Consider the following 57,671-nt stretch of genomic DNA (forward strand, 5'->3'; position numbering starts at 1 on the left):
CGTGTTCCCGGAATCTTGCTACCAGATGCCTGGACTAGCGCTACCTACAAGCGCTACTCGCCACGCAGAGTTTTCACGCCCGTGTCCGCACGGCGCGCAGGATCTGCTGGCGAATGATGGCCTGGACGGTGGTTGGGAAACGCGGATCCCGTCGTTTTTGAGGATCCGGGTCAGTTGGTCGCTGCCGACCTTGCCAGCGGCGTCCGTGAACTTTCCGGCTAGCCAGCGCGCGCCCGGGTCCTCGGCTGCGGTCTCACAGGCAAAGTTGAACAAGGTGCTGCTTACGCAGGGACAGGAATCCACAGCCGATGTAACCGTGGAGGCAGGACGCCAGTCATTCGAGTTTCGTCAACGCTGCGCGGTTCGGGCCGGCACATCCCTACTCTCGTACAAGCGTGCTGGGACTCGAACGACAAGTCCGCTCCGAAAGGCTGAGTGCCGAGGTACGAACTGACCGAGTCAGCGTCGTTGTTAATCCGTCTGCGCAAAGATCCGCAAGATTCGAGCGACTGCCCCAGGCCATACTCGTAGCCGGCTGACGCGTCACACTCCGCCAACCGGGCGCCCCACCGCGTCGCACCGTTCATTGTCCGACCCCGCCCATATGATCGAGGAACTGTCGGGCCTATACGTCCAGGGGGACGAAGTGAACGTTTTGTTTGGCTTGTATCTGGACCGCGCTCCGTGGGCCTACCGGGACTCCGCACTGGGCGAGGTGCGCCTCGGCCCGTTGGGCTTGACCCAGCTCCTTCAGACCCGGCTCGGGCTCACCGGACCTGACGCCCGCCACTCGACACGTATCCGGCAGTACATGGCCCGACTCGCGGAACAGGACACCCCGGCAGCCTGGTTCCACGGATCTTTCGCCGTCGACCCGTGGTCCACCGCCATTGACCTGCTGAACCAGCGCGACGAACTCGTGGTCAACGGCTGGACCGGGGTGGCCCCGCCCCAGTCCACCGCCAAGCTGAATGCCCTCGCCGCCCTCGAGCAGAGCCCGCTCCCCCTCGACCGGGCGTTCGCCGACTTTCCGCTGGAACTCGTCCACGAACTCGAAAGCGACGCCACCGCGAACTGGCCGCTCGGGATCTCCCGGCTGCAACTCCAGCACCCCCGCTCCTCTTTCCCCGCCATCTGGGGCCGTCTCATCAATGCCCTCGAACGGCGCGGGGTCAACGTCACAGACCCGGCGCCGCAGCCGGGGCCGGTGGGGGACGTGGCCGTCCTCGTCGCGAAAACCGAATGGGAAGCCGCCGAGCATACGGCCCGCTGGCTCGCGTCCGCGACAAACCCCGGCACAGCCCGCTCCGCCGTCGTCGCCTCCGCGAGCACATCCCTGCTGGACCAGGAACTGCACCTGCGCGGCCTGCCCCGGATCGGTGTCAGCAGCCGCTCCCGGTGGCGGGCCGTGGACCAGATCATCCCGCTCTTCTTCAACGTCATCTGGGGGCCGGTGGACGTCCAGCTGCTGGGCGAGTTCCTGAACCTCCCGGTCAGCCCCGTCCGCCGCGGAGCAGGACGGCAGCTGCTGCGCGCCCTCGCCGCCCAGCCGGGCACCGGCGGCGAGGCATGGCTCGCTGCGCTGCAGGAGATCAGCAGCGACGAGACCCTTGGCCCCGGCCTGGCGGCCGAGCTTGACCTTCTGCTAAGCACCGGGCTGCTGGCCGACGACGGGACCGTCAGCGGCAGCGCCGTCGTCGAACGCGCCCAGTGGCTGCGCACCCAGCTCAGCCGCCGCGTGCAGCTCTACCCCCAGCTGGAGTCCGTACTCAGCCAGCTCAACGAATTCACGGCCCTGATCGACGGGCCGGAGCCGGTGACACGCAAAACCCTTGCGCGGATCCTGGAATCCGTCATTCCCGCCAGCGGCAGTCCAATAACCAGCGGCGAGGCCGCACCTTGGGTCACGCTGCGCAGCCTCGCGGAACTCTGCGACGACGTCGACACCCTGGTCTGGTGGGGGTGCCAGGATGACAGCCAGGCCCGCGCCCGCCACTGGGACAGCGCGGAACTCCGGGCGCTGCAGACCATCGGCGTCGAACTGCCGGATCCCGCGGCACTTGCCGAGCTGGAACTCTCCGTAGCCGTGGAAGCCGCCAGGCGCTGCGGGCGGCTGCTGCTGGTGCGCGCCGCCGAGATCAGCGGCGAGCCGACCAAGGCGCACCCGGTCCTGTCCTCGCTCGCCTTCAGTGTCCTTCCTGTCCCCCTGCCCGGAACTGCGGACGAGAACAAAAAGGCTGTGGAGCAGGCCATCAGCGCCTTCACCGTTACTCCCGCTGAACTGGTGCACGACGGCGTCTGGCACCTCGCCGGCCGGACCGCGGCGCTAAAGCCGGTGCAACCCTCCCCCGCCCAGCCTGTCCCGGCCTCCCACGAGCTGGGCCCCCGCCCGGCCTTCATGCCCGACAAGCTCTCCTACTCGCAGCTCAGCACGCTGATCGGCTGTTCCCTGAAGTGGGTGCTGGAAAAGAAGGGCCGGCTCAAGGTGGGCGCCGCGCAATCCGTCCCCACCGGCAACACCATGATCGGCACCCTGGTCCACCGGGTCGTCGAGGAACTTTTCGGCGAGCTCCACGCCGCGAACCGGGCCGTGCCAGAGCCGGCGGAAATCCAGGCGAAACTGGACGAGCTCGTCCCGCACTACGCCTCCGAGCTGCTGCTCCCGGGCCGGGGCAGCAAGCTCGCCGGCCTCCGGCCCGTCGTCGAGCATTCCGTCATCAAACTGTTCCAGACCCTGCAGACCCAGGGTGTGTACATCCGCGCCACCGAGCACAAGTTCGACAAGCCGGCCACGTTCAACGTCAACGGCGCCCGGACCGAGGTGCAGGTTTCCGGCTCCATCGATGTCCTGGCCGCGGACCAACAGGCTGAGCCCGTGGTGATCGACCTCAAATGGACCAACCGCTCGAAGTACCGGCGGGAAGAAATCACCAAGGGCGACGCGATGCAACTCGCCCTCTACCACTGGGCCCTCGACGCCGGGCCGGACCCCATGTCCACCGTCGCCGAGGACGCCGCGATGTCCTACTACATGCTCAAACAAGGCGAGTTCGCCTCCACCAGCACACTCTTCGGCCCCGCTCTGGCCAGCCCGGCCTCCAGCCGGAGCACCTGGCAGAGGTCCGTCCGCGCCGCCGAATTCTCCATCTCGGAGGTCGTCTCCGGAAGGGTCCTGGCCGCCGGCCGGCAAGAACTGGGATCCGCCGACGAGCAGCGCGACACGGCCACCGCCGACGGCAGGCTCTACCAGAAACCGCCCTGCAACTTCTGCGACTTATCCGTCCTCTGCGGCCTCAAGGGGGACCCGTCATGAACCACGCCCTGAGCAACGTCACAATGATCACAGCCAGCGCCGGAACCGGGAAAACCTACAGCCTCATGGGCGAAATCGCCCGCGCCATCAACGCCGGCACCCGGCCCAGCCAGATCCTGGCCACCACCTTCACGAAGAAGGCCGCCGCCGAACTCATCGACCGGGTGCAGGCCGAACTCTTCGGCCAGGAACGTCCCGATGCCGCCCGGCAGATGTCCGTCAGCATGGTGGGCACGGTCAACAGCGTCTGCAGCCGCCTGCTGCAGGAATACGCGGTCGACGCCGGGCTCTCGCCTGCGCTGCAGGTCATCGCCGAAGACGAACAACTCCGGATTTTCCAACTGGCCACCGACGATGTGTTCGCCGCGTTCACGCCGCGGATCCAGCCGCTGGCCCGGCGCTTGGGGTACGACGGCGAATCGGACATCCGGGGCACCGACCCCGACTGGCGCAAGATCGTCCGCGACATCACCGACGCCGCCCGCGGCAACAAAATCAGCCCCGGGGAGCTGGCACACTCCGCCTCCGCGTCATGGCAGGGACTGCAGAAGGTCCTCGGTCCGGTGGCTCTTGACGACCGCGCGTCCTGGTCCAACCAGCTTCTCCAAGGCCTGATGAGCATGCGCGGGATGTCCGCTGACCTCATTGAAAGCGGCAAGACGCCGCCCAAGAACCTGATCGCGTCGATCGCCCTGCTGGAGCCTGTCCTGTCCCATGCCTCGCCGGAGGTCGCCCCGTGGCGGTTCTGGATTGATGCGGCCGGGGTCTCGAACGCGGGGGCCAAGCGGCTGCTGGAAAGCTACATTTCCGCGGTCGAAACGGACCTGGTGGCAAACCCGGCCTTCCAGACCGAGCTGAGGGAATTCACTGAACTGGTGTTTGCCTGCGCCGCCTCCTGCCTGGACAGGTTCGCCGAATTTAAGCGGGAATACGGGCTCATCGACTTCGCCGACCAGGAAACCCTGGTCCTGGACCTGCTGGAGAACAACCAGGAGTTCCGGGCCTCCATCACGGGCCGGATCAAGTTCATGGTGGTGGACGAGTTCCAGGACACGAGTCCGTTGCAGCTTCAGCTGTTCACGAAGTTCGCCGAGCTGGTGGAAAAGGTTGTCTGGGTCGGCGACTCCAAGCAGGCCATCTACGAATTCCGCGGCACCGACCCGGAGCTGATGAAAGCCGTCGCCGCCCACATCCAGCAGAAGACCCAGCTCACCGAGTCCTGGCGGTCCAAGGAAGCGGTCATAGACCTCTCCAACGCGATCAGCCTCGCCATGTTCCCGGAGCTGAGCGAGGATGAAGTCGAACTGGCGGTCCCGCACGCCCGAATGGATGCCGCCCATGCCAAGAGCGCCCTGGGCGGTTCCCGGGAGGCATGGAACCTGGCGGCGAAAACGGTTCCGGAACAGCGCCGGGCCATCGCCACCGGCGTCGTGGACCTGATCCAACGACGCGGGTTGAAGGCGTCCGACGTCGCCGTCCTGGCCCGGTCCAACGCTGCAGTGGAGGCCATCGCCGCCGAACTGACCGCGCTCGGGCTCAAGGCGACAACCAACACCTCCTCGCTGTTCGCCGCAAGGGAAGTCCAACTGGTGCGCGCCGGGATGGCCTTCGTGGCCTCCGACGACGACACTGTGGCGTTGGCCGAGCTGGCGCATCTTCACCCGGAGCACGCCGAATTCGGCCGCTGGGTGCCCACGTTGTTCGACGCCGCCGAGCCCCAGGAAGAACTCAAGCGCTGGGCTTCAGATCCGCTCGTAGCCGGGCTTCTCGAGCTGCGCGGCCTGGCCAAGCTCTGCACGCCCACGGAAATCATGGAGGAAGTCACGGCCCGGCTCGGCGTTGCCCGACTGATCAAATCGTGGAGCAACCCCGGAACGCGGCTGAAGAACCTCGACGCGCTGCGCGCCCTGCTGGAGCGCTACTACGAATCATGTGCTGCACTTTCCAAGCCGGTCACGCTCAGCGGCTCGCTCAAATTCCTGGCCGACGCCGACAGCGCCGGCAGTGAGAACTTCGGGGACGACGTCGTCAACGTGCTGACCTATCACAAGGCCAAGGGCCTGGAATGGCCGGCCGTGGTACTGGCCAGCCTGGACACGGCCGTTGCAGCAGCGCCTTGGGGTGTGGCGGTTGAAGGCGTCGCCGAGATCAACGTCCGGAACCCCCTTGCCGGCCGGTGGGTCCGCTTTTGGCCCTGGCCGTTTGGCGGCAAGGGCTTCAAACCGCTCTCCGCAGCGGCGGACGAGTCGGCCGTCGCCCGGCGTGTGCTGGCACGGCGTCAGGCGGACTCGGCGCGCGTTCTCTACGTGGGTTTGACCCGCGCCATCAGTGTCACGTGCCTGGCAGCCGCCAAGCCGGCCCCGGCGTCGCTGAACACACTCGCGCCAGGGCCGATCGTGGAATGGACCGCGGGGGACGGCAACGACGGTAAGTTGGTCGTCCAGGGCCGGCCCGGCGACAACGAACGCCGCCTTTCCGTGGAAGCATTCAGCTACGAGGTTTCCGACGCGCCCACGACCGACAGGAATAGCACCGCCCGGGAATTCGCCGACGGGCTGACCGTGTCCGGCCCGGTGGCCCAGAAGCCTGCCCGGGTGACAGCCAGCTCAATGGAAAGTTTCGGCTTCGTCGCCGATGTCACGGAGGCCGCAGCACTGGGAGCGCAGCTGATTCCGCACGGCGCCGCCAATTGGGACCACGTGGGCTCTGCCATCCACGGCTACTTCGCCCTGCCGCTTGCCGAGATGGACAGTGGAGTCCGGCTCCTGGCGGCGCAACGGCTCCTGGACCGCTGGGGTGCTGCCTCCGCTGTCGACGCTGCAGTTGTGGTGGAAGCAGGCGACCGGATGCTCGGGTTTTTCGCCGAGCAGTACCCGGGCGCGAAAGTCATTACGGAACAGTCGGTGGCCTGGCGGAATGCTGACCATCAGCTCATGGAGGGGTGGATTGACCTGCTGCTGGAGACGTCTGCCGGTTATGTGCTGGTGGACCACAAGTCCTACCCCGGCAAGGATCCTATAGGTCACATCAAGGACAAATACATCGGCCAGATGCGAGGGTATGCCCAAGCGATTGAGTCCATCGCCGGGCGGCCCGTCGTCGAGACCCTAATCCACATGCCGGCGCTGGGGAAGATGTTCCGGATCAGCTGAGCCTCACCACCAGCGGTGGCGGCACTCCGGGTTCTGGCACGCCCACTTCGGCGTGCCGACCTCTGTCTTGCCGGTGGACGGGTACTCGCGGACCTCCATGGCGATGCAGCAGCCGGCGAACTCCGTTTTCTGCATCTCTTGGCGCGCCGAGGGCATGATCATCCCATAGGCGATCCGCCATGCTTCGTGGCCGCATACCGGGCACCGCCGAGTGGCGGCGCGCTTCGTCGTCGGTTCGGCGGTTGTTTCATCGGGAGTCATGGCAGCACTGTAGGCCGCCGCTCTGACAGAAAAGGCATCTTGAGGGTTACAAAAACTTCTACGGCTTAGCACTTTTTGTGACCCAACCAGCCGGATGAAAACTTGAGGGGCCGCGCCGGGGCTTCCTGGCCTACCCCTCATTGAATCGAGGGGCATACCTGCCAGACCCATAAAAGCCCCCATCGCTTGAGGATCTCTGCACAGTTATCAAACTAGTGGTGCAGAATGCGCCATGTGATTGTTGAATTCACCAAATGGCAAGTTGCAGCTCTTAGCAGCCCGCGGTACGGAGCCCTGGACCTCGGCCACGAGTTCCCAGAGCCGGCAACAGACTGCACAAAAGCAGGTGGAGTTCTGTGCGGCGAAAAACCACCACGTAGAGCTTTGCGTCAGCTAGTTTGTTGCGGTAGGGCCACACCACATATAGTCCCCCCGGTAGCGTGATCCAACGGGGAAGGATTGACACCAAGCTGTTCCGCTGCGGCAGTTTCAGTTCCTAGGAAGGGGGACGAACGGGAGCGCAGCATTTACGGGCTCGCAGATGCGGGTTTAGGGCGGAGCCCACAGATAGGATCTACCAATGACCGAAACCCAAGAGATTGATAACCCTGGATCGAATTTCACCCAGGTGCTGGACGCTGCGGCGAAGCTGCCGGGCGTGAGGATCAATAGAGCCGCCTACCTCCGAACAGCACTCAAGCGCCACTGCACCGAGGAACAGATCAAGAGGGCAATCGCTGACACTCCAGCGGCAGCGGGTATCCCACTCAAGGTCATCGCTGAGATCGCAAACACCTCTATCGCTTATGAGACGAGCAAGGTCACCGGCCTCTCTGCCCTCGCAGGTATCCCCGGCGGTCTGGCGATGATCGGCACTGTCCCGGCCGACCTCGCGCAGTACATGGGCCACTTGCTTCGGATCGCCCAGAAACTGGCCTACATCTACAGTTGGCCTGATCTGTTCGCCGATGCTGGCGACGAAATCGTCGATGAAGCAACCGAGAGCATGCTGATCCTGTTCGTGGGTGTGATGTTCGGCGTGCAGATCGCCCAGGGTGGAGTAGCAAAAGTCGCGGGCATGATCGCCGCCAATGTGGCTAAGAAACTACCGCAGAAGGCACTCACGCAGGGTGTCATCTACCCGATCGTGAAAAAGGTCGCTGGCTATCTCGGTGTAAGTATGACCAAGAAGCTCTTCGCCAGTGGGGTCGCGAAGGCCATCCCCATCGTCGGTGCCGTTTTCTCTGGAGGCCTCACCCTGGGCACATTCCTCCCAATGTCCAAGCGGCTGCAAAAGCACCTCGCCAGCCTGGAGCTGACCAAGCCAGGACACCGGACCGAAGAGGTCGAGATCATCGACGTCGAAGTCATCAATCTGGAGGTTGTCGGGAACTAGAGGAAAAAGCCGAGCCGTCAGAGCTGACCCAGACCATGAGTCCAGCTGACGCGGGCAGCGCGGCTGGCCGCGACAAGGTTCTCGCCATAAGCTGCGGTCTTCTGGGCTTCAGTCAGAGTCTTGTATAGCTCGAACAGCAACGCTATGCGTCGTTCGTCCGTCTTTACCGACTTGTGCCCGGAGCATGGTGAGCCAACGCGACAAGGCCAGGAGCGCGAATTGTTCCCGATCTGGGATGTGTGCACACGACTCCTGAAAATTACACCTAGGGTTTTTAGCCGTCGCACCTACTGAGCGACCGCGATTACAGTGCCCGAAATTTCGCGGAGAAGTGTGATTTGCTCGGCATCGACGGCATCTGGATGACCCCGTTCCAGCCCTCCCCGCAGCTGGACCAGGGCTACGACGTGTCCGACTACTGCGGCGTGGATCCGCTGTTCGGCACCATGGAGCAGTTCGATGAGCTGCTGGAGCTCGCCCACTCGCTGGGCCTGCGCGTCCTGCTCGACGTCGTCCCCAACCACTGCTCCTCGGAGCACCCGCTGTTCCAGCAGGCCCTCGCGGCCGGCCCCTGCTCGCCGGAACGGGACATGTTCCACTTTGTCCCGGGTCCAAGGGACATGTCCGACGGCGGCGGCAGCAGTAACGTCGCCGGGGACGTCCCGCCGAACAACTGGCAGAGCGTCTTCGGCGGCCGCGCCTGGAGCCGCGCCAACCCGAAATCGCAGACCGACCGCGACTGGTATCTGCACCTGTTCTCGGCCGGGCAGCCGGACTGGAACTGGCGCAACCCCGCCGTCGGCGACTACTTTGACGGCGTGCTGCGCTTCTGGTTCGACAAGGGCGTGGACGGGCTCCGGATCGACGTCGCACATGCCCTGTTCAAGGCTGAGGGCCTGCCTGACTCGCCCTCCACCGGCGGGGTGGTCGACGGGCTGCGGTCCAACCCGCAGGTCTCGGACCAGGAGGAAGTCCACGAGGTCTACCGCCGGTGGCGCACCTTGGCCGAGAAGTATGAGCCGCACCGCCTGCTGGTGGGCGAGGTCAACCTGGAACCGACCCGTGCCGCCCGCTACACCCGCGCCGATGAGATGCAGCAGGCCTTTGCGTTCGCGTTCGTGAAGCTCGGCTGGGACCCGGCTGCCTGGGCCGTTGCCGGGAACGAGCTCGAAACCGCACGCCAGCTCCACGGCGCCACGCCCACGTGGGCGCTGGAGAACCACGACATTATCCGTTCTGTCACGCGCTTCGGCGGGGCGAGCTCGGGGCCCTGCGGGCCCGGGCCGCGGTGGTGGCTTTGCTGGGTCAGCCTGGTCCGGCGTACCTGTACCAGGGCCAGGAGCTGGGATTGCCCGAAGTCGACGTGCCGCTGGCGTACCGGGTGGATCCGATGTGGGCCCGCGGCGGCGTCTGCCGCGACGGCGCCCGCGTGCCGCTGCCCTGGACCGAGGACCCCGCGCTGAACCACGGCTTCTCGCTGGCTGAACCCGCCGCCGCGTTTCAGGCATCCGAACCCTGGCTGCCGCAGCCCGCCGGCTGGGGAACGCACGCGATCGACCTCCAGCAGCAGGATCCGGAGTCCTCACTGGCGCTGGTCACCAAGGCGCTGGAAGTGCGCCGGTTGCTGTGGGCGAACGGGGTCTTCGGCCCGGACGACGGCGGCACCTGGCGGATCGAGGCCGGGAATCTTCTGGTCTGCGAACGGGGCGCTGACTTCTTCGTCGCCGTCGCGATGGGCACGGAGCCGGCGCGGCTGCCGGGCGGATCCGTGCTGCTCAGCGCCGCGCCTCTGGCCGAGGACGGCTGGCTGCAGCCGAACAACGCCGCCTGGGTGCTTCGGGTCTAACGCGACCCGTCACACGTAAGGGCCGTCCACGTTCCGAAACCTGGACGGCCCTTCTGCGGGCAAAAAGTTCCTGCCCAACATCGTCCGATCGTTGCCTCTGGGCCAATAGCCTCAGCGACCCTCTGCTCTGGGAGAGCTTCTGGGTCGGCCCTTCCGTGATCGTTCTACTTGGTGTTCAGCACATTCCAGAGGATCAGGTCGTGGGCGTGCCGCGCCTTGTCGTCGCCGCGGAAGTCCGCTTCCTTGATGCCGCCGCCGGTATCGATGCCGATGGTGGAAGTCGACGCGAATCGCCCCATCATCGACTTGTTTGACAGCATGGAGACTGACCGGATGTTCTTGTACGGCACGGACACAATGGCGAGCTTGTTACCTACGAAGCTTTTATCCTGCAGGATAACCCGCATGTTCGTGATGCCGACGAAGCCGGTGCCAACTCCGATGCAGTCGTAGACAGCGTAGACGGTTTCGCCTTGGAGCAAGCCGGCGTTGATCTGCTCGAGCTGTTCCGGTCTGTCGTGGATTATCTGAGTCAAAGCGATTCCTTTATTCGGAGGGATAGAGGATCCGGGCCGCGTTCAGTCGCGGAGCGGGACGCCCTGGGCGTCGGTCCGGAATTGGGCCGCGCCAGCGATGATCATGATGCCCTCGATGACGCCCCACAGGCCAACGATGAATCCGAGGCCGAGCGTGAAGATGCCCAGTACAAGGGTGAGGATGAGCTGGATGACCGCCACCTTGGTGTATCCGAGGTAGAAGCGGTGGATACCCAGGCCGCCCAGGAAGATGCCCAAGAGACCGGCGACGAGCTTTGATTTCGGCTGCGCATAGCCGTAAGCCGGGTTCGGCATGGGCGGCTGCTGCTGGTACTGCGGCTGCTGGGGCACAGGCGGGTAACCCTGGTACTGAGGCGGTCCCGAGTACGGCGCCTGGGGCCCAGCCGGGTAGCCCTGATTCTGGGGCTGCGTGTACGGCTGCTGCGGTCCGGCGTAGGGCTGCTGTGGCTGCGGTCCGGCAGGGTAGCCCTGGTGCGGGGCGGCGTAGGGCTGCTGCGGGCCGGGGTACGGCTGCTCCGTCTGAGGTCCCGCCGGGTTAACTCCGCCCTCGTACGGCGGGGCTGCTGGCTGGTCGTAGCCTTCCGGAGGGGTCGTGTTCGCGTCGGGGTGGTGCTGTGTCATGGTGGCGCCTTTCGCTGAGTGATGATGCAGCCCAGGGCGTTCGGGCGGCAGCACCGTCAACGACGGCTTCCCCCAAGAATCCATGTGCCGACATTAGTTTGACGGAACAACCCACTAATTGCACCTACTGGCGCCGTATGGCCCACCCTGATGCGCTGATCGAGAAAACTTTCGCGCTCTTGGGATTTTCCAAACAAAGGAAATCACGGAAGACCCTGCTGCCGAACTGGTCAAGAGGGCACTGGGGCCGCGCCGGCCGCTATGGAAAAAAACAAGGTCTTCGGCCCGGACGACGGCGCATCTGGCGGGTCGAAACCGGGAACCTGCTGCTCTGCGAACGGAGCGCCGAGTTCTTCGTCGCCGCCGCAATGGGCGCCGCGCCGGTTCGATTGCCGGCCGGCACCGTGCTGCTCAGTGCCGTCCCGTTGACGGCGGACGGCTGGCTGCAGCCGAACAACGCCGCGTGGATATTGAAGAACTGACGGCGCTGCGGAGCTGACGCACCGGGTGACCCCGGCCCGCTCCTCGAGCCGGGGTCACCCGGTGCTCTTTCCGTCGGCGGCTGGAACGTGTTTCATTAATGGCATGTGGAAGGGAGTATCCCCGCAGCCGGTCCGTCGTCGCTCCGGGACTTCCAGTGCACCCGGGCGGGCAGGACCGATCTCTGCGACCGGGAAGGCCCTCCAGTTGGTTCACGAACCAACTGGAGGCACGTCTCCATGACCAACCATCCCGCAGGCAGCCCCGCCACCGCCCGCAAACGGCGACCAGCGCGGATCGTCGTTCTGGTCGGCATTGACGGTGCCGGCAAATCAACGGCGGCCACGCTGCTGGCTCACCGGCTGGTTGCGTCCGGTCATCCAGCGATCGTCACGAAGAATCCTTGCGGGCGGAGCAGGCTGAACGCATGGTGTCGTCCTCTTGGCCTGCAGATTCCGGCCCGCCTGCTGGACGCCGTGGAAACAAGCATCCGCTGTCTCAACGTCCTGGTGTCCCACCTGCGTGCGAGATTATTTCCAGGGATCGTCATCATGGACCGGTACCTGTACTGCCAGCAGGCCCTCAAACGCGCAAAGGGCCTGGGCCCGGGGCGGGCACTGCCTTGGCTTCTGCGGCGCCTGCCCGCTCCGGACGTCGTGTTTTACTTCAGCGTGCCAGCTGAAACCGCGCGCTCTCGCGTCGCACGGCGGGCGGCCGACTCCGAATCGCTTGAGGACCTGAAAGCCTTCGACCACGGCTACAAAGAACTCGGCGCGTTCCCCTCCTTCGTCATCATTGACGCCAGGTCCCCCTCGGATCGGAACGTTGAGGACATCTGGCAAGAGCTCGCCCTGGGTGGCCTGGTGCCTCAGCGGTAAGTTTCCCGAACCGGGTTGGGCTGATGCTGGCTTAAAGGAAGCGGGGAACCCGCCCCTCGGAGCCGACGATGATCAGGAAGAGGTCCAGATCAGAATTCGAACTTGAGGACTGCCATTTGAGATCAACCGACAATCGTTCGCCAGCATGCATTGGCAGAGTCGAATTTCCACCCTTGGGCAGGATTGGGTGCGGCATTTGCAGACCATATGGAAGCGGACCGACATCGTCGCGCGGACGTCTCGTACGGCATTGGCACGCTGGTTCGGCGGTCCTGGACACTCCTGCACACCCTTGCGCGCACGCACTCCGGAACGGTTCAAGATAACGATCAGAAAATACGGGGGCGTGGCAAGACAAAGCGTCGCAGGGTGCGGTTAGGATGGTGCGACGAAGTCTTGGGGGATTACTTCCGGGATGTTTTTCGCCGTCCTGCCGGCGTTGACCGGACAGGGCCCGTCGTTCCAGGAGTTGTTCAGGCTTGATTTTTAAGACTTTCGGGTGGTCGTTCGCGGTCACCGTCGTTGCATTAGTGATCGCTTTTCTTTACGGCGGCCCCCAGGCGCTTATCCTCTGCCTCATCCTGGGCATTCTTGAAATCAGCCTGAGTTTCGACAACGCCGTCGTCAACGCTCGCATCCTGGAGCGGATGAACCCGTTCTGGCAGAAGATGTTCCTCAGCGTGGGCATCATCATTGCAGTCTTCGGCATGCGCATCCTCTTCCCCCTGCTCATCGTGGGGGTCACCGCGAACCTCAACCCGGTTGAAGCCGTCACCCTGGCGATGGAAAAGGGTGACCCGAACACCCCGGGCAGCTACGGGTACCTGCTGCACGAAGCTCACCCGCAGATCGCCGCGTTCGGCGGGATGTTCCTCCTCATGCTGTTCCTGGACTTCATCCTCGCCCACCGTGAAATCAAGTGGATCAAGTTCCTGGAAATCCCGCTGGCCCGACTGGGCAAGCTCGAAGGCGCATCCCTGATCATTGGCATGGCGGCGCTGGCCATCGCCGGCGCCGTGTCCGGCGAGAAGCAAGGCATTGTGCTCCTCTCCGGTCTTCTCGGGATGATCACGTACTTCCTGGTGAACGGCCTCGGAAACCTCTTCGACGTGGATCAAGACGGCGACGTCGACGCGGACGACGCGAACCTGATGGCTCACTCGGGCCCCTCCGGCTCCGCCAAACTGGCCGGCAAGGCCGCCTTTATGCTCTTCCTCTATCTCGAGGTCATCGACGCGTCCTTCTCGTTCGATGGCGTGATCGGTGCGTTCGCCATCACCTCGGACCCCATCATCATTGCCCTGGGCCTCGGCTTCATCGGCGCCATGTTCGTCCGCTCGCTGACCGTTTTCCTGGTCCGGGAGGGAACGCTGGACGAATTCGAGTACCTCGACCACGGCGCGCACTGGGCCATCGGCGCCTTGGCGGTCATCCTGCTGGTCACCATCGTGGTCCCCATCAACGAAATCGTCACCGGCCTCATCGGCGTGGTCTTCATCGGCGCCGCCTTTGCCGGTTCGATCCGCCGCAACAAGAAAAAAGCCTCCGCCGACCAGCCTGAAGTGCTTGAGTCTGCGGACGCCAACAACTAGCACGTCGCCTCCAATTAGAAGTAGCAACAACCACCACTACGAAAAGCGAGTAAAACAATGGGTTTGAGTTTGCAAAAAGGCCAGTCGCTGTCACTCACGAAGCAGAACGGCGAGTCCCTGACGAACGTCCGCCTCGGCCTCGGGTGGGACTCCGCCGTCCCGGCCAAGAAGGGGTTCTTCGGCGGGACGAAGACCGTTGAGATCGACCTGGACGCCTCAGCCATCATGTTCGACGCCGAAGGCAAGCACCTGGACACGGTCTTCTTCAACCAGCTCACCAGCAAGGACGGCGCCGTCCGCCACACCGGCGACAACCTCACCGGCGCCGGCGACGGCGATGACGAGACCATGATGGTCAACCTGCCCGCCGTCTCGCCCGCCGTGCAGAACATCGTGTTCGTCATCACGAGCTACAGCCAGCAGACCTTCGACATGGTCCAGAACGCGTTCTGCCGGGTCATCGATGACTCGGTCGCCGGCAGCCCGGAAGTCGCCCGCTACTCCCTCACCGAATCAGGCCGCAACACGGCCATGGTGATGTCGAAGCTTTCCCGGGCCGGCAGCACCTGGACCTTCCATGCGATCGGCATGCCGGCCAACGGCCGCACAGCTGGGGATGTCCTCGGCGCCGCGGCGTCCGCCCTGTAGCCCGACGGGACCCAGCACGGTCCGGCCCTGCCGAACGCAACCACACTGAAGGAGTACATCTTGTCCAGCCTGACACTGAGCAAGGGCAGCAACCTGTCCCTGACAAAAGCCGACCCCGGACTCCGAAAGGCCATGATTGGCCTCGGCTGGGATCCGCGTACCACTGCCGGCGAGCAGTTTGACCTGGACGCCTCAGCGCTCTTGGTCCGCGCCGACGGCAAGGTCCGCTCGAATGACGACTTCATCTTCTACAACCAGCTTTCCTCTTCGGACGGCTCCGTGGTCCACCAGGGCGACAACCGCACCGGCGAAGGCGACGGAGACGACGAGCAGGTCCTCATCGACCTCGACACCGTTGCCCTGGACATCGAGAAGATCGTCATCGTCGTGTCGATCGACCAGGCAGAGGCCCGCCGCCAGAACTTCGGCCAGGTCCGTGACGCGTTCTGCCGGGTTGTGAACCAGGAGACCGACAACGAAATCGTCCGCTACGACCTCACCGAGGACGCAGCAGCCGAAACGTGCATGATTTTCGCGGAGATCTACCGCCACAACGGAGAATGGAAGTTCCGCGCCGTCGGCCAGGGCTACGCCTCAGGTCTCCGCGGCGTTGCCACGGACTTCGGCATCTCACTGGATTAGGAGCCTTGGCCCGGGGTACCCGGGCCACTACTTCAGACATCCACCAGACTTAACAAGGAGAATAACCATGGCCGGCTTGACGCTCACCAAAGGCAGTAACCTCTCGCTCACCAAGACCGATCCGGGGCTGAACAAGGTCCTCGTCGGCCTGGGCTGGGATCCCCGCACCACCACCGGCGACGCCTTCGACCTGGACGCATCCGCGCTCCTGCTCGGCGCCGACGGAAAGGTCCGCAGCTCCGCGGACTTCATCTTCTACAACCAGCCGGCCGCCCCGGATGGTTCGGTGGTCCACAAGGGCGACAACCGCTCCGGCGACGGCGACGGCGACGACGAAGTGGTCGCCGTCGAACTCTCCGCTGTGGGCGCGGATGTGGAGCGGATCGTCTTCGTGGTATCGATCGACCAGGCGGACACCCGCCGGCAGAACTTCGGCCAGGTGCGCGCCGCGTACTGCCGCGTTGTCAACCAGGAAAGCGACGCGGAAGTGGTCCGCTACGACCTCAGCGAGGACGCGGCGCCCGAGACCTGCATGATCTTCTCAGAGCTCTACCGGCACAACGGCGAGTGGAAGTTCAAGGCCGTCGGCCAGGGTTACGCCACCGGCCTCGCGGGAATCGCCGCTGACTTCGGCGTCCAGCTCGGCTAAGAGCCCGAGACCTACGAAAGAGAGAAGCAACAATGAGCATGCAACTCACCCCGCCGGAAACTTCGGCCTCGAACCCCCTCGTGCTGGACGCGCCGGCGTCCGTCGAGATCGTCAAAGTCGACGACGCCCCAGGGATGGTGCCGGTTCCCGCCGAACGCCAGCAGGAGATCAACGCGCAGGCGCGGGCCTTCGTCAGCGAAGTGTCAGCGATGAGCCCGTTCAGCCCCGAATACTCCAGCAAGATCGACGGCATCAACCGGCTGGGCGGCCAGCAGCTGGTGGCATCAGCCAACACCTCCAGCCGGCTGCTGGAACGGTCCTCCACGTCGCTGGCCGGCGCGAAGAAGTCCGGCAGCAGCGCCCAGGTGCAGGTTGCCTCAACGCTCGGCGAACTCCGTTCCACCGTGGAAGACCTGACCCCGAGCAACGCCGACTTGAGCGTGGGCCGGAAGATCCTGGGCATCATTCCGGGCGGCAACAAGCTCGCGAAGTATTTCCAGAAGTACGAGAGTGCGCAGACCCAGCTCGACAAGATCATCAAGTCCCTGATGGCCGGTCAGGACGCGCTGCTCAAGGACAACGCTTCCCTTGCGCAGGAAAAGACCCAGCTGTGGGAGACCATGCAGGGGCTGAGCGAATATGCGGTGTTTGCCAAGGCACTGGATGCTGCAACAGCCAGCAAGATCGATGACATGAAGATGCAGGGCCAGATCGAGGAGGCCGGCAAGCTCGACTCCGACGTGCTCTATCCGATCCGCCAGCGCCACCAGGACATCCTGACCCAGCTGGCCGTCTCGGTTCAGGGCTACCTGGCCATCGACATGATCCGCAAGAACAACACCGAACTGATCAAGGGCGTTGAACGGGCCCGCACGACGACGATCTCCGCGCTGCGGACCGCCGTCATTGTGGCCCAGGCCCTGGCGAACCAGAAGATGGTGCTGGATCAGATCGACGCCATCAACACGACGACGAACAACATGATCCTCAAGACTTCCGAGATGCTCAAGGATCAGACCGCGCGGATCCATCAGCAAGCGGCGAGCTCCGGTGTCAGCGTGGAGACGCTGCAGAAGGCGTTCGACAACGTGTTCCAGACCATGGACGCAATCGACACTTTCCGCTCGCAGGCCAACAAGAGCATGGAAGGCACGGTGCAGGCCCTGGAAACCGGGCTGGAACGGGCCCGTCCCTACCTGGACAGGGTGCGCAAGCAGGAGGGGAATTAGTGGTCGTCAGCCCTGAGCAATAGGCTTACGGGCTATGGTCGCAAATTTCTTAGGTTCGCTGTTCGGCGGCGGCGCGGTACCCCGCTCCGCCGCCGTCTCCGGTGCAGTGTCCGGTGCCGGATCTACTGCCGCTGATCCGGCTGCGGATGAGCTGTCCGTCACCGGGTCCGCGCTCGAGGAGCTGCGCCGGACGGTACTGGGCAACGGCGCCGAACTGCCTCCGCTCGTGGTGTCACGGGTGCTGCAGTTGGCCGACATCCTGCGCGCCCTCATCGGCTACATCGGCCGGTCGGGGGCGTCCACCGAGCAGCGCGTCCTGCTCAACGCCGTCATCACCGACTATCTCCCGTCCCCGCTGCGGGCATATCTGATGCTGGCTGCCGGATCACGGCGGGACGACTCCGCCGACACGACGGTGCTGCTGGAACAGTTCGACACGCTCTACTCCACCGTCAAGAACCTGGACAACCAGGTCCGCACCGGGGCCATTACGGAGCTGGCAGTCCACGGCCAGTTCCTCAGGGACAAATTTGATGTTGATGGTCTTCATCTGGAAGGACGCTAGTGGCTTCTATGGTTGCCGGCAGTAACGCCGCCCTCACCGCTGAGAACCCCGGACTGGCAAAGGTGCTGCTGGGAATCGGCTGGGACATCGTCCCCAGCCGTGGCCCGCAAGCCGAGCTGGTCCCCATGGTGATCATGTGCGGCGCCGACGGACGCGCCATTTCGGATGACCACTTGGTCTTCTTCAACCAGATCGCCAGCCCCGAAGGCAGCATTTCCTTCGCCGGCGCGGAAGACCAGGAACAGATCGACGTCGACCTCAACCGGGTGCCCGAGACGGTCCACAAGATCGCTGTGCTGCTTTACCTGGATCCGGAGGTGCGCGGGCCGGCCACTTTCGGCGCTGTGAAGAACGCCTACCTGCGGGTCGCCACCGAACAAAACCGGGAGCTCCTGCGCTTCAGTGTTCCGGGCGGGAATCTGGACAAGATCAACGCCATGATTCTCGGGGAGCTCTACCGGCACTCGGGGGGCTGGAAGTTCCGTGCCCTCGGCCAGGGCTATGAGGCCGGGCTCGCTGCCGTTGCCGCCGACTTCAAGTTGAAGCTCTGACCATGGCGGTGCATCGAACCGCACTGCGCACCGACATCCCCTACCTCAGCCGGCGCCGGAAAGCGGCGGCGCCGCCGGGGCCCACGCGGCCCCCTTCGCACAGCGCCCCTCCCGTCGAGCCCGGCGTCCGCCCGGCGGGTTCCGGCGGACTGACGCTCGGCGCCAGCCGCGCCGGTTCCGGCGGGCTCACCCTCGGTGCCAGCCCGGCCGGTTCCGGCGGGCTCACCCTCGGTGCAGGCCCGGCACCCGCCCCATCGACACCGTCCGCAACGCCATCATCGGCCTCAGCGGCCTCGAGGCCTGCGCCCAGACCCGCCCCGGCCGCATCGGACCGGCTGTTCCCGGCCCCGGATTTTGGCAGCGTCCGCGAGTTGGGCGAAGCCAACCCGGTGGTTCGGCTGAACGCCAGGCAATCCGCGATTGGCTCACTGCTGGTGGCCGGGGTCCGCTCGGTGGCCTGGGAGGATCAGCAGCTCACTACGGGCGCCCACCACGCGGAGGGGCACAAGGCCGGCACCGCCGTTCTCACCCCGGGAAACCGGGCGCTGGCCGGCCTGCAGGACGGGGCCGGCATCGTGTCCCTGCGTCACGTCCGGCTCGTGCGCCGCCTGCTATTCGTGGCCGGAGAGGCCCCGATGACGATCGGAGTCTTCGACGGCGCGGCCGCCGCCATTGCCGCAAGGAACGATGCCGGGTTGCGGAGCGTTCTGTACGTCGGGCGGGTCGGCGGGGTCCTGGAAATCCGCGCCGAGTTCGTCCCGGCAGACGCGTCTGACAAGGCCATCTGGGCCATGTTCGGTTTCACCATGACCATTCCGCTGGACCAGCGGGTCCACCTGCGCTGATCCGGCAGCGCACCACAGATCACAACTAGGGGACAATGCAGCACTTCAAAGCCTTGGCCGAATCCGTCAGGGACCGGCTCTTCCACCTGCGCCCCGAACTCCTTCACCGCACCTCGGACCCCGGCCTGCTGGCGGTCGCGCTGGGCGCCACCCTGTACTCGCCGGCCACCAGAAGCTCACTTGCCGCCGGAATCCGGAAACAGGCCGCGGCGGGGTGCCTCAGCATCGTCGTCTGCCTCGAAGACGCCGTTCCCGACGAGGAAGTGCCCGCCGCGGAGGAGAACCTGCTCGTGGCGCTGGAGCAACTGTCGCTGGATGATCCGGACGAGCTCCCGCTGATCTTCATCCGCTGCCGGACGCCCGAACAGCTGCTCGACGTCGGACGCAGGGCAGGTGCCGCACTAGGAGTCGTTTACGGCTTCGTCCTGCCCAAATTCGAGAACGAGACGGGCCGGGGGCGCGCCTTCCTGAAGGCACTGCAGGTGTTGAACGACGAGGCAGGACGCAGCGGGGACTCCAAGGAACGCCCCCTGAAGGCGATGCCGATCATCGAGGACCTTTCGACCACCCACTTGGAGTCACGCGTCCGGGTGCTGACGGACAACCTGGCCCTGGTCGAAGAGTTCCGCGACCTGGTGCTGTGCGTCCGGATCGGCGCCACGGACATGTCCAGTGCCTTTGGCCTGCGGCGTTCGCGCGACCTGACCATCTACAACGTCAAGGTGGTCGCGAACATCATTGGCGACGTCGTGAACATCTTCGGCCGCCCCAATGACGGCTGGGTCATCTCCGGCCCTGTCTGGGAACACTTTGTTAACACGGAACGGATCCTGCGGCCGCAACTGCGGTCCACCCCGTTCGAGGCCGTCAACGAGGGCCAGCTCCGGCAGCGCATCCTGATGGACAATCTGGACGGGCTGATTCGCGAGATCGAGCTGGATCTCGCGAACGGCCTGCTGGGCAAGACGGTGATCCATCCCAGCCATGTGCCCGTGGTGCATGCCATGTGCGTCGTAAGCCACGAGGAATACCTCGATGCCCTGGACATTGCCGGGAGCGAGGGCGGAGGCGTTAAGGCGTCGTCCTATGGAAACAAGATGAATGAGTTCAAACCTCACCGGGCATGGGCGGAGCGCACCCTGTTGCGGGCCAGGGCCTTCGGGGTCGCAAGGCCCGGAGTCAATTTCGTCGAACTACTGGAAGCGAGCATGCGGTGAAGCAACTCTCAACGGATGCCCCCTGGAGCGGCGGTTACGTGCGCGATGCCCTCGGCGTCGACGTCGCCTCAGACCCCGGCCGCAGCGTGCTGCCGGTGAAGGCACTGGTCGGGCTGGCGCTGCGGCGCAATCCCAAACGGGCCCATCTGCTGGTTTCGCGGGTGCTCGCCAAGCACGTCCCCACCGAACCCGGGATCGCGACGTCGGCGGGCCAGCTTCTGGGGCTCCTGGTCCGCAGGGAACTCGAGGAACCCCCCGCCTCCGGACCCGCCGTGTCCGGACGGCACGTCTCCGGACAGGACGCCCCCGCCGGATCGCTGACCGCCGTCATCGACGAGGCCGCAGACCGGCTGGGGCGCCTGCTGGACGGGCGATCCGGCCCGGACGGCGGGAGCGTCCCGGGCCAGGAGGAACGACGTGCCAGGCTGGCCGCCCTGGCGAGCCTGTCCGAGCTGCTCGCCCGGCACCAGACGGAACTCCCCGGCGTCGTAACCATCGGTTATGCGGAAACTGCCACCGGGCTGGGCCAGCTCGTGGCCGGGCAGCTGGGAACGTATTACATTCACTCCACCCGGCAGAGCAGCAGCGGGGTGGAACCGTATGGCGCGTTCGAGGAAGCGCATTCGCACGCAACGTCCCACCAGTTGCTGCCGACCAGCCGTGCCGCCCTGGACCTGGCCGGGACCGTGGTCCTCGTCGATGACGAATTGAGCACCGGCGCCACGATCATCAACACCATCCGCGAACTGCACCGCACTTCCCCGCACCGCCGTTACGTTGTGGCCTCCCTGGTGGACCTGCGCTCCCAGGCAGACCGGGACAGCCTTGATGACCTGGCACACCAGCTCGGCACCAGGATCAGCGCCGTGGCACTGGCGCACGGAAGCATCCAGCTGCCGGAAACGCTCGCTGCCGACGCGGCGGACCTGATCAGCAGCCTCCCACTCACACGCGCAGCCCTCCCCCGCCCGGCCCGGATCAAGCTGGTGGATCTGCACGGAGTCGTGCCGCCCATCCGCAGCGCCCGCTTCGGCGTGGCCGGGCGTCCAGATCCGGACGAAGCGGCGCGCATCGCAGACGCCCTGGCCACCGCCTTGGGCAGCAGTGCCGGGCCGGGAGCCCGTGTGCTGGTCCTCGCCACGGAGGAATTCATGGGGCTGCCCCTGGCGGTCGCCGCCCGGCTGCAGGACCTGTGCCCTGACGCCGACATCCGGTATTCCACCAGTACCCGCTCACCGATCGCCGCGTTGGATGAGCCGGGCTACGCGATCCGTTCCGCGGTTTCCTTTGGCAGCGACGGGGACGCCCCGGACGGGCCGGGGCCACGGTTTGCCTACAACTTCCTGCACCCCGAAGGGCGCTTCGATACGGTGGTGATCATGGCGGAACCCGGCACCGCGGTGTCCGGGCTCCTGGCCCCCGGCAAGATCGCCGAGGCCGTCGCCGGCGGCGCCGGTGACGTCCGGCTCGTTGTGCTGCCGGCCCAGTCTCCGTTCCCGACGCCGCTCTTCGGCCCCGCCTTTGGCTCGTATCTGCCGGAGGACGTCGAGTGGCTGCTGAAGGACCTGAGTTCCGCCCAGCTGGAAGCGCCGAAGGAAGAGCGCGAAGCCGCGATCCAGTCGGGCAAGGCCAGTTACGCCGAATCGCTGCCGCAGGAATTCGAACCCTCGCCCGAATACAGCGCCCTGTTCCACGCCGCGCTGGAAGCCTCGGCCCTCCGGATCGCACACGCCGTCGGAACGCTCACCGAGCAGGTCCTGAAGCTGCGCGGGAACGCGCCCGTGCTGGTTTCCCTCGCCCGCGCCGGAACACCGGTGGGAATCCTGATGAAGCGATGGGCCTGGGAAGTCCGCGGACTGAAGCTGCCGCACTATACCATCAGCATTGTCCGCGGCCTCGGCATCGACCAGACCGCGCTCGGCTACCTGGCCGCCCGGCACCGCCCGGAGGACGTCATGTTCGTCGACGGCTGGACCGGGAAAGGTGCCATCGCCCGCGAACTCGCCGCCGCCGTCGAACTCTTCCGGCAGACCGACGGGCCGGCCTTCCGGCCGGATCTCGCGGTCCTCGCGGACCCGGGACATTGCGTCCGGATCTTCGGCACGCGGGATGACTATCTGGTCCCCTCGGCCTGCCTGAACTCGACCGTCTCCGGCCTCGTCTCACGCACCGTCTACAACAAGGCGCTGATCGGGCCCGGCGACTTCCACGGGGCCAAGTTCTACTCTGAGCTTTCCGGCAGCGACGTCTCCCGCGACTTCCTGGCGGCCGTCACGGCCCAGTTCCCGGGCGTCCGCGACGACGTGCTGCGGGCTGCCGTCCACTCCCCCTCCGACATTGCCGCGTTCCCGGAAGCGGACTGGTCCGGCTGGTCCGCCGTCGAGGAGATCAGCCGCAGTTTCGGCATCAACAACGTGAACCTCGTCAAGCCTGGTGTCGGTGAAACCACCAGGGTCCTCCTGCGGCGCGTGCCGTGGAAGGTGCTGGTACGCCCCGAGGCTGTGCCGGAACTCGCCCATGTGCTGCACCTGGCCGAGCAGCGCGGCGTCGAGGTGCTGGAGGTTCCGGACCTGGCGTACAGCTGTGTCGGGCTGATCCACCCACTCCACACGCCCGGAGCGACCGGCGCCGACGGCAAGGCAGTGATCGACGTATGAACATCCACTCGGGCGGCGCCCCGGTGATGGTGGCCAGCGACCTGGACCGCACCCTGATCTACTCGGCGAACTCCATGGCTCTCGTGGGAAGCGACCACCTGGCGCCCCGGATGGTAGTGGCCGAAGTCTATGACGCGGCACCTCTGTCCTTCATGACCCGGGCTGCGGAAGAGTTGCTGGAAGGGATTGTGGAGCGGAGCGTCTTCGTGCCCGTCACCACCCGCACCCAGGCCCAGTTCTCCCGGGTGCGGCTGCCGGGCTCCGGCCGGGGTTACGCCGTGACGACGAACGGCGCCGTTATCCTGCACGACGGCGAGCCGGATCACGACTGGTCCCGGCACATACAGCGTTCCTTGGGGTCCGAATGTGCGTCTCTGGATGAAGTGCTGGGCCATCTGACGGGCAGCGGGGCCGTCCCCGCGATCCTGAGGGTCCGGACCGCCGAAGACGTCTTTGTGTACTCGATCGTTGACCGGCAGGCCATGCCCGACGCGTACCTGGCCGAGCTCAGCGCCTGGTGCAACGCCCGCGGCTGGACAACTTCCTTGCAGGGGCGAAAGCTCTACTGCGTTCCGGCCCCGATCTCCAAGGAAGCCGCGGTGGCCGAGGTCCGGCGGCGGAGCGAGGCAGGAGTGCTCGTGGCTGCCGGTGATTCCAGACTCGATGCAGGATTCCTTGAGCTGGCGGACATCGCAATCCGTCCCGCGCACGGCGAACTCGACAGCGACGGCTTCTCCCGGCCGCACCTGACGGTGACGTCGGCGTCCGGTGTCCTGGCCGGCGAGGAAATACTGCGCGTTGTCAGTGGCATCCTGGCGGAAACCCTGGCACCGCGCCCTACTGCCCGGCCGTCAAGTTGAGTGCGGACGGACCCGTCCTCCTTCGGCGCGCTTGCCAGGTTCGCCAGCGAAAAAGCGACTTCGAGTAGGTGAGCACGATCGAGGAAACCAGCTTCACACCGGAGGTGCAGTGGTGGCAGTCCGCCGTCATCTATCAGGTCTATCCGCGCTCCTTCGCCGACGGCGACGGCGACGGCGTGGGCGACCTCGCCGGGCTCACCGCCCGGCTGCCGTACATCGCCTCGCTCGGCGTCGACGGGATCTGGATGACACCGTTCCAGCCCTCCCCGCAGGTGGACCAGGGCTACGACGTGTCCGACTACTGCGGCGTGGACCCGCTGTTCGGCACCATGGACCAGTTCGATGCGCTGCTGGAGCTCGCGCACTCGCTGGGCCTGCGGATCCTGCTCGACGTCGTCCCCAACCACTGCTCCTCGGAGCACCCGCTGTTCCAGCAGGCCCTCGCGGCGGGCCCGGGCTCGCCGGAACGGGACATGTTCCACTTTGTCCCCGGTCCGGAGGGCATGGTCGACGAGGGCGGCCCGGGTGCCGGGTCTGCTGACTCCTCCGACGCCGGGACTGCAAGCGGCAATGTCCCGCCGAACAACTGGCAGAGCGTCTTCGGCGGCCGCGCCTGGAGCCGCGCGAACCCGGGTTCTGAAACGGACCTCGACTGGTATCTGCACCTGTTCTCGGCCGGGCAGCCGGACTGGAACTGGCGCAATCCCGCCATCGGTGACTACTTCGACGGCGTGCTAGGCACGCGGTCCCGGCGCTCCGCCGGGGAGGTATCCCGATACGTCGGCGATCAGCTGGACGGATCCGGGCGAGGTGTCCGCCAGCGCGACCTTTCCGTCAGGTCCCAGCGGCACGACCGCCTGGTTGGAAATGGCTTCCAGCCACTTTTAGGCCAGACAGCCTGTGAGAACGAGGAGGCCCTCGCCGTGCTCTTTGGGCAGGGCATAGTCCATCCGCGGCTTGTACCAGTAGGAATCTTCAGCGATCTAAGATGACCTTGCTATCTCGAGGATCGTGCCTCGCGTTGGCCACGCTGGTATAAGGCTCCCGTCGTGGTCACTTCTCGGTCAGGCCGACATTTAACCCGGTGTCGGGGTGGTAGGACCAAGTGGCGCTTAGGTTGCCCCATGATTCGCGCTGAGTGCCATCGAGGGCGCGTGTCTTGTTCATCTGAGCCCGGACGAAATCGGGGATCTTGACGGAGTCGAGGACGCAGTTGATCGCCGTCATGGACAGGCCATAGGAGTCTTCATCGCCCATTCCATCAAGGGATAGGCTGGTGTCGTTGTCACCGAGCTTGGCGCCCTTGCTGTTGGTGACTGCGCAGGCATTGGCGGCGTTCTTCAGGGGGCGAGGCTTTTCGGCTTCAGCTTTGGCTGCTGCCGCGGCGGCAGACTTCGTGTTGGCCTCGGCAACTGCGCTTGTGGTGAATGCGGTACCTGCGGTGCCAAGCATGGCGCCGATGACAAAGCTGGCGGCCGCGACCAGGAGGGTCTTGTTCAGCGGTTTGCGGTCATGGGCCCCCGGCGAGGGCAAGAACGCCGTCTGGTCGGCCGGCAGCTGTGCGATCAGGCTGGGTTGGGGCTGCAGCGCTGCATAGTGCGGTGCTTCGCCACTCGACGGCTGCGCGGGCGAATGGTCTGGCAGTTCGGGTGTGGTCATGGTTCCCCCAGAGAGTTGAATGATTGCGTTCGTAGCGACCCAGCTTGGGTGATATTACACAGCGTCACGGCAAAGTACGGGATCATGTTCCGTGGCGGTACTTCAGGCAGTGGCACACTTCCGCGAACGCCGGCACAGCCACGGCACAACGGAGCGAGATTCGCTTAGCCATCTGCATTTCACCATCTGTTCTATGGCCGGTCCGTCCTGAGTCATCTCTCGGCAGACGACCCCGAAGTCGACGTCGATGAGTCATCTCTCTGCAGAGGCTTACCCGGAATATGGTTGTCGTCATGGATTCAGACCCGACCTCTCCATGAGTACTGCGAAGGCCCGAATCATTAGCCATCTGGAGCGTGACCCGTACAGCCACACGCGCGCAACAGCCGGATACACCGTAGAGAACTCCGTCCCTCTAACAGTGCTCCAACGTGCAATCCAAGAAAAGTACGCCAACGCGCAATACATGTTGTCTCGTCACCAATTTGCGAACCCTCTTCATGAGAACAACCACACGGGGACACCGCAAAGACTCTCAAAGGCTGCCGGCTGCCGTGGCCAGCTCAGTCGTCGATAATCGGGGACAAAGTGTCGAATGGCTCTATGACTTGGAAGCTGCGGTCCGGTCACTCGCTATTTCGTGCGTCGAGCCAACAACCTAGACGCGTAAGACGTACAACTGTGAGGAACCACTGAGATGCCGGTGCCTCAACCCAACGCGATCTCATGAAAGCCATCAAGTAGAACAAGCAAGGCCAGCTCAGGGACTAGATGAGCTGGCCTCGCACTATTGGGTACTACGCGGGCCCATGGCCTAGAAGGCGTACTCCCAGCCGTTGGTGTTGCTCATGGGAGCCTTGAGGACGAGGATGCCGGTCGTCTCGGGCAGGTCCAGCACAACTTTGGCCGTGATCTTCTCCCCCGGTCCCATGCCGGCGGACGGGAACGTTACCGAGTCAGCGAGGCAACCGTAGGTGCCCGCAAGGTCGCCGTTGAACGTCGTGCCGTTGGCCGATACGAACTTGAAGTCGTAGGCGCTCATGCTGAACGTCTTGAACATCGCGTCGGCCAGCTCAGGCTTGGTCTCCACGGTCACATCAACAACTGTGATGTGACCGTTCTTTGCGGGCTGGGCGTACTTCTCGGTACACACGCCCGGTGCGATGGAGTTGACTACGAAGTTGACGACTTCCTTGTTGTCATGAAGCTTATCGGTGATCGATGCACCCTGGCCCACAGACTTGACGATGTTGCCACGCGTCGACTTGGAGGCATCGGGCGTAGCCGCGGCCTTGGTCTGTCCTACCGGTTCAGCGGTAGGTGCGGTGGGCGAGGAACTCGCGGCGCCGCCACAGGCGGTGAGTGCCAGCGTTGCGCTGAGGGCCAGCGCGGAAAGTACGAGTGACTTACGCATATTTACCTTTCAAAGTTGGTCGGAGCGGTTCGCTCCCCCATTCACTCGGGGCTAACCCCGTTGGAGCTAATGCTCCCGTGCTCCGCTCTGGTCTTGAACCAGCACCTCCACAAGAGGCGGGCGGAGCCCTCAATCCCGGCCCTATCGCTACGAGATTGCTACGAGCCATTCGGCGGCGTCTAGAGCCTTTCTGAGAGTCACTCAGGCATCTTGACACGGAAGATGCTTCGGGGCGACTTAGGACACACACACTGATGCAACGAACGGCTTCCGATGCACCGTTGGTACCATCATTGCGATTTCCTTTTTCCCGCCGACTCCATCAGCTTGCGCTTCGCCGTTTCGGGCGCGCCCTGAGCCTGGGCCCGCAAGGATGTCCAAATTGGAGCACCTAATGGGCCTTTTGGGGGAGACCGAAGGTCCCAAAAGGGGCCAGCACTGATTACTCATTGTGGGAGGGAGCGAGATTGAGCCTTATGGGGACCCTGGACTTTGGTTGGGCCCTCGTTCACTTGCGCAAGGAGTTGTTCCGTGCCACCCCACTCATGGAGGCGGCAATGATAATCGGAAGGAGCCCGGACGACGTAATCGAAAGCAATGGAAGGTCCGCCAAAAGACGAGATGCTTTTCTCCGATTAGTGGACGGATCCAGGCGCTACGCCATGGGCTGGCTCACCCGAGAAATTGTGGAGTCCGCCGATCCCACAGCACCGCCCTTCCCGGAGCAGAAGTTACCTGGAACATCAGCGGGAATAGGGCATCAGCCATACCTATCTGGCCTTGGTTCCGCCCATCTTGGCGTCGACCTGGTCATCAACGGCAATGACGCGGCTGTCCGGCCCAGCTGAGGACGCCGATCGACACCAACCTCACGCGGATTTTCCACGGCCAGGCACAGGTGCCTGCGGCGGTGCATGAGGACCTGATCCAGCGCTTCAGCTGGGCGGTCATGCTCGGATTGCTGCTACCGGAGCTCAGCCGCCAGCGCCCTGACAGCAGTGCAGTTTTTGCCCACCGCCACAGGCGACGGCAGCACCCACGCCCCAGGGGCCGCCGTCGTCTTTATTCTTCCCGGCACTACTCCCTGCCGTCAGGACGGGTGCACTGAAGCAATTGGTGTGTACGGCCGGACCTGACGAAACATCCTTTGCCGGGCAGCGGAACCGCCGGACCGTCACGGCCCCGCAGCTAAACTGCTGGTTACGTGTCCCTCGACTATTAGGAGAAGTTCATGAGCTACAGCGGAAGCCAGTCCGAGAAGCCGGTAGCAGCCGGCGACCTGGACCGCAGCCATATTGGTCAGACCGTCAGCTTTCAAGCGAACGACTTCACAGTTGTCTTCGGAACAATCTCCGGCGTTGCCCGGACCGACGCCATGGTGTACCTCTCTCTTCAGGGCGTGGGCGGCGGCACCCATCTGAAAGACGAGTACGACCTCCCAGTCAGTCAGAACGTCTATCTCCAGTTGGATCCCCTGAGCACCGCCGGAAAAACCCTCGCCGATGCGGAACGGGTCATCAAGGAGAAGTTTGACGAGATCAAGAAGAACCTCCGGGACCGGGAGCAGAAACCCGGTTCCGAGTAACCGTATCCAGCCAGCGAGGGACCCCGCAGTGCTCAGCACTGCGGGGTCCCGCTGTTTGTCACTGGGCCCGGGGCGCCGCCCATAAGATGAGGCATGGACTTTGAGGACACGCTCTGGACGGTTTTGGGGGCCGGGCTGGTTCTGCTGATGCTCGTCGACGTCTTTCGCACGCTGCTTTATCCGCACGGCTCCGGTCCTATGGGCCGGGCGATCATGCGGGGATTCTGGCTGGTATCCAGAAAGCTGCGGGGCCGGGGCTCCTTCATCGCAGCACCTTTGGCCATGGCCGCTGTCATTGGCGCCTGGGCGGCCCTCGCGGCCATCGGCTGGGCTCTGCTGTACCTGCCCCATCTGACGGACGGTTTTGTTTACGGACCCGGGATTCCGCTGCGGGCCGACTTTGCCGAAGCCCTCTATATCTCCCTGGTCACGCTCTCCACAGTGGGGTTCGGCGATATCGTTGCAGTGCATCCGCTGCTCCGGCTGGTTGTGGCCCTCCAGGCCGTCACCGGTTTCGGTTTGCTGACAGCAACGGTCACCTGGATCCTGCAGATGTACCCGGCCCTCAACCGCCGCCGGGCCCTCGCCCACGAGCTGAACCTGTTCCGGGAGGCAGCCGGTCCTGCAGGTGTCCTGTCCCTGGAACCCCGGCATGCTGCCGGACTGCTGGAGTCAATGGCCGGAAACGTGGCCCTGGTGAGCATCGATCTGCTGGCGTTCCATGAAACCTATTATTTCCGTGAAGTCGAGCAGCGCGGCTCCTTGCCGGCCACCGTCGCCTACGCCCAGGAGCTCGCATCCCAGGCCCAGCGCAGCGACAACCCTGAACTCCAGTTCGCCGGGCGGATGCTCCGCGCGGCGCTGGACGGACTCGCAGACGTCCTTCGCGGCAAGTTCGGCCATTCAGGAGCCACGTCTTCTGATGTGTTCGACAGCTACGAGCTACACCACCGGCACCTGCGGGGCGGGAAGTAGACAAGAAGTAGCGTGCGGGCCGGACTTGCCGCGCTATGCCTTCTGGCTACCGGCCTGTTCGCGCTATGAGCGAGTTAAACAGGGCCGCCAGTAGCGGACCTGCGATCGCCAGAAGTACCGCGAGTCCAACGGCCGAGATCAGTGCGACGATCACCCACCCCCTGACGCTTCCGCGCTCCGGATGGTCGTCACCGGCGTAGTCCTTCTCTGACAGCAAGGACAACACCGCGGACGGCCCGAGCACCTTACTGGACAGCCAGGTCAGAAGAGTCATAATGATTCTGCTGCTCTTCACGTTGCCCTCTTCCCTTGCCTCGGAGCATCTCAGGGCCCATGCGCAACCCGTGCCTCGCATTCTCATCCCACGGGCTTTGGTTTTCCTTGAGCCAGTGGCCCCTTCCCACGCGCACACCCTGACAGCCGCTGCCTTCGCGAGCGCCGCCGTCGCCGCCCAATGCCGAAGCAGGCTCCGGGCCGTCGTGGAACCGGCTCCCGCCTAGGAGGCGGAAGCCGGTTCCCTTCGGCTTCGCTGCCGGCGGCAGCGATGCTTTGCGTCGTTGATCGGTGCCAGACTCCGGCCTACGCGCGCTGGGCGATGTTGATGATGTTCCCCTCGCTGTCCAGGAACCAGGCTGCCTTCCCCCAGGAGGCGGTGGCAATGCCGTTCTCCGTTTTCAGGCCGGGAAAATCGTACTCTTCAAAGACGACGCCGCGGCCCCGCAGTTCCGCCATCTCGCTTTCGAGATTGTCCGTTTCCCAGCCCATCTGGGTGTTCTTGGCTGTTCCGGCGTTGTCTGTCTGGTAGACGAGGAAGCGGGTTCCTTGACCGCAGCTGTAGGTCAAGCTGCCCTCCTCCATGGAATCGGTGGGTTCGATTCCCAGCTTGTCCCGGTAGAACTCCTTCGCCCTGTTGAGGTCCTTCGCGGGGAGGACAGCCATGATGTTTGAATCCTTGAGCATGATGTTTCCCTTCAGTGCGTTGATGATCGCGATGGCGTTGCTCCCCCCAGGTTTCGGTCCCCGGAATCCTTGTCCGGAGCCCGTGACCGCCCCGTGCGCCGAGCCGGGGCAGCCACCTGGGACTCTTCGACGCCGCGCCACCCATCACCCGCGCGAGGAGTCCCCGAAGCTTATGTGGCCATTATGGACCGATCTGGTCCCGCGGAAACAGGGGTGTCTGGCGTCCGGCTGCAGGGTCTTCCTGGCCACCACCGACGACATCCAGCAGCGCCGCCGCCGAGGCGTCACCGCTTCCGTCAGCGTCCGCAGGGTGACAGAGTTGAGGGATGAATGAGGAAACCGGCGGGCTGGTCCTGAACCTCGAATACACCCTCGATGCTCCCCCGGAAGAAGTCTTCAGGATGCTGACGGAATCGACCGAGCTCGTGAAGTGGTGGGGGCCGCACGGCTTCACCATCCCTTCAGCCGAACTGAACCTCACGGAAGGCGGCCGCTACGGATTCCGCATGACGCCACCGGACGGCGAACCGTTCCACCTCTCCGGCGAGTTCCTGGAGATCGATCCTCCATGGCGTCTGGTATACACATTCCGGTGGGAGGAGCCGACCCCGGACGACCGGGAAACCGTCGTCGACCTCGCACTCGGGAGTACCGGCGAAGCCACACGTCTGGTGCTCTCGCATGGACCGTTCCTGACGGAGGAACGGCTGGCCCTGCACCGCAACGGATGGACCGAGTCGTTCGAGAAAATGCAGACAGTACTGACCAGCCGCACGTGAGAACGCTGCGGCGTGCTGCGCGGCTGACGCAACCGTGGGACAGTTGCCGTTATGGCAGATTTCAGTCAGTCCGATGACCTCCGTGGAGCGAAATTCGTCGACGTGAACCTGCGGGGAGCGCGGTTTGTCCGGTCCGGCCTGTCCGGTGCGGTGATGCGCGGGGTTGACGTATCCGGGGCAGATATCGACGCGCCCTGGCTGTTCGATGGCGGGAACTTCCTGCGCGTCAACGGCGTCGATGTGGTCCCCTTCGTCGAGGCCGAGCTCAACCGCCGCTTTCCCGGCCGGGCCGAAAGACGCGCCGCAGATCCGGATGGCCTTCGTGCCGCCTGGGCCAAGCTTGAACGGACCTGGTCGGCGACGCTTGAGCGGGTCGCCGCGATGCCCGCTGGCACCGTCGATATCTCGGTGGATGGAGAGTGGTCCTTCGCCCAGACACTGCGCCACCTCGTCATGGCCACCGACACGTGGCTTCGCAAGGCGATCTTGGAGGCGGAACAGCCGTACCACCCCGTCGGCCAGCCGAATGTGGAGTACGGGACCGACGGTTACGACCTGTCGGTCTTCGCGGCGGCCGCGCCCTCGTATGAGGACGTGCTTGAGGCCCGGGCCGGCCGGCAAGCGATGGTGCGCGACTATCTCGCCACGGTGACCCAGGACCAGTTGTCCCTGGCCCGCCGGAATCCCTGGGCCCCTGGGCAGCCGGAGGCTGTCCTCTCGTGCCTGCACACAATCCTCGACGAGGAGTGGGAGCACCACCGCTACGCCATCCGTGACTTGGAGGCCATCGAGGCCGGATCCCACCTCTAACGCTGCCGATGGCAGAGGGGCTGCGACCTTTATGCGCCAGCTCAATACCCCCACCGAAAATTCGGGCTGTGGAACGGACCACGTGCCCCGGGGACGTTGCGTGGGCGGGGGGCTGACCCCACACTTGCGAAGTCTGCCAGTGGTTCGTACCGACCGGCCCTCTGCGCAGTTCCAGCCACTTTCAGAAGGTAACAGTGCTCCGGCTAAGCGTCTCCAGGGCTCCCCTGACGATGGCGGCGTCGATCATTCGACCGTCTCTGTCCAGCGCAACGCTACCGCCGGAATTCTCATAGCGAGCGACGATATCCCGGGCCGCCGCGACGGCATCTTCCCCGGGGGTGAAGACGTCATGGATGAGTGATAGTTGTGATGGATGCACCGCAGTGCGAGACCGGAAACCCAAGTCGTGCATTTTGTGGCTGCTTTCCATGAATTCGTCGAGTTCACGTATAGCCGTCGAGGTGGGTGCCACCGGAGGGAGCAATCCAGCTGCAGCGCAAGAAATCACGACCCGGGATCGGATCGCGTCCAGCGCGGGCTCGCTTCTGTGGCCGCGCTTCATCCGTAGGTCCGCCATTAGATCGACTTCCCCCACCGCAAAAGTTAGAACCCGCTCAAGGTGCGCCATGTGATCCAACTGCTGCAGCGCTCCAGCACCTTCGATGAGGCCGATAATGCCAACGGAGGCCTCCGGGAGGCGCCGTTCCCGTTCTAGCTTCGACAGGCATTTCGCCGCCGCCGTCAGCGCGGCCACCGACGATTTCGCTAGGAAGATCCCGGAAAGCCCTGGTCGGACAGCGGCGTCCAGATCAGCTTCAATGTTCTCGGCGCTGATTCGAACCCATTTCTGTTGGCTGCTGGCTGAGGTTCGTGAATCGCCTCGTTCCGGAAGCTGTTCAAGCCATTTGCTGGTTGCCACCCGTGCCGCGTCTTTCCTGGCGAGAGGCACGGCATCTTCCAGATCGACAATCAGCGCATCGGCCGGCCCCGCCGCTGCCTTCGCAATCTTTCCAGGGCTGTCCCCGGGAACATAGAGAAAGGAACGGGGAAGAACGGACGGACGGCAGTCCCTCGGCGCCTTACTCACGCTCACTGCCCGAGGAGTTCGGTGATGTTTCGCGCCGCCGCAACGACTCGGGCCGCATGCCCTCGTGAATCGTCGAGGCTGAAACGGAATACGGGTCCGCACAAACTGATTGAACCGAGCACGTTGCCGGATTTGTCGAAGAACGGGGCGGCTATCGAGGCAGCCCCAATGTTGCGTTCATTTAGGGACATGGCGTACCCATCTTCTCTGATTTGAGTGAGACCTTCGCGGTAGTCAGCCTCGGAAAAAGCAGCGTCTTGCAGGCTCCGCTGTTCAACGGCTTCCTGCAGGTAGGCAGTCGGCAAGAACGCGAGGATGGCCCGGCTGGACGCCCCGGAGTGAAGCGGATATGGAACTCCGATTTCAACGACCATTTTGATTTCTTGGGAGCTTTCGTACTGATCGAGATAGACGCGGGCATGGCTGGCCAGTACGGACAGCGTGGAGGTTTCCCTGGTCTCATCGCGAAGTGCGCGTAGAACAGGAGCAGCCAGGGACCGGAAATCGAATTGGCTCCATGCCCTGTTTCCCATCCCGATTGCGGCAGGGCCCAGCACATATCCGGAGGACTGTCCGGTTGCCTGGAGGATGCCTCTTGAGCTCAAGGACTGGAGTATGCGGTGCACAACGGCCTTGCTGATGTTTAGGGTTCTGGCGATTTCCGACACGCCGAGTGCACCTTCGGCTCGGCTGAAGAGCAGGAGGACGTCGGCGACGCGATCAGCTGCCTCCGTGCCTCCATTACTGGAACTTGATTCAACAACGGGCTGCTGCATGCGATCCCCTTTCCTGTGGGTAGCCTATCGGGAAATACCGCTCAGCGGAATGGTCCTAACGCTGAATTTATCTTGACAAGGCCTAGCAATCCGGACTTTTAACCTGCACAATGAGTGAGTCCAAGCTCACATCCCAGTCGCATGATCCGCTGAGCGGAACAACCCGCTGGGCGTCGTCCCAGGAGTCTCGATAGGTACGGGACGAACAATGAAAGGTTGCACCGAGGAACCATGAATAAAAAAATCCTTACTGCAGTATTGGCGATCAGCGCCATCGGCCTGTCCGCCTGTGGCGGCACGAGCGGCGGCAGCAGCTCGGCAACAAAAGGCACCGGCGACACCATCACCATCGGGTCGGTCCATCCCCTCAGTGGCGGACTCGCCGGAGTGGGCGGAATGATGAACGACGGCGCAAAGCTCGCGGTCGAAGATATCAACTCTGCGGGCGGCATCAAATCCATGAACGGCGCCCAGTTGAAGCTCAGTGAGGGCGACAGCCAGGGCAAAGCCGACATTGGACAGAGCGAAGCTCAGCGACTCGTGGCTGGCGGTGCGGTAGCACTCGTGGGCACATACCAGTCTGACGTCACTCAGAACGTGGCTTCGGTTGCTGAGCGCTCGAAGGTCCCGTTCGTAATCGATGTAGCGGTTGACGACAAGATTCTTGCCCAAGGGTACAAGAACACTTTCAGGCTCCAGCCCGATGCAAGCAGCATGGGTACCTCCGGCGCCAAATCGCTCGTTGAAATGGGCAAGCAGTCGGGCTCAGCGGTGAAAACCGTGTCCTATATCCACATCGAGGGCGCGTTTGGGAGCAGCGTCTTCAACGCATTCAAAACCGAGGCTGAGGCTCAGGGCATCACAGTTGCCAAGGAAGTCACCTACGCGGGAACCAATTTCTCCGATGCCACCACCCAAGTGACAGAGGCACTTTCGGCTAAGCCCGATGTCATCGTTGTGACCGGCTATTACCCCGACAACTTGCTGGTGGCTAAGGCCATCGGTGCTTTGGCTCCCAATATCAAAGCAGTCATGGGCATCGCCAGCGGGGCATTTGATGACAACTCCTTTCCGGCGGCTGCAGGCGCCGCGTCGTCCAATATCCTAAGTGCGAACTACCACTACGGAGCCGCTAACGAACGGGCTGCGGATGTGCGAAAGCGGTTCCAGGCCAAATATGGCAAGTCGATGGAAACAGCGTCCATGCTCTCCTACCAGGCGGTAGAAGTCATCGCTGCCGGGCTTGAAAAGAGTGGCTCCAGCGATCCGAAGAAGCTGCGGGATTCCATCTCCAGCAACAGTGTCAAGGACTCTCTACTCGCATTTGACGGACCCATCGAATTCGACGAACGGGGCCAGAACAAGAACGCCACCGTCATCGTCATGCAGGTCCTGGATGGAAAGGTCGAACAGGTCTTTCCAAAGAAATTCGCCACAAAGGACCTTGTCTTCCCCATCGCTGCCGCAAAATAGTCAGGAGTCGACGACACAATGACGACGACCGATACGCTCCCAGAAGCCACGCAGCAGGTGCGGCGCGGAAACCCGTTTTCCTCTGAAGATTCCCGGATTTCGTTCGGCGCGGCCGCAGCCGTGCTCACCGCCCTAGCGATCATTTACATAGCGGGCGGCAAAGACGGCGCCCTCGTTACCCAATATGTGGTCACCGGGCTGCTCATGGGCGGCGTGTACGCCTTGGTCTCGCTGGGACTGACCTTGATATTTGGTGTGCTGGGCATCGTGAACTTCGCCCAGGGTGCCATGCTCACGATGTCGATGTATCTGGTGTATTTCATGGTGTCGTCATGGGGGATCAATCTGTACGCAGCCGTCCTGCTGACAGTCCCCGTCATGTTTGGGTTCGGCTGGGCCATCCAGTCCGTACTGCTAAATCGGCTGGCCGCCGACACCGGACATGAACGGCCGTTGCTCGTCACCCTCGGGCTGTCTCTCCTGATCGGCAATGTGCTGCTGATGATGTTCGGCGGCCGGCCGCAAAGTCTCACCGCCCCGGTAGAGGGTTCCATCCAAATATTCGGCGCAATTGCCGATCTTCCGCGAATCATTGCTTTTGCCGGCGCCGTGCTGGTAGCCGCGGCGCTGACGCTGGTGCTGAAGAAGTCCCCCATGGGACTTGCTATCCGCGCTGTCGCTTCCAACGGCACCGGCGCAGCCCTTGTGGGTGTCAACGTGCGCAAGATCTACGCAGTGACCTTTGGACTGGGCGCAGCCTCTGTGGCCGTAGCAGGGGGCCTCCTTACGCCGTTCACCAGCCTGGTTCCATCCGCTGGGGAACAGTTCACGACGCTAGCCTTCGTCATCGTGGTGCTTGGTGGACTGGGCAGTATCCGGGGGGCCTTCATCGGCGGGGTGTTCATCGGCCTGCTGCAGACGGTCGGTTCGTTGTACTTGCCGGGAAGCGGCTCATTGCTTCTGGTCTTCGGCATGTTCGTCCTCATCCTCTTCCTCAGGCCTCAAGGACTTTTCGGAGCAAAACAATGACAATGACGCAGAGAATGAAAACCGATCCGCTGGCGGGGGCTAAGAGCAGGCTGCCTGCCGGCGGGTCGGCCAGGCAGTACGCGATCCTTATTGCCGGGACGGCAGTACTCTTCTTCCTACCATTCGTGCTGCCGGAGTCGGCCCACCCGGTCGCCGTTCGGACACTCATTTACGCACTCATGGCTGTGGGCTGGAACCTGATGAGTGGCTACGGGGGCATGTTCAGTTTCGGCCACGCTGCCTTCTTCGGCGTGGGCGCCTACACTGACGCGTTTCTGCTGACCTCGTTCGGCGTCTCGCCGTGGATTGCAATGATCGTCGGGGCGCTGCTCTCGGCCACGGTCGGGCTCCTAATCGCATACCTGTGCCTGAGGTACAAACTGGCCGGCTCCTATTTTGCCTTGGCTACTTTCGCTTTCGCGCAGATGTTCCTGCTCCTGACTCAGAACCTCGAGTTCCTGCACAAGACGGAAGGCCTGAATGTTCCACTTCTGCCCGAAGAGTCATGGTCAATGTTGCAGTTCGACCAGGACAGCAACAATTACTACTGGATTCCGCTGGGGCTGTTAGCCATGGCGGTGGCTGCAACCATTTTCTTCGTCCATTCCCGGGCGGGCCAGTTCGCCCAGGCCATCCGCGATGATGCAACGGCCGCGGAATCACTTGGGATAAAAGTCATGAAATACCGGCTGATCACCGTCGCGATGAGCTGTGCAATCACCTCGGTAGCGGGCTCCTTCTATACGCAGTATTACCTGTTCGTAGGGCCGGACCAGGCCTTCGGAATGCATGTTTCGGTCGACGCGATCATCCCCGCCGTGATCGGTGGAGTCGGCACCATCTGGGGCCCGCTGATCGGTGCCGCCGTGGTGGGTCCGTTGTCCGAACTGGTTACCGGCCTCCTTCGCAATCCCCCGCCCTTCCTGGAGTTCCTGCAGGGAACCAGCGGTCTGGACGTCGCAGTCTATGCGGCGCTGTTGATCGTGATCGTCACGTTTCTGCCCAAGGGAATCTACGGAACCATCCGCGAAAGGCTCCGCAAATGAGCCTCCTGCAAATTGAGGGACTGTCCAAGTCGTTCGGCGGCCTCGCCGCGCTGCACGAGGTTGGAATCCACATCCCGGAAAAGGAATTCTTCGGAATCATCGGCCCGAACGGCGCGGGAAAAACAACCCTGTTCTCTGTGCTGGCCGGCCAGATCCGCCCGACTTCGGGGAAAGTCACTTTTGACGGGCAGGACATCACCGGCTGGCCGGCAGACAAGGTCGCGTCAGCTGGCCTCGTCCGCACGTTCCAGCTAATGCGCCCCTTCGAAAGTATGACGGTCCTGGAAAACGTGGCCATCGCATCACACAGCAAAATCCGGTCAGTGCATAAAGCCCGTCTTCACGCGGCGGACGTCATCGAAAGAGTCGGCCTGGGATCGTATATGAATTCCATGTCGGGCACGCTGCCCACGGCGGGGCTGAAACGGCTGGAACTGGCAAGGGCATTGGCCCTGGAGCCACGGCTCCTGCTTCTCGATGAGGTGTTGGCGGGGCTCGTGCCCACGGAGCGGGCTCCCATAATCGAACTGCTGCGCACCATTCACGGCGAAGGCGTGACCGTCATGTTTGTCGAGCACATCATGGCCGCGGTGATGGCCTTGTCCGAACGGCTGCTGGTGATGCACGAAGGCAAGCAACTGGCGTTAGGACTGCCTGAGGACGTCATTCAGGATCCCACCGTCATCGACGCCTACCTTGGAGAGGAATACTGATGGTGCTCGAACTGCAGGGAGTCTGCGCCGGCTATCGGAAGCTGGAAATACTTCACGATGTGAACCTTCACGTCGACGACGGCGAGATCGTCTCGATCATTGGTGCCAACGGCGCAGGCAAGACAACGGCGCTGAGGGCCATGGCCGGATTGATCGACGTCTCCAGCGGCCGTGTCCTCTTCGAGGGGGCAGAGGCGCAAAATACCCGGCCCGACCAGATTGTTAAAGCCGGACTGGTCCACGTGGCCCAGGACCGCGCACTGTTCGGGGGTCTCCACGTCATGGAAAACCTGGTCATGGGCGCTTACACCCAGCCGAAGTCAACTATCAACGGCTCTTTGGAGTCGGTGTTCAGCCTGTTTCCCATCCTGGACGAACGCCGGACCCAACGGGCAGACACCATGTCCGGCGGCCAACAGCAGATGCTGGCCATCGGCCGGGCACTGATGGCCCGTCCCCGCTGCCTGACGCTTGATGAACCCTCGATCGGGCTGGCTCCCAAGCTGGTGGCGCAGATGCTGGAAGCCATCAAACGTATTCGAGATTCGGGCGTAACTGTCCTGATTGTGGAACAGAACGCCTCACAGGCACTCGCTATTTCGGACCGCGCATACGTCATGGAAAGCGGCTCCATCGTCTTGGAGGGCACCGGCCAGGAGTTGGCCGACAGCCCGGAGGTCCGGAAAGCCTACCTCGGCATGTAATCCCTTAATCACCGGAACGGAAGAAGAACCATGCGCCTACTTGCAGTAACGCCCATCTGCGTCCCGATCGAGGAGATTGCGCGTCGCCAGGACAGATATGACCGGCTGGTCCCCCCCGGGGTCGAGATCAAACTCGAAAACCTCGGCACCGGTTCGGATATCCCGCGATCACTGGAGTCCCGCGATGACATAGCGGCATCTGAGGCCGCCGTCATTGCAAGACTGGCCGACGCCGGCGATTACCCATTCGACGGATTTCTGCCCGACTGCGTGCTGGATCCCGGGGTGGACACGGGTGCTCTGGACATCAGCAAACCCGTATTCGGCATCCTGAAGATGACAGCGCATTTCTTGGCTGGTCAGGGGGCCAGAGTCGGCGCGGTTGCGCGGAACGTGGCAATCGCCTCCGAACTGGACCGGAAACTTGAGCTCTATGGACTCGGCCTTACCCATGGCGGGACGGCGGTGCTCGGCCTGTCCGTGGAGGACATCGCCAATACCGCACGCTGGAACCACGCAGTATCTGAGCACCTCCGGGGGAGCCGTGTGGACGCCGTGATAAACGGGTGCTCCGCCGTCGACGTCCCGGGGTGGGGAACCGTCGCACTGGTAGATCCCACCGCATTGGCGCTCAAGCTCATTGGAATGGGAGCAGGATTCCGGGCGAACAAACCTGAGGTCATATGGCCTGAGAACTCGTTCAGATGATCATGGTTGAGGCACAAACCACCGCGGTGGATCGCCTGGCCGTCTTCGCGGCGGGCTTGCGGTTCGAGGAGTTGCCGGAGGCCGTTCTGCAGCGGATACCGCTGATGCTGACGGATCTGTTTGGTGTGACGGCCGCCGGAGCCCGTACGTCCGATATGGCCAAACTGTTGGGTCAATGGCCGTGTGACACTGGGGACGCGCCCGTTTTAGGAACGAACCTGACTACGACGCCGGAAACCGCGGCGTATCTCAACGCCATCTCCGCCTGCTGCCTTGAGCTCGACGAGGGAAATAAGCACGCCCGCGGGCATCCCGCTGTTCATGTGGTCTTCGCTGCCGTTGCCGCAACACAGCGTGCCGGGAGACCCGTAAGCGGGCAAGAGTTCCTGACGGCCATCGTGGCCGGCTACGAAGTTGCCGCACGATTCGGCAGAGCAGTAAGACTGGGCCCGGGCTGGCACACGCACGGCCATTGGGGTGCGGCGGGTGCCGCTTGCGCTGCAGCGCTCATCCACGGCTGTTCCGTTGATCAAATTGCCGCGTCCATCGACGCGGCCACGGGACTGATCCATGTGACGCCATGGGACATGGTGCTGGATGGCAACTTCACAAGGAACCTGTGGGCCGCCGGGGCGAACGCTGCCGGCCTCAACGCTGTCCGACTGGCCAGGGCGGGGCTGGTGAGCAACAGCGGCGCAGCAGCCAAAACGCTCGCACAACTCGCGGGAACCTTGGACACCGACCTCCTGACAGAACAACTTGGTGAGTTCTGGCTATCAGCCCACGGATACAGCAAATGGCATGCCTCGTGTTCATACACCCATGCCGCCATCGACATTGTCCAGCGCCTTAAACGCGAACACCCTTTTGATGTCGAGGACATGGCGTCGGTGACGGTACGGACCCATTCCCTGGCGGAACCCCTTTTTGCGGGTACAGCCACAAACCGATTGTCAGCCATGTTCTCCTTTCCCTTCGTAGTGGCCGCCGCATTGGTAAACGATGCCGTATCGCCGGGTGCCATGGACCCTCACAGCGACTCCTTTGAAGCGGCGACGCGGATCCTCCCACGGATCACAACAATGCTGCACCCGGCCTTCGACGCCGCCCTTCCCGCCGAGCGCTGGGCAGAGGTGGAGATTCGATTCAAAGACGGGACGGGGGTCTCCGGTGCCCAGCCCAACCCCAGAGGTGACGCGGACTACTTCCCTTTCCGCCCGGAAGATGTCGAAGCGAAGCTCGTCGCTTTGATCGGCCCCAGCGGATGCAGTCGCATAGTCGAAGTCGTCGCTGAGCTGGCTATAAGCGTTAACACCGAAATCACGCTCCGCAAACTGTCGGGAGCGGCATCCCCTACCGCTGAAATGGAGCCAAATGATGACTGAAATGCAAAATGAGGGACCGGACCTTATCGTCGCCGGCGCGGGCGGAGGACTGGTTGCCGCGCTTCGGGGCGCCCAGTTGGGGTTATCAGTGCTTGTCCTTGAGAGCAACACTCACTTCCGGCGCGGCAATAACACGGCCATGTCCACAGCCATGATCCCGGGCGCCGGCAGCCGCTGGCAAAAGGCTGCCGGGATCGACGACACCCCCGAAGCCTTTCTGGAAGACATCATGGCCAAGAGCCACGGAGAGGCCGACCCTGTGCTGGCTCACGCGCTGGCTCAGGTGAGCCCGGTGCTGGTCGAGTGGCTGGCGGACGATTTGGGCATCCCACTGTCCCTGGTGACGGACTTTTCCTATCCCGGCCACTCCGCCATGCGGTGCCATACGGTTCCGGGACGCATCGGCACTTTCCTGCTGGATGCATTGCTGGACCGCGTGCGCGGGACTGAGCTGATCGATTTGTACCTTCCAGCCCGCCTTGTGGACGTGACCGTATCCGGCAGCGGCGTCAGCAGCGCAATCGTCGAGACGCCGACCGGACTCGAAGAGATTCCGACACGGGCCGTGCTACTCGCCAGCAACGGATTCGGGGCCAACAAGGATCTGGTCAGGCAGCACATTCCGGAGATTTCAGGCGCAAGCTACCACGGAAGCGAGGAGTCCAAGGGCGATGCCCTTCGGATTGGGACGAAGCTGGGAGCGAAAACGGCTTACCTGGATGCCTACCAAGGGCATGCAGCACTTGCCACGCCGTCCGCAACACTCGCCGGGTGGGCGACTGTGATGCACGGAGGCTTCCTGGTAAACAACGCCGGCCTGCGGTACGGCGACGAGACTATGGGGTACTCCGAATATGCGCGTGAGTCACTACTTCACGCCCCAGACGGGGCATGGATCATTCTGGACCAGAGGATTCACGATGCCTGCCTGAGTTTCCAGGATTTCACGGACACTGTTGAATCGGGCGGCGTCAAGTGGGGCGACGGAGTGGATTCACTCGCGCGTGCTACGGGAATCGATCCGGAAGGCCTGGCCTCGACCCTACAGAAAGTACGGGCTTTTGCCGCCGGGAATGGAACGGACACCTTCGGGCGCACCTTTTGGGAAGCCCCACTGTCGGGGCCTCTGGGTGCAGTGGCGGTGCGGCCAGCCCTGTTCCATACCCAGGGCGGACTCTGCGTGGACGCCAGCGCGCGGGTTATCAATGGTGCCGGAGGTGCCATTGACGGCCTCTACGCCTCGGGCGGCGCCGCGATGGGAATTTCGGGCCACGGGGCCAGCGGATACCTAGCAGGAAATGGGCTGCTGCCGGCCCTCGGCCTGTCATATTTGGCAGCAGAACACGCCGCATCCACCCTGCTGGGATGCACCAGCACCAACCCAGCGTGAGAGCGTTCCGCTAGCCGGAACGAATTGCCCATCATGGGGATCTTGAATTTCCCCTTCTGTGGGCATCCTCAGAAAAATCAGTCAAAATATCCCATAAATCCGGGCTTTGGTCTTCTAATTCTCCAGCTTGCTCACTAGGCTGAATTCAGATCATTGTTTCACCTAGCGGAACGAGTAACTTTGAGCGAGCAGACATATCCCCTGCAGGGAGTGCGGGTGCTGGACGTTTCCACGATTCTCGCAGGGCCCCTTTGCTGTCAGATCCTCGGAGATTTCGGGGCGGACGTCATAAAGATCGAACACCCCCAAATGGGCGACAGCATGCGCGGACATGGCGAGAATAAAGATGGCGTCCCGATCTGGTGGAAAGAAGTTTCACGCAACAAACGCACACTGGGCCTAAGTCTGAGCACCGAGCAGGGTGCTCAGGTCTTCAAAAAGCTCGCAGCCTCCGCTGACGTCGTCGTGGAAAACTTCCGCCCGGGAACGCTGGAGCGTTGGGGCCTCGGACCCGAAGTACTTGCCGAGCTCAACCCCGCTCTGGTGCTCGTCCGCCTGACCGGTTTCGGACAGGAAGGCCCGTATTCCTCCCGCCCGGGTTTCGGCACACTCGCTGAGGCCATGAGCGGATTCGCACACCTTACCGGCGAAGCTGACGGTCCGCCCACGCTGCCGGCGTTTGGGCTGGCGGACAGCATCTGCGGTATTGCCGCTTCCTCAGCGGTTCTCATGGCGCTCCGGCACAGGGACAGAACGGGTGAAGGGCAGACCGTTGATCTCAGCATCCTGGAGCCCATGATGACCGCGGTGGGCCCCGGCCCCTCCGTTTACCAGCAGCTGGGCATCATCGGACAGCGCAACGGCAACCGCTCCACAAACAATGCACCCCGCAACACCTATTTGACTAAGGATGATCGCTGGGTGGCTATCTCCACGAGCGCCCAAAGCATCGCTGAACGGGTCATGCGACTCGTCGGACACCCGGAGGTCATTGATGAACCCTGGTTCCAGGCAGGAAGCAGCCGCGTACAGCATGTCGACGAATTGGATGGTCACGTCGGGGCATGGATCCGGGAACGCAGCCGCGACGATGTCCTGGCCGCATTTTCCCAGGCCGGAGCAGCTGTTGCCGCAGTCTATGACGCAAGAGACATCGTCGAGGACCCCCACATCCGCGAGACAAAGATGCTGATCGAGGTTCCCGACCGGGATCTAGGCAACATGCTTCAACACAATGTCATGTGGCGCATGAGCAAGACGCCGGGCAGCATCCGCTTCACCGGCCGCGACTTAGGACAAGATACAGACGCCATCCTCTCCGAGCTGGGCTACAGCAGCGGGGAAATGGCCTCATTCCGAGAAAGCGGTGCCATCAAATGAGTGATGAATTGCTCGAAGCGGTCAAGGCCGGCCTGCAGATGGTTGATCTGGGACGACAGCTCAGCGTGGGTATGCCCCAGTCGCCAAACCATCCCCAGTTTCTGCACACCCTGCCCCGCCGGCACGGGGACATGGTCCGAAGCGACGGCGGCAGCGCTGCAAACGATCTAATCACCACGGGAACTCACGTCGGGACCCATATTGACGCTCTAGCCCACGTGAGCCAGGACGGAAAACTCTTCGGCGGGGCCGATGCTGGGGCCTCATGCCTGGGCGGCAAGTACGTCGAACACGGCGTGCACACGATAGCCCCAATGATCCGGCGAGGAATCCTCCTTGATCCCCCCACACATCTGGGCCTGCCAGACCTTCCAGGCGGGCACGAAATCACCGTGGCCGAACTGCAGGAAACCCTCGAAGGGCAGGGGACGAAAATCCAACCCGGCGATGTCGTTCTCATCAGATCCGGTTGGGGGAAGAAATTCGCCGAAGGTCCCGCATACGTCGGTGGCGCATCTGGCGTGCCTGGGATCAGCCAGGCCGGCGCCGAGTGGCTCGCAGCCCAGCAAGTACATGCCGTTGGCGCAGACACTATCGCTTTCGAATGGCTGGCTCCGGGCGGCGGGCACGCACAGTTGCCGGCCCACCGCGTCTTTCTGGTGGAAAACGGGATCTACATTATTGAAGCGCTGGACCTTGAGGAGCTGGCTGAGAGAAAGATGTACGAATTCACCTTCGTCTTAGTGCCCCTGAATATCTTCGGCGCCACGGGATCCCCGGTGCGGCCTCTGGCGTTGGTGTCAGCATGAATGCCTCCCCGATAACCCCCGTCGCACCGGTCCAGACACTCGCCCAGCAACTGGCCACCTTCGCTGCAGCCGTCCGTTATGAGGATCTGCCGGACGACGTAGTAAACAGTGTCAAGTCCAGGGTCCTGGACATCCTCGGCATCTGCGCCGCGGCCGCGCCCCTGGAAACCAGCCGGGCTGTCCGGCTCTGGGCGCAAGACCAGGGCGGCAAGCCGCAGTCCTCCGCTGCGGGAATGGCCGGCAGGCTCCCTGGAGCCCAGGCCGCCTTTGTCAACGGCGTCTTAGCCCATTCGCTGGACTACGACGACACACACCTGCCATCCGTCCTGCACCCCAGCGCGAGTGTCATTCCCGCCGTGATGGCCGCCGCGCAGGCCAAAGGCGCCAACGGTCAGGAAATGATACGCGCCATAGCGATCGGCCTCGAAGTTTGCGTCCGCCTGGGCATGGCTGGTTATGACAGCGAGAAGCAGAACTCCCTCTTTTTCGAACACGGCCAGCACGCGACCTCAATCTGCGGTGCCATGGGCGCCGCCGCGGGGGTGGCTGCGCTGTATGGTGACGAAACGCTGATCTGCAATGCCCTGGGGGTTGCCGCTTCCATGGCCTCCGGCATCATCGAATCCAACCGGACCGGCGGCACCGTAAAAAGAATCCACTGCGGATGGGCGGCGCACTCCGCCGTGAATGCCGTCGACCTCGTCCGTTATGGACTCACTGGGCCGCCCACTGTTCTGGAAGGGCGATTCGGATTTTTCCAGGCGTGGCTTCACGGTGAATTCCATCCGGAGGCCATCACCGATGGCCTGGGCGAGCGGTGGTCCATTCAGGAAATATTCTTCAAGCCATATCCTGCCAACCACTTCACTCATGCCGCGGTGGATGCCGCTTCCGCATTGCGCCGGGCGGGTGTGAAACCGGAGGACATCGAGTCCGCCGTGCTCGGCGTGCCCGCACCTAACTTGCGCACCATCGGCGAACCGATTGATATCAAGCGCAGCCCTGAGACGGGGTACATGGCGCAGTTCTCGGGCCCGTATGCGGTGGCCGCCGGCCTCATTGGCGGCGGCGGCCTCGAGGTGGGACTGGACGACTACACCGACGAGCTCGCCAAGGACCCATACCGGCGAGCCCTCATGGCCAAGGTGGAAGTGGTCCCGGACGAAGAATGCACCGCGATCTTTCCCATGCAGTTTCCGGCGGTGCTTACTGTCGTGCTAGTTGACGGTCGGACACTCGTGGAAAAGGTCCTGACGAACAGAGGTGGACCTCAGCGGCCGTTGAGTTTTGACGAACTGACCCGCAAATTTAGGGACAACGCACAACGAACCATGGACGAAGCAGGGATGGACAGGCTGGAAAATGCTTGCCGCACCCTGGAAACCTGCCGGGATATCGGCAGTATCTTCACGCACTTGTCCGAAATCGATCCGCTCATCAGTGTGCAGGCAAGCAGCAACTAACTCCCCATTAAGCGTCTGGGCAGGGGCATCCCCCGTGCCCGCGCGAACAGATAGAGAGGCACATCATGGTCAACTACGACCTCGTCATTAAGAACGTCAAAGTGGTCCGCCCGGACAGCGACACCGTGGAATCACTGGACGTGGCGGTCAAGGACGGAAAGTTCTCCGCTATCGAGGCTGACATCGACATCAGCTTGGCCGCCGAAAGCGTCGACGGCCACGGCAGGTACCTATTTCCGGGCGTGGTGGACGTACACCAGCACTGGGGCATCTACAACGAACTCGGCGAAGACACAGATAGTGAAAGCCGGGCCAGCGCACAAGGCGGCGTCACCAGCGGAATCACCTATATCCGTACCGGCGCCTACTACATGAACAAGTCCGGGCCGTACAAGGAGATCTTCCCTGAGATTCTTGAGGCGGCAGAGGGCCGGGCTTTCATCGACTATGGCTTCCACGTCGCACCGATTCTCAAAGAGCACATCCAGGAGATCCCGGATCTGCTGGACATGGGCGTCCCATCCTTTAAGATCTTCATGTTCTACGGAATCCACGGTCTGCACGGCCGGTCATCTGACCAGAGCAAATTCCTGATGATCCCGGAAGATGACTCCTACGACTTCGCTCACTTCGAATTCGTGATGCGAGGCATCGAAAAAGCCCGGCGCGATCCGAAGTACTCTGACATCAGGGACCAGATCTCCCTATCTCTGCACTGCGAAACTGCAGAGATCATGCGGGCCTACACCAAACTCGTCGAGGAAGAAGGGACATTGACAGGACTTGAGGCATACAGCGCTTCACGTCCACCCCATTCCGAAGGGCTCGCGATTACGATTGCCGCCTACTTGGCGCATGAGACCGAGCTTCCGAACATCAACCTGCTGCACCTCACCTCGCGCAAGGCCATCGAGGCCGCCATGATGATGCAGACCACCTTCCCGCACATCAACTTCCGCAGGGAGGTCACAGTGGGTCACTTGCTGGCCGACTGCCACACGGCCAACATGGGCGGCAAGGTAAATCCGCCGCTACGGCCCAGGGAAGATGTGGAGGCCCTGTGGGAACACCTCTTGGCAGGGAACTTCTCCTGGGTCACCTCGGACCACGCCTGCTGCAAGGACGAGACCAAATTCGGGGACCCTCGCGACGATGTCTTCCTGGCAAAATCTGGTTTCGGGGGTGCCGAGTACCTGCTGCCCGGCATGATCTCCGAGGGCCGCAAACGGGGGCTCTCCTACAACCGGATCGCCCAGCTCGTGTCCAAGAACCCGGCGGAACGATACGGAATGCCGGGCAAGGGCGACATCGCTGTCGGCTACGACGCTGACTTCTGCCTCGTGGACGACACCGTGAACTACGTCGTTCAGGCAGAGGACTCCCTGTCCGCGCAGGAGTACACACCCTTTGAAGGATTTGAGCTAACGGCACAGGTAACGGACACCTACCTTCGAGGCGCCGCAGTATTCGGCGAAGGCAAGATTCTCGGTGAGCCTCGGGGCCGGTTCGTCAAACGTTCCGGTAACTAATTCGCGTCTGGAGGGGGACCATGCATGGGTTCGTCCCCCTCCACCGCAAAATGGCAGACCCAGCTGTCGCAAGACAATCGACCGCGATGAAGAGACGACGCACGACCCCAGCTCGGCCCAAATGTCCCGCGAGCTGACCTCCCGGACCGGCAGACACGCCGATGTCGATTCGAGTTCGGGAAAGGCCCCGGCAAGCGCTGCCGTTCTTGACCCGACCAAGGCGAGAGTCCCTCCGACTGGTACGCGCACGCCAGGAAACTCGCCGTAAGCTACCTGCGAAAAGCCGACCGGCGCTGAACTGTTCACCCGAGGTCCAGTCCTCCGAATCCGGCAGTCCATTTCGCCTCCCTAGGGTTGTCGGGTCGCCGGCGCAGCGCCGGCAACCGCCACCCAGGAGGAACCACCACCATGCGCACAGTCCTGACTGCCGCGGCCACCGCCGCGCTCATCGCCGCCCTGGCGGGCCCCGCCGTCGCCGCTTCACACACCGAAGCCGGCTCCGCGCCGTCGTCGAACGCTCCCGGAACGGGTGCCGAAAAGGCAACCACCAGCATCAAGACCAACGAGAGCAACGGGTCCTTTGACCTGCAGGCGCACCGCGGAGGTCGCGGCGAGTGGACCGAGGAATCCCTGGCCGCCTTCGCCCACTCGCTGAAGCTGGGCGTGACCACCCTGGAACTGGACACCCACCTGACCTCTGATGGGAAGACCATCGTCTGGCACGACGACACCATTCAGGCCGACAAGTGCCAGGACACTGCGCCGGCCGCGCCGGGCGACGCCGCCTTCCCGTACGTCGGCGACCGGGTCGCCGAGCTCTCGCTGGCCCAGATCAAGACACTCGACTGCGGTTTCACCCAGCTGAAAGGGTTCCCGGAGCAGGACGTGATCGAGGGAAACCGGATCGCCGAGCTCAAGGACGTGTTCCAGCTGGTGCGCGACGCCGGCGCCGGGAAGGTCCGCTTCAACATCGAGACCAAGGTGGAGGATGGAAAGTCCGGCGGCGAGGGCATGGTCGCGCTGACCAAAGCCGTCGTCGCCGAGATCCAGGCCTCCGGGATGGCGGACCGCAGCACCGTGCAGTCGTTCGACTGGTCCTCGCTGAACCTGACCAAAAAGATCGCCCCGGAGCTGCCGCTCGTTGCCCTGTCCAGCGGCGACGCCTGGCTCGAGGTCGGCCAGCCCGGCGCCAGCGCCAACCTCGGCGGGATCGACATCGACACCTACGGCGGATCCCTCGCCAAGGCCGCCGCGGCCCAGGGCTACGACGCCATCTCCCCCGCCTTCAAATCCGTCACCCCCGGCATGATCGCTGACGCCCACGGGCTCGGCCTGCCGGTCATCCCCTGGACCGTCAACACCACCGCGGACATGAACCGGCTGATGGACCTCGGGGTGGATGGCATCATCAGCGACTACCCCACCCGGCTGCGCACCGTCATGGACGAGCGCGGACTGAAGCTGCCGAAGGCTTACGCACCGAACGTCTAGCAGAACGACGACGGCGGGCGGCTGCGTCACGGCGCCGCCCGCCGGCGGTTGCGGCTTAAGCTGGTCGCATGCCGCCGACTCCGTCGCCGACACCCATCGAGGTCTTCGTGCACACCGGCCCCGCCGAGTGGTGGCAGATTCTTGCCGCTCTGGGGCCGCTGGCGGTCCTCCTCGGCGCCCTGGTGGCGGGGGTCATCGGCTGGCGGACCCTGAGGCAGAAAGCTGAAGCGGACAACCGCGCCGAATGGTGGAAGCGGACCCAGTGGGCCCTGGATGCCGTCTACTCCGGGGACAGGAAGCGCGGCACGATCGGGCTGAAAGTCCTCAAAGTCCTGGGTGAAAGCGAATTGGCCGGCGCCGGAGAGCTCGCCGTGCTGGAAGCCGCATCGGAGAAGCCTCTCGACCAGGCGGCCCACCCGGTCAGGCGCGGCACACACGCGCTGCCCTCACCGGTCGAACCGGAACAAGTCTTCGACGAAGACGTCAGCGCCATGCAGATTGCTGCGGCCCAGCTCCGGGAAGTCACAGACCGCCGCCTGGGCAAGGTGACCCCTGAATGGGTCACGGCCCTCGCCCGGGAACAGCCGCACAGCCCCACCGGTTGAGACGGGCCGCAGACAAGCGGCGCGCAGAAAAGGCTGCCTGCGTTCCCTTTCGGAACGTGGACAGCCTTACTTGTGCCCGGCGGAGGTCGGTCCGGCCGCCGTCGTGCCTCGGTTTTACTCAGGCCATGGCCATGGCGCCGATCTGCTGCATGAGCTTCATGTTGTCCGTGGTGCCCCAGTGCTCGGCCACCTTGCCGTCCTCGACCCGGATGATGTCCGTGCAGTCGAATTCGACAGTCTTGCCCGTTGCCGGGATGCCGGCCAGCTCCCCACGATGAGTGCCCGTCAGGACCACGTGGCACGCCTCCATGTTTCCGGCGTGAGTATTTGATGCCTTGAGAGCCACCCAATCTTGCGCTTCAGAGCCACCGATCGTGCGGAAGAGAGCCAGTGGTGGTGTGCTTGGGAGCCACTGGCCCTCGACCTGATCGTTAGGCGCTGGCCAGGGCGGTCTGCTCCCTCATGTTGTAGGTGCCGGTGTCGACCCAGGTGGTGTTGTGGATGATGCGGTCCATGATGGCGTCGGCGTGGACGCCGGCACCGAGGCGGTGATGCCAGTCCTTCTGCTGATACTGGGTGCAGAACACCGTCGACGTCTCGCCGTAACGGCGCTCCATCAACTCCAGCAACATCGTCCGCATCGATTCCGTCGGCCGATCAAGTAACCACTCGTCGATGACGAGCAGGGTGAAGGCAGCGTATTTCCGGAGGAACTTGCCGGCGCCGCCGGGGGTGTCTTGAGCTGCGACCCAGGCCTCTTCGAGGTCGGGCATCCGAACATAATGGGCGCGGATCCGATGTTCGCAGGCGCGTTTCGCGATCGCGCAGCCCAGATACGACTTCCCCGACCCGGTGAACCCCTGGAAGACGACGTTCTGCTGCCGAGTGACGAACAAGCAGGTCCCGAGTTGGGTCAGGAGCTGCCGGTTGAGGCCGCGCTCGTCGAGCAGGTCGATGCGCCGCAGGTCCGCGTTGGGGTAACGAAGCCCCGCCCGTCGGATCAGCCCGTCCACTTTCGAGTGCATGAAGGTGGAGTAGGCGTCATCGACGACCAGGCGGACCCGTTCCTCGAACGACAAGCTGATGCTGAGGGTGTCGTCTTGGAGGTCGATGGCCTCCACCAGCTCGCCGGCGTTCATCTCCCGGAGCTTGCGTTTGGTCTCCCCATCCAGGACGCTCAACGGGTCCCTCCGGCGTAGTAGGCGCCGCCGCGAACATAACCGCCATCATCCGGCTCGGGCTCGGGGGTGTGTCCGGTTTTGTCCTGTCCGGTGTTGAGGATCGGCCGCAGGTGCGCATAGCGGGGTGAGCGGATCGGGCCCCGCAGCGCCAGCGCGCAGGCCGCTTCGAGGCGTGCCGGGGAGAATCGGCGCGACAGTTTCAGCACCGCCAGCGCCGCGTCGAAGCCGGCCTCATCGATGAACACGGTCTCGAAGATCTTGGCTGTCACTGCCGCCGTCGCAGGTCCGACCCGCGCCGCCCACTCCTCGATCCGGGCCCGGTCCCAGGCCTGGAAGCTGCGCCCCTCGGGCAGGTCCGCCTCGTTCGTCCGATACTGGTTGCTGGCCGTGGCCGGCAGCAGCAAATGGCTGGTCAGGCGCTCGTCACGCCGGTAAACCTCCAGCATCGTCTCCGTCACGCGCAAGTCAACGAGGGCGCCGATATGGCTAAAAGGGACGGAATAGAAGTTCTTCGCCCAAACCACGTGAGCGTTGGCGTTCACCTTGCGTTTATAGACCCACGTGCTGATCTCGAAAGGGGCCGCCGGCAGCGCCTGCAACAACGGCTTCTCCTCGGCGGTGAACACACTGAGGCGTGACCCGTCACGTTTCTGGAACGGCTCCCGGTTATAGGCATCGATCTGTTCCCGGATCCGCAGGCGCAGCTGCGCCAGCGACGTAAACTGCTCGTGCCGGAGGCCGGCGATGACCCAGGTCGCGACATGGGAGACCGTGTTCTCGGCACCACTCTTGTCTCGAGGGTGGCGAACTCTGCCCGGGAGGACCGCTGCCGAGTAGTGCGCCGCCATCTCCCGGTAAGCGTCGTTGAGCACGACCTCGCCCTCCTTCGGGTGGGAAATAACCCCGGTCTTCAAATTGTCCGGGACCAGGCGCGGGACGCTGCCACCGAAGAACGCGAACATCGCCGTGTGGGCGCGCAGCCACGACTCCTGCTTCATGTCCAGGCTCGCTTCCACGAACGCATACCGGCTGAACGGCAGGCACGCGACGAACAAGTACACCCTCGACAGCTCACCCGTCGTCGGATCCAACAGCTGCATCGTGGGTCCGGACCAGTCGACCTCGATACTGCGGCCGGCCTTGTGCCCGACCCTTGACGTCGCCCCCGAGACGGCGGCGTGTTCGCCATAGAGGCGGCAGAACCGGTCATAGCTCATCGTTGCCTGCGCCATGGACGCTGCGTCGACATACTCCTGGTGCAACAGCTTCAACGTCACCCCGACCCGGGCCAACTCAGTGTGAACCCGGGGCCAGTCCGGCTGCGCGAAGACGCTCTCATGAACGCCGCGGCCGGGGAACACGGCCGCATACACCTCGGCTTCCGACTGTTCCGCGACGTCATCCCAGACGACGCCGAGCCGGTCCGCTGCATCGAGCACCGCCTGGACGCTATTGCGCGCGATGCCCTGCGCCGAGGCGATCGACCTGCCTGATAAACCCTGATTTCGTAACTGCAAGACAAGTTTCGCCTTGATCTTCCGTACCATTACCGGTACTCCTCCCACCACGTGGCCATCACGTGGTGGGAGGAGCTTTTCAGGTGGCTCTCAACCACGCCAATCGTGGCTCTGAACGACACGATCCGTGATCTGGGCAGGTGGCTCTGAAGCGCACGACAGGTGGCTCCCTTGGAAGCCAGTATTCATCCGGCGCTCAGCGAGGGCGCAATCTCCTTGACCTTGATATCCGGGAAAGCGGACCGCATCGTGTTCACGAAGTACCTAACACCTTCCTTTCCCGACGGCTGCCCGGGAAGGCCCATCTCGTGATCCACGTAGCTGTCCGTCGCCAGCTCATCAACGAGAGCGAGATTTCCGCTCTCTATGACGTCCTTGTAGAACCGCTCTATCAGTCCAATACCTTCAGACATTTCCGACTCCTTGTAGGCAAGAGACCGAATTTGGATCCCCCAGCGCGTTCATCGGGCATGCCGCACGAACCCACGCCGCCAGACTGCCATTCCGGGCAGGGGCCCGCGCGGAGTGCCGAAAACGACTGTGAAAAAGTTGTGTGAAATGGGCGAAATGCCCTGTTAAGGCAGAAGATATTCCGGGGTTCCGAGCGTGTCAAGATGCCTGAGCTGCCATCTTGCCCCGCCTGCCGGCGAGCCGCGGAACGCTGGCTGACGACGCGCTTACCGGCCGCAGACACCACAACCAACCCTGAACCAGAGCGGCTTTGCCCCTCCGGTTATTGTCACACCGGCCACGTAGTCTGCCTTCACAAGCTTGAACCGTCCGGCAGGGGATGACATGGCTGAGTTGATCCACGGGGCAATCGGCGGGTTAACCGACGACGCCGTCGGGGACTACCTGCGCCGGCTGAGCCAATACGACCTGCTCACCGCCGAGCAGGAAGTGGAACTGGCGCAAGATATCGAGGCGGGGCTTTTCGCGGAACAGCTCCTGGCGGACGGCACCCGGCGGTCCGGGCAGGACGACAGGGAACTTCGGACGATCGTCCTTCTGGGCAGGAGCGCCGCCGACGGGCTGCTCCACGCCAACCTCCGGCTGGTCGTGTCGATCGCCAGGCACTACACCCACCGGGGCCTCGATCTTCAGGACTTGATCCAGGAGGGAAACATCGGACTGCTCAGGGCCGTCCGCACGTTCGACTTCAGCAGGGGTTTCAGATTCTCCACCCACGCCACGTGGCATATCCGGAGCGACATCACCCGGGCGCTGGCTGATCAGGCCAGACTAATCCGGCTGCCGACGAACGTCGTCGAGCAGGTGCAAAAAGTCCGTTCCGCGCAACGGGCGGCTGCCATGACAGGGACCGTTTGCAGCGACGAAGACCTCAGCCAACTGACAGGCAACCCAGTCGGGAAGATCGGGGGCCTGCTGACCGTGGACCAGCCGATCCTTTCGCTGGACTCGTGGGTGCCCGACGGCAAAGGTGGAACCGAAGCCCTGGCCGAACAGCTGTGGGATTCCTCCGCCCCCGACCCGATCGATTCGCTTTGCCATCAACAGATGCAGGCGCGGGTCCGTGCCGCACTCGGCACGCTTGAGGACCGGGAGGCCCAGGTCATTGCGAAGCGCTTCGGCATAACGGGTGGCGGAGGGACGAGCCTGGACGCGGTCGCGAAATCCTTCGGCCTGACCCGCGAAAGCATCCGTCGGATCGAGATCGCGGGGATGGGGAAGCTCAAGGACCCGTCCCGGTCCAAGGTCCTGCGGCAGTACCACTTTGGCGGCGAGAGCGAGTCCGCGCCGGCGGCCCCACCCGGCGGTTCCCGCAACGAAACCGACATCTGAATGGTCCTGCGAGTCGGGCGGAAGACGGCCATGTGAACGTGATGTTAAACCCCGTTTCGCGCCCGTTAATTGGTTCTAACCCCCGCAAATTCAAGGATTTTGCCCCCTAGCTTGGTAATTGGTTCGACCAATGAACCAATCAGCCAAGAGCCTCCAGGAGCATCCCTTGAACGTTTCCACCGCAGAAAAGCCGGGCGCCGCGGACACCACACCGCTGGGCTCGGCCGCCACCCCGCCGGCAGCCCGGCGTCGGCTGCTTCCCGTCAGCGGAAAGCGGCCAGGACCGGTCGCCGTCACCGTCCTGTTCTCGCTCGGCTGGGTCTTTATGTACGCGGACCGGAACATCCTTTCGCGGGTCATGAGCGTCATCCAGGAACAGTGGGGCCTGAACAAGGGCCAGCTCGGCCTGATGTCCACGGTCTTCTTCCTGACGTACGCGCTGATGCAGATCCCCACCGGCTACCTCGCCGACCGGATCGGCCGCGTCAAGGTGGTGGTGGCCGGCTACGTGGTCTTCGGCATCGGCACCATCCTCAGCGGCTTCGCCCCCGGCTTCATGATCTTCCTGCTGATGCGCGCCTTCACCGGGATCGGCGAGGGGACCTTCTACAGCCCGGTTTACGGGATCTCCTCCAGCTACATCTCAGACAAGTGGCGCGGAGTCTCCGCCGCGCTGATCAACAGCGGCATGGCGGTGGGCATCTCGCTGGGCTTCATCGGTTCCAGCTACCTCACCTTCACGCTGGGCCTGGAATGGCACGTTTCCTTCCTCATCTTCGGCTCCGCCACCCTGATCGTCGCCTTCCTGATCAACTACTACCTCTCCCCGATCGACGCCGAGCACAAGGCCCAGGCCGCCAAGACCGCCGAGGAGGGCCTGAGCGGGACGGCTCCGGCCGTCAAGGAATCCAACAAGGCCCTCTTCACCCGCAACCACCTCCTGACCTACGTGCTGATCTTCTGCTCGCTTTACGGCTTCTTCTCGATGCTGACCTGGCTGCCCACGTACCTCCAGCAGACCCGCGGCGTAGCCCCCTCGCAGACCGGCGTCATCGCCTCCCTGGTCCCCTGGGCCTCCATCCCCGGCGCCATCCTGCTCAGTATGCTCGCCCGCCGCCTCCGCAACACCCGCCCGCTGATCGTCCTCCTCGCCGTCCTCGGCGGACTCTGCCAGCTCCTGGTTCCGCTGACCGGCGAATACTCCCTCATGATCGTCGGCCTCGTCGTCTACGGCCTGGTCGGGAAGCTCGCCCTGGACCCCATCCTCATCGCCTTCCTGGCGGAAAACACCCCGCGGTCCATGTACTCCCGGGCCTATGGCTACTTCAACTTCGCCGGTATGCTCTCCTCCATCTTTGCCCCCTACATCACCGGCGCCCTCGCGGATGCGACCGGTGCCCTCGAAGCCGGTTTCTACCTCTCCGCGGTGCTGCTCCTGATCGGCGCCATCGCCTTCTGCTTCACCAAACCGGCGGCCGTGCCGGAGCTGGAGCCGGTGGCCGGACCGGCCGTCGAGCCGGTTCTTCAGTCCGCCAAGTAGTTCCCGACGTCGTTCCCTCCCCGCACAGTCCGCAGAAAGGCCGCACCGTGACCCCGAGTACAGACCCCCGCCCCACCCTTCGGCGCAGCGCCCCGAGGAGCGCGGAAGTGGCCGCCTACCTGGAACGGGAAATCGCCTCCCGGGGCCTGCTCCCCGGAGACAAGCTCCCCACCGAGCGCGAACTGGCGGCGCAATTGTCTGTCTCCCGGGCCACGGTGCGCTCTGCCCTGCAGGAGCTCGAAAGCAAACACCTGCTGGAACGGACCCAGGGCCGGGGAACACTCGTGGCCGCACCACCGGCACCGGTGAGCGAGCTCTATGCCCGGCTCGCCGGCGTCGGCCATGCCCAGCAGGACGTGGCGGAACTGCGCGGATCCATGGAACCCCTCGTGGCCGAACTGGCCGCGGTGCGCTCCAGCGCGGCGGACCTGATCCAGCTCCAGGACGTACTCAACAGCTCCAACGAACACCTCTCACCCGAGGAGGCCCTGCGCCTGGACATCCAGTTCCACACGCTCCTGGCCCAGGCCGCCCGGAACCAGCTGATGGCGACCGTCCTCACGCTGACCAGCTCGTGGACCACCGACGTCCGGCTCCGCTCCCACTCCACCCTCGAGGGCCGGCGGAGCTCCATCGACGGCCACCGCCACATCCTCGACGCCATCGAAGCCCGGGACGCCACCGGCGCGGGCATCGCCATGCGCGACCACCTGGCCGACGTCGCCATCCTCATCCGGGGCCATGAATGACACCACCCTGTACCGCGTCCCGCACTACACTGACCCTGCCGCTCCACACCCGACCGGAGAACAACCGTGACCACCGCTCTCATCCCGCCCGCACGTGCCACCTCGTCCGCTCCCGCCACCCCGACCGCTCCCGTCCGTGCGCTGCAGCCCTGGGACGGCATCCCGGACGGCGCCCGCTACCTGCCCTCCGCCACAGAAAATGTGCTCTGGGGGTCCTTGCCCTGTGCCGGTGACCGGCCCGTCCTCAGCATCGACTCCGGCACCGACGTCACCATCGACACGATCAGCCACGAAGGCATCCTCGAGGACCAGGGCCGGGATCCCCGTGCCTTCTTTGGATCCCACGGGGTCGACGCCGGCATGGTCCTGAGCGACGCCGTTGACCTGGCGGCCTCGGACATCCAGCGGCTGGCCGGCGGGCTGGGGCCCCACGTGGTGACCGGCCCGATCGCGGTCAAGGGCGCGCGGCCCGGGGACCTGCTGAAGATCACCGTGCTGGAGACCACGCCCCGGGTGCCCTACGGAGTGATCTCCAGCCGGCACGGCCGGGGTTCCCTGAGCGGCGAGTTCCCCCTCGGGCCGGACACCTATAGCGCCTTCGCTACCGTCCGCGACACCGGCGACGGCACCGCCTCCGGCTGGTTGCCACTGCGGCCCGGGGCGGAGCCCTCCGTGCATTTCCCGCTCAAGCCGTTCCTGGGCATCATGGGGGTCGCGGTGGACGGCATACAGCGGCCGCACTCGGTCCCGCCCGGCAGCCACGGCGGCAACATCGACATCAACCTCCTGACCGCGGGCAGTTCGCTGTACCTCCCGGTCCAGGTCCCCGATGCGCTGGCCTATGTGGGCGATCCCCACTTCGCCCAGGGCGACGGGGAGGTCTCGCTGACTGCCATGGAAGCCTCGCTCCGGGTCAAGCTGCGGTTCGACGTCGTCCCGCAGGACGAGGCGGTGCGCAACTTCGGCGTCCTCAGCGGCCCGATGGCGCAGACCCCGGAGTTCCTGGTTCCCACCGGAATGGACGAGGACCTCGACACCGCCGTGCAGAACTGCGTCCGGGCCGCCGTCGGGCTCCTCCAGGCACGCTACGGCATGGACCCCAGCTTGGCCTACGCCTACCTCAGCGCCGCCACGGACTTCAACATCTCCCAG

General features: G+C 63.9%; 53 protein-coding genes and 1 pseudogene (1 of these 54 cut by a window edge). 41 read left to right on the forward strand and 13 right to left on the reverse strand.

From position 1 onward, the window contains the following. The first annotated feature begins 604 nt into the window (after positions 1–604). The gene (locus tag AC1MFL_RS05005) at positions 605–3,313 is read left to right on the forward strand and encodes a PD-(D/E)XK nuclease family protein (protein ID WP_479813743.1); all 2,709 of its coding nucleotides are present in this window, start codon (positions 605–607) and stop codon (positions 3,311–3,313) included. Beyond that, the gene (locus tag AC1MFL_RS05010; RefSeq protein ID WP_479813744.1) at positions 3,310–6,465 is read left to right on the forward strand and encodes a UvrD-helicase domain-containing protein; all 3,156 of its coding nucleotides are present in this window, start codon (positions 3,310–3,312) and stop codon (positions 6,463–6,465) included. The genes AC1MFL_RS05005 and AC1MFL_RS05010 overlap by 4 nt, the downstream gene beginning before the upstream one ends. Before the next feature lie 3 nt (positions 6,466–6,468). Here AC1MFL_RS05010 and AC1MFL_RS05015 read toward each other — a convergent pair whose 3' ends face one another. Then, complete coding sequence (locus tag AC1MFL_RS05015; RefSeq protein ID WP_479813745.1) at positions 6,469–6,726, reverse strand: hypothetical protein; 258 nt, start codon at positions 6,724–6,726, stop codon at positions 6,469–6,471. A gap of 580 nt (positions 6,727–7,306) precedes the next feature. On the opposite strand from AC1MFL_RS05015, the gene AC1MFL_RS05020 reads away from it, so the two are divergent. From AC1MFL_RS05020 to AC1MFL_RS05030, 3 genes and pseudogenes are all read left to right on the forward strand, one after another. Beyond that, on the forward strand, positions 7,307–8,122 hold the full coding sequence (locus tag AC1MFL_RS05020; RefSeq protein WP_479813746.1) for a hypothetical protein: 816 nt from the start codon (positions 7,307–7,309) through the stop codon (positions 8,120–8,122). A 362-nt stretch (positions 8,123–8,484) separates the two neighbouring features. Further along, positions 8,485–9,321: pseudogene (locus AC1MFL_RS05025) on the forward strand (alpha-amylase family glycosyl hydrolase); the annotation flags it as partial. Between the two features lie 92 nt (positions 9,322–9,413). Further along, a complete protein-coding gene (locus AC1MFL_RS05030) occupies positions 9,414–9,968 on the forward strand; it encodes a hypothetical protein (protein ID WP_479813747.1) in 555 nt (184 codons plus the stop codon). 164 nt (positions 9,969–10,132) lie between these two features. On the opposite strand, the gene AC1MFL_RS05035 is transcribed toward AC1MFL_RS05030, so the two are convergent. After that, positions 10,133–10,504, reverse strand: coding sequence for a PH domain-containing protein (locus AC1MFL_RS05035; protein ID WP_479813748.1), 372 nt, complete (start codon positions 10,502–10,504; stop codon positions 10,133–10,135). Positions 10,505–10,546: 42 nt separating this feature from the next. Next, positions 10,547–11,146, reverse strand: coding sequence for a TM2 domain-containing protein (locus AC1MFL_RS05040; RefSeq protein ID WP_479813749.1), 600 nt, complete (start codon positions 11,144–11,146; stop codon positions 10,547–10,549). 137 nt (positions 11,147–11,283) lie between these two features. On the opposite strand from AC1MFL_RS05040, the gene AC1MFL_RS05045 reads away from it, so the two are divergent. The 14 genes from AC1MFL_RS05045 (at position 11,284) to AC1MFL_RS05110 (ending at position 24,951) form a co-directional block, all read left to right on the forward strand. Further along, a complete protein-coding gene (locus AC1MFL_RS05045; protein WP_479813750.1) occupies positions 11,284–11,628 on the forward strand; it encodes a hypothetical protein in 345 nt (114 codons plus the stop codon). A 237-nt stretch (positions 11,629–11,865) separates the two neighbouring features. Continuing rightward, positions 11,866–12,504: a dTMP kinase gene (locus AC1MFL_RS05050; RefSeq protein WP_479813751.1), complete on the forward strand. Its 639-nt coding sequence runs from the start codon at positions 11,866–11,868 to the stop codon at positions 12,502–12,504. Positions 12,505–12,983: 479 nt separating this feature from the next. Next, positions 12,984–14,096 (forward strand): DUF475 domain-containing protein, encoded by a 1,113-nt coding sequence (locus AC1MFL_RS05055; protein ID WP_479813752.1) that lies wholly within the window; start codon positions 12,984–12,986, stop codon positions 14,094–14,096. Between the two features lie 57 nt (positions 14,097–14,153). Continuing rightward, complete coding sequence (locus AC1MFL_RS05060) at positions 14,154–14,744, forward strand: TerD family protein (protein WP_479813753.1); 591 nt, start codon at positions 14,154–14,156, stop codon at positions 14,742–14,744. 60 nt (positions 14,745–14,804) lie between these two features. After that, a complete protein-coding gene (locus AC1MFL_RS05065; RefSeq protein ID WP_479813754.1) occupies positions 14,805–15,386 on the forward strand; it encodes a TerD family protein in 582 nt (193 codons plus the stop codon). Between the two features lie 67 nt (positions 15,387–15,453). Continuing rightward, a complete protein-coding gene (locus AC1MFL_RS05070; protein WP_479813755.1) occupies positions 15,454–16,035 on the forward strand; it encodes a TerD family protein in 582 nt (193 codons plus the stop codon). A 32-nt stretch (positions 16,036–16,067) separates the two neighbouring features. Next, positions 16,068–17,264, forward strand: a complete 1,197-nt coding sequence (locus AC1MFL_RS05075; protein WP_479813756.1) for a toxic anion resistance protein — start codon at positions 16,068–16,070, stop codon at positions 17,262–17,264. A 34-nt stretch (positions 17,265–17,298) separates the two neighbouring features. Then, on the forward strand, positions 17,299–17,829 hold the full coding sequence (locus AC1MFL_RS05080) for a hypothetical protein (RefSeq protein WP_479813757.1): 531 nt from the start codon (positions 17,299–17,301) through the stop codon (positions 17,827–17,829). An 8-nt stretch (positions 17,830–17,837) separates the two neighbouring features. Continuing rightward, positions 17,838–18,380, forward strand: coding sequence for a TerD family protein (locus tag AC1MFL_RS05085; protein WP_479815316.1), 543 nt, complete (start codon positions 17,838–17,840; stop codon positions 18,378–18,380). Between the two features lie 2 nt (positions 18,381–18,382). Next, positions 18,383–19,225, forward strand: a complete 843-nt coding sequence (locus AC1MFL_RS05090; RefSeq protein ID WP_479813758.1) for a hypothetical protein — start codon at positions 18,383–18,385, stop codon at positions 19,223–19,225. A gap of 35 nt (positions 19,226–19,260) precedes the next feature. Next, positions 19,261–20,442, forward strand: coding sequence for an HpcH/HpaI aldolase/citrate lyase family protein (locus tag AC1MFL_RS05095; RefSeq protein ID WP_479813759.1), 1,182 nt, complete (start codon positions 19,261–19,263; stop codon positions 20,440–20,442). Then, complete coding sequence (locus AC1MFL_RS05100) at positions 20,439–23,099, forward strand: phosphoribosyltransferase domain-containing protein (RefSeq protein WP_479813760.1); 2,661 nt, start codon at positions 20,439–20,441, stop codon at positions 23,097–23,099. The genes AC1MFL_RS05095 and AC1MFL_RS05100 overlap by 4 nt, the downstream gene beginning before the upstream one ends. Then, positions 23,096–23,959, forward strand: a complete 864-nt coding sequence (locus AC1MFL_RS05105; protein WP_479813761.1) for an HAD family hydrolase — start codon at positions 23,096–23,098, stop codon at positions 23,957–23,959. Before AC1MFL_RS05100 ends, AC1MFL_RS05105 begins: the two co-directional genes overlap by 4 nt. Positions 23,960–24,027: 68 nt before the next feature. Next, positions 24,028–24,951, forward strand: coding sequence for an alpha-amylase family glycosyl hydrolase (locus tag AC1MFL_RS05110; protein WP_479813762.1), 924 nt, complete (start codon positions 24,028–24,030; stop codon positions 24,949–24,951). A 61-nt stretch (positions 24,952–25,012) separates the two neighbouring features. On the opposite strand, the gene AC1MFL_RS05115 is transcribed toward AC1MFL_RS05110, so the two are convergent. Beyond that, positions 25,013–25,618, reverse strand: coding sequence for a hypothetical protein (locus AC1MFL_RS05115; RefSeq protein ID WP_479813764.1), 606 nt, complete (start codon positions 25,616–25,618; stop codon positions 25,013–25,015). Positions 25,619–26,432: 814 nt separating this feature from the next. Beyond that, the gene (locus tag AC1MFL_RS05120; RefSeq protein WP_479813766.1) at positions 26,433–27,032 is read right to left on the reverse strand and encodes a DUF4352 domain-containing protein; all 600 of its coding nucleotides are present in this window, start codon (positions 27,030–27,032) and stop codon (positions 26,433–26,435) included. Positions 27,033–28,263: 1,231 nt separating this feature from the next. Here AC1MFL_RS05120 and AC1MFL_RS05125 point away from each other — a divergent pair. Continuing rightward, positions 28,264–28,617, forward strand: a complete 354-nt coding sequence (locus AC1MFL_RS05125) for an MATH domain-containing protein (protein WP_479813768.1) — start codon at positions 28,264–28,266, stop codon at positions 28,615–28,617. A gap of 93 nt (positions 28,618–28,710) precedes the next feature. Continuing rightward, complete coding sequence (locus AC1MFL_RS05130) at positions 28,711–29,592, forward strand: potassium channel family protein (RefSeq protein ID WP_479813770.1); 882 nt, start codon at positions 28,711–28,713, stop codon at positions 29,590–29,592. Positions 29,593–29,638: 46 nt separating this feature from the next. Here the strand turns inward: AC1MFL_RS05130 and AC1MFL_RS05135 are convergent, their stop codons facing one another. Together AC1MFL_RS05135 and AC1MFL_RS05140 are read right to left on the reverse strand one after the other, a co-directional pair. Continuing rightward, on the reverse strand, positions 29,639–29,866 hold the full coding sequence (locus tag AC1MFL_RS05135) for a hypothetical protein (protein WP_479813772.1): 228 nt from the start codon (positions 29,864–29,866) through the stop codon (positions 29,639–29,641). A gap of 305 nt (positions 29,867–30,171) precedes the next feature. Beyond that, positions 30,172–30,552 carry a VOC family protein gene (locus tag AC1MFL_RS05140; RefSeq protein WP_479813774.1) on the reverse strand — a complete coding sequence of 127 codons (381 nt, stop codon included), beginning with the start codon at positions 30,550–30,552 and terminating at the stop codon, positions 30,172–30,174. 326 nt (positions 30,553–30,878) lie between these two features. Here AC1MFL_RS05140 and AC1MFL_RS05145 point away from each other — a divergent pair, with 326 nt between their 5' ends. After that, on the forward strand, positions 30,879–31,331 hold the full coding sequence (locus AC1MFL_RS05145; RefSeq protein WP_479813776.1) for an SRPBCC family protein: 453 nt from the start codon (positions 30,879–30,881) through the stop codon (positions 31,329–31,331). A gap of 51 nt (positions 31,332–31,382) precedes the next feature. Continuing rightward, entirely contained in the window at positions 31,383–32,141 is a 759-nt protein-coding gene (locus tag AC1MFL_RS05150; RefSeq protein ID WP_479813778.1) for a DinB family protein, read from the forward strand. Positions 32,142–32,322: 181 nt separating this feature from the next. Here AC1MFL_RS05150 and AC1MFL_RS05155 read toward each other — a convergent pair whose 3' ends face one another. Together AC1MFL_RS05155 and AC1MFL_RS05160 are read right to left on the reverse strand one after the other, a co-directional pair. After that, positions 32,323–33,234: an HpcH/HpaI aldolase/citrate lyase family protein gene (locus AC1MFL_RS05155; protein WP_479813780.1), complete on the reverse strand. Its 912-nt coding sequence runs from the start codon at positions 33,232–33,234 to the stop codon at positions 32,323–32,325. Beyond that, positions 33,231–34,004, reverse strand: coding sequence for an IclR family transcriptional regulator (locus AC1MFL_RS05160; protein WP_479813781.1), 774 nt, complete (start codon positions 34,002–34,004; stop codon positions 33,231–33,233). The genes AC1MFL_RS05155 and AC1MFL_RS05160 overlap by 4 nt, the downstream gene beginning before the upstream one ends. A gap of 231 nt (positions 34,005–34,235) precedes the next feature. Here AC1MFL_RS05160 and AC1MFL_RS05165 point away from each other — a divergent pair, with 231 nt between their 5' ends. From AC1MFL_RS05165 to AC1MFL_RS05230, 14 genes are all read left to right on the forward strand, one after another. After that, on the forward strand, positions 34,236–35,477 hold the full coding sequence (locus AC1MFL_RS05165) for an ABC transporter substrate-binding protein (RefSeq protein ID WP_479813783.1): 1,242 nt from the start codon (positions 34,236–34,238) through the stop codon (positions 35,475–35,477). Between the two features lie 18 nt (positions 35,478–35,495). Then, on the forward strand, positions 35,496–36,506 hold the full coding sequence (locus tag AC1MFL_RS05170; RefSeq protein ID WP_479813785.1) for a branched-chain amino acid ABC transporter permease: 1,011 nt from the start codon (positions 35,496–35,498) through the stop codon (positions 36,504–36,506). 14 nt (positions 36,507–36,520) lie between these two features. Next, positions 36,521–37,552: a branched-chain amino acid ABC transporter permease gene (locus AC1MFL_RS05175; RefSeq protein WP_479813786.1), complete on the forward strand. Its 1,032-nt coding sequence runs from the start codon at positions 36,521–36,523 to the stop codon at positions 37,550–37,552. Beyond that, positions 37,549–38,265 (forward strand): ABC transporter ATP-binding protein, encoded by a 717-nt coding sequence (locus AC1MFL_RS05180; RefSeq protein WP_479813788.1) that lies wholly within the window; start codon positions 37,549–37,551, stop codon positions 38,263–38,265. Before AC1MFL_RS05175 ends, AC1MFL_RS05180 begins: the two co-directional genes overlap by 4 nt. Then, positions 38,265–38,969 carry an ABC transporter ATP-binding protein gene (locus AC1MFL_RS05185; RefSeq protein ID WP_479813790.1) on the forward strand — a complete coding sequence of 235 codons (705 nt, stop codon included), beginning with the start codon at positions 38,265–38,267 and terminating at the stop codon, positions 38,967–38,969. Before AC1MFL_RS05180 ends, AC1MFL_RS05185 begins: the two co-directional genes overlap by 1 nt. A 30-nt stretch (positions 38,970–38,999) precedes the next feature. After that, complete coding sequence (locus AC1MFL_RS05190; RefSeq protein ID WP_479813792.1) at positions 39,000–39,677, forward strand: aspartate/glutamate racemase family protein; 678 nt, start codon at positions 39,000–39,002, stop codon at positions 39,675–39,677. Continuing rightward, the gene (locus AC1MFL_RS05195) at positions 39,674–41,062 is read left to right on the forward strand and encodes an MmgE/PrpD family protein (protein WP_479813794.1); all 1,389 of its coding nucleotides are present in this window, start codon (positions 39,674–39,676) and stop codon (positions 41,060–41,062) included. Before AC1MFL_RS05190 ends, AC1MFL_RS05195 begins: the two co-directional genes overlap by 4 nt. Next, positions 41,055–42,452 (forward strand): FAD-dependent oxidoreductase, encoded by a 1,398-nt coding sequence (locus AC1MFL_RS05200; protein WP_479813796.1) that lies wholly within the window; start codon positions 41,055–41,057, stop codon positions 42,450–42,452. The genes AC1MFL_RS05195 and AC1MFL_RS05200 overlap by 8 nt, the downstream gene beginning before the upstream one ends. A 180-nt stretch (positions 42,453–42,632) precedes the next feature. Continuing rightward, positions 42,633–43,832, forward strand: a complete 1,200-nt coding sequence (locus tag AC1MFL_RS05205) for a CaiB/BaiF CoA transferase family protein (protein ID WP_479813798.1) — start codon at positions 42,633–42,635, stop codon at positions 43,830–43,832. Then, the gene (locus tag AC1MFL_RS05210) at positions 43,829–44,641 is read left to right on the forward strand and encodes a cyclase family protein (RefSeq protein ID WP_479813800.1); all 813 of its coding nucleotides are present in this window, start codon (positions 43,829–43,831) and stop codon (positions 44,639–44,641) included. Before AC1MFL_RS05205 ends, AC1MFL_RS05210 begins: the two co-directional genes overlap by 4 nt. Next, positions 44,638–46,104 (forward strand): MmgE/PrpD family protein, encoded by a 1,467-nt coding sequence (locus tag AC1MFL_RS05215; RefSeq protein WP_479813802.1) that lies wholly within the window; start codon positions 44,638–44,640, stop codon positions 46,102–46,104. Before AC1MFL_RS05210 ends, AC1MFL_RS05215 begins: the two co-directional genes overlap by 4 nt. Positions 46,105–46,169: 65 nt before the next feature. After that, positions 46,170–47,633: a dihydroorotase gene (locus tag AC1MFL_RS05220; RefSeq protein ID WP_479813804.1), complete on the forward strand. Its 1,464-nt coding sequence runs from the start codon at positions 46,170–46,172 to the stop codon at positions 47,631–47,633. Between the two features lie 408 nt (positions 47,634–48,041). After that, the gene (locus AC1MFL_RS05225) at positions 48,042–49,124 is read left to right on the forward strand and encodes a glycerophosphodiester phosphodiesterase family protein (protein ID WP_479813806.1); all 1,083 of its coding nucleotides are present in this window, start codon (positions 48,042–48,044) and stop codon (positions 49,122–49,124) included. Positions 49,125–49,192: 68 nt separating this feature from the next. Beyond that, positions 49,193–49,729 carry a hypothetical protein gene (locus tag AC1MFL_RS05230; protein WP_479813808.1) on the forward strand — a complete coding sequence of 179 codons (537 nt, stop codon included), beginning with the start codon at positions 49,193–49,195 and terminating at the stop codon, positions 49,727–49,729. Positions 49,730–49,847: 118 nt separating this feature from the next. Here the strand turns inward: AC1MFL_RS05230 and AC1MFL_RS05235 are convergent, their stop codons facing one another. The 4 genes from AC1MFL_RS05235 to AC1MFL_RS05250 all read right to left on the reverse strand — a co-directional run bounded on the left by AC1MFL_RS05235 (position 49,848) and on the right by AC1MFL_RS05250 (position 52,840). Then, positions 49,848–50,075, reverse strand: coding sequence for an ester cyclase (locus AC1MFL_RS05235; protein WP_479813810.1), 228 nt, complete (start codon positions 50,073–50,075; stop codon positions 49,848–49,850). Positions 50,076–50,160: 85 nt separating this feature from the next. After that, positions 50,161–50,910: an ATP-binding protein gene (locus AC1MFL_RS05240; protein ID WP_254753330.1), complete on the reverse strand. Its 750-nt coding sequence runs from the start codon at positions 50,908–50,910 to the stop codon at positions 50,161–50,163. Further along, positions 50,907–52,457 carry an IS21 family transposase gene (gene istA / locus AC1MFL_RS05245; RefSeq protein ID WP_479813812.1) on the reverse strand — a complete coding sequence of 517 codons (1,551 nt, stop codon included), beginning with the start codon at positions 52,455–52,457 and terminating at the stop codon, positions 50,907–50,909. The genes AC1MFL_RS05240 and istA overlap by 4 nt, the downstream gene beginning before the upstream one ends. 155 nt (positions 52,458–52,612) lie before the next feature. Continuing rightward, entirely contained in the window at positions 52,613–52,840 is a 228-nt protein-coding gene (locus tag AC1MFL_RS05250) for an ester cyclase (protein WP_479813814.1), read from the reverse strand. A gap of 382 nt (positions 52,841–53,222) precedes the next feature. Here AC1MFL_RS05250 and AC1MFL_RS05255 point away from each other — a divergent pair, with 382 nt between their 5' ends. The 4 genes from AC1MFL_RS05255 to AC1MFL_RS05270 all read left to right on the forward strand — a co-directional run. Next, entirely contained in the window at positions 53,223–54,230 is a 1,008-nt protein-coding gene (locus tag AC1MFL_RS05255; protein WP_479813816.1) for a sigma-70 family RNA polymerase sigma factor, read from the forward strand. Positions 54,231–54,396: 166 nt separating this feature from the next. Beyond that, positions 54,397–55,770, forward strand: a complete 1,374-nt coding sequence (locus AC1MFL_RS05260; RefSeq protein WP_479813818.1) for an MFS transporter — start codon at positions 54,397–54,399, stop codon at positions 55,768–55,770. Positions 55,771–55,817: 47 nt separating this feature from the next. After that, a complete protein-coding gene (locus AC1MFL_RS05265) occupies positions 55,818–56,519 on the forward strand; it encodes a FadR/GntR family transcriptional regulator (protein WP_479813820.1) in 702 nt (233 codons plus the stop codon). A 66-nt stretch (positions 56,520–56,585) separates the two neighbouring features. Continuing rightward, positions 56,586–57,671, forward strand: the 5' portion of a protein-coding gene (locus AC1MFL_RS05270; protein ID WP_479813822.1) for an acetamidase/formamidase family protein. 60 nt of this gene lie beyond the right edge of the window; only the first 1,086 of its 1,146 coding nucleotides appear in the window; its start codon is at positions 56,586–56,588; the stop codon falls past the right edge of the window.

The organism is Arthrobacter sp. BG3 (genome assembly GCF_056680185.1).

Coding starts and splice junctions, on each gene's coding strand:
- AC1MFL_RS05080 (WP_479813757.1), top strand. CDS start 17,299: ATGGTCGCAAATTTCTTAGGTTCGCTGTTCGGCGGCGGCGCGGTACCC.
- AC1MFL_RS05215 (WP_479813802.1), top strand. CDS start 44,638: ATGAATGCCTCCCCGATAACCCCCGTCGCACCGGTCCAGACACTCGCC.
- AC1MFL_RS05210 (WP_479813800.1), top strand. CDS start 43,829: ATGAGTGATGAATTGCTCGAAGCGGTCAAGGCCGGCCTGCAGATGGTT.
- AC1MFL_RS05130 (WP_479813770.1), top strand. CDS start 28,711: ATGGACTTTGAGGACACGCTCTGGACGGTTTTGGGGGCCGGGCTGGTT.
- AC1MFL_RS05180 (WP_479813788.1), top strand. CDS start 37,549: ATGAGCCTCCTGCAAATTGAGGGACTGTCCAAGTCGTTCGGCGGCCTC.
- AC1MFL_RS05095 (WP_479813759.1), top strand. CDS start 19,261: ATGCAGCACTTCAAAGCCTTGGCCGAATCCGTCAGGGACCGGCTCTTC.
- AC1MFL_RS05200 (WP_479813796.1), top strand. CDS start 41,055: ATGACTGAAATGCAAAATGAGGGACCGGACCTTATCGTCGCCGGCGCG.
- AC1MFL_RS05120 (WP_479813766.1), bottom strand. CDS start 27,032: ATGCGTAAGTCACTCGTACTTTCCGCGCTGGCCCTCAGCGCAACGCTG.
- AC1MFL_RS05230 (WP_479813808.1), top strand. CDS start 49,193: ATGCCGCCGACTCCGTCGCCGACACCCATCGAGGTCTTCGTGCACACC.
- AC1MFL_RS05125 (WP_479813768.1), top strand. CDS start 28,264: ATGAGCTACAGCGGAAGCCAGTCCGAGAAGCCGGTAGCAGCCGGCGAC.
- AC1MFL_RS05170 (WP_479813785.1), top strand. CDS start 35,496: ATGACGACGACCGATACGCTCCCAGAAGCCACGCAGCAGGTGCGGCGC.
- AC1MFL_RS05165 (WP_479813783.1), top strand. CDS start 34,236: ATGAATAAAAAAATCCTTACTGCAGTATTGGCGATCAGCGCCATCGGC.
- AC1MFL_RS05090 (WP_479813758.1), top strand. CDS start 18,383: ATGGCGGTGCATCGAACCGCACTGCGCACCGACATCCCCTACCTCAGC.
- AC1MFL_RS05070 (WP_479813755.1), top strand. CDS start 15,454: ATGGCCGGCTTGACGCTCACCAAAGGCAGTAACCTCTCGCTCACCAAG.
- AC1MFL_RS05005 (WP_479813743.1), top strand. CDS start 605: ATGATCGAGGAACTGTCGGGCCTATACGTCCAGGGGGACGAAGTGAAC.
- AC1MFL_RS05045 (WP_479813750.1), top strand. CDS start 11,284: ATGGCCCACCCTGATGCGCTGATCGAGAAAACTTTCGCGCTCTTGGGA.
- AC1MFL_RS05135 (WP_479813772.1), bottom strand. CDS start 29,866: ATGACTCTTCTGACCTGGCTGTCCAGTAAGGTGCTCGGGCCGTCCGCG.
- AC1MFL_RS05250 (WP_479813814.1), bottom strand. CDS start 52,840: ATGTCTGAAGGTATTGGACTGATAGAGCGGTTCTACAAGGACGTCATA.
- AC1MFL_RS05220 (WP_479813804.1), top strand. CDS start 46,170: ATGGTCAACTACGACCTCGTCATTAAGAACGTCAAAGTGGTCCGCCCG.
- AC1MFL_RS05175 (WP_479813786.1), top strand. CDS start 36,521: ATGAAAACCGATCCGCTGGCGGGGGCTAAGAGCAGGCTGCCTGCCGGC.
- AC1MFL_RS05195 (WP_479813794.1), top strand. CDS start 39,674: ATGATCATGGTTGAGGCACAAACCACCGCGGTGGATCGCCTGGCCGTC.
- AC1MFL_RS05145 (WP_479813776.1), top strand. CDS start 30,879: ATGAATGAGGAAACCGGCGGGCTGGTCCTGAACCTCGAATACACCCTC.
- AC1MFL_RS05190 (WP_479813792.1), top strand. CDS start 39,000: ATGCGCCTACTTGCAGTAACGCCCATCTGCGTCCCGATCGAGGAGATT.
- AC1MFL_RS05225 (WP_479813806.1), top strand. CDS start 48,042: ATGCGCACAGTCCTGACTGCCGCGGCCACCGCCGCGCTCATCGCCGCC.
- AC1MFL_RS05185 (WP_479813790.1), top strand. CDS start 38,265: ATGGTGCTCGAACTGCAGGGAGTCTGCGCCGGCTATCGGAAGCTGGAA.
- AC1MFL_RS05075 (WP_479813756.1), top strand. CDS start 16,068: ATGAGCATGCAACTCACCCCGCCGGAAACTTCGGCCTCGAACCCCCTC.
- AC1MFL_RS05020 (WP_479813746.1), top strand. CDS start 7,307: ATGACCGAAACCCAAGAGATTGATAACCCTGGATCGAATTTCACCCAG.
- AC1MFL_RS05050 (WP_479813751.1), top strand. CDS start 11,866: ATGACCAACCATCCCGCAGGCAGCCCCGCCACCGCCCGCAAACGGCGA.
- istA (WP_479813812.1), bottom strand. CDS start 52,457: ATGGTACGGAAGATCAAGGCGAAACTTGTCTTGCAGTTACGAAATCAG.
- AC1MFL_RS05060 (WP_479813753.1), top strand. CDS start 14,154: ATGGGTTTGAGTTTGCAAAAAGGCCAGTCGCTGTCACTCACGAAGCAG.
- AC1MFL_RS05160 (WP_479813781.1), bottom strand. CDS start 34,004: ATGCAGCAGCCCGTTGTTGAATCAAGTTCCAGTAATGGAGGCACGGAG.
- AC1MFL_RS05040 (WP_479813749.1), bottom strand. CDS start 11,146: ATGACACAGCACCACCCCGACGCGAACACGACCCCTCCGGAAGGCTAC.
- AC1MFL_RS05140 (WP_479813774.1), bottom strand. CDS start 30,552: ATGCTCAAGGATTCAAACATCATGGCTGTCCTCCCCGCGAAGGACCTC.
- AC1MFL_RS05010 (WP_479813744.1), top strand. CDS start 3,310: ATGAACCACGCCCTGAGCAACGTCACAATGATCACAGCCAGCGCCGGA.
- AC1MFL_RS05255 (WP_479813816.1), top strand. CDS start 53,223: ATGGCTGAGTTGATCCACGGGGCAATCGGCGGGTTAACCGACGACGCC.
- AC1MFL_RS05085 (WP_479815316.1), top strand. CDS start 17,838: ATGGTTGCCGGCAGTAACGCCGCCCTCACCGCTGAGAACCCCGGACTG.
- AC1MFL_RS05150 (WP_479813778.1), top strand. CDS start 31,383: ATGGCAGATTTCAGTCAGTCCGATGACCTCCGTGGAGCGAAATTCGTC.
- AC1MFL_RS05015 (WP_479813745.1), bottom strand. CDS start 6,726: ATGACTCCCGATGAAACAACCGCCGAACCGACGACGAAGCGCGCCGCC.
- AC1MFL_RS05105 (WP_479813761.1), top strand. CDS start 23,096: ATGAACATCCACTCGGGCGGCGCCCCGGTGATGGTGGCCAGCGACCTG.
- AC1MFL_RS05115 (WP_479813764.1), bottom strand. CDS start 25,618: ATGACCACACCCGAACTGCCAGACCATTCGCCCGCGCAGCCGTCGAGT.